This is a genomic window from Streptomyces sp. NPDC102451 (assembly GCF_044765485.1).
GTDB lineage: Bacteria > Actinomycetota > Actinomycetes > Streptomycetales > Streptomycetaceae > Streptomyces.
Window position 1 is genome coordinate 1 of the sequence record NZ_JBIWKD010000031.1, and the last position, 42,372, is coordinate 42,372.

The following is a 42,372-nucleotide window of genomic DNA, read 5'->3' on the forward strand; positions in this document are numbered from 1 at the left end:
AAAGCTCCTGGCGGACTGGTGATCTTGGTCGTGAACCCGTCTACCAGGAGCTTTCTTCATGCCCGCCGCCGGGGCTGCCGGCCCAACCACCCGTCGGGTTGGAAGAGGTTCAATGTCCCAAAGATCGTGCCTGCTACGCCCACCGAGCCAATCAGGGCCACAGTGATTTCCCCGTCCATGAGCGTGATCATCCCGCACGGGGCTCTGCTGCACACTGGATCTGCGGGAACTCGTCAGGGCATCTTCATGGGTGGGTCTGGGGCCTTCGGCCCGAGGTGGTCGATGATCCGGTCCGCCGCCGACTTGGACACCCCGAACAACGGAGCGAGCTGGCGCATGGTCAGGTTCGTGCGCCAGTACGTGGCCACCAGCAGGGCCCGGTCCTCCAACGGCAGGCCCCACGGCCGTCCCTTGCAGACCGCGTCTGCACCCTCGCGCCGCAGAAGTGTGACAGCTTTCCGAACTGCCGCGGGCTCAGCCCGGTGAACGGGGCCATCCAGGACGGCTCGGACGCCGTGATCACACCAGCCACAGCGAGATCGTCTCAAAGCTCGACGGCATGGCACCATGACCGGCATGTCAGGTCAGGTCTGGGTGTCACTCATATCGCTGGGCGGCGTTGTCCTCGGCGGCTCGTTGTCCTACCTCGTCCAGCACAGAACTCAACTCTCGGCGGAACGCGCTGAACAGCAACGGCAGCAGCTCGCCTTGTCGGAGTCCCGGCGCGGGGAACGGCTGGCGCTGTTGGAGCGGTTCGTCGAGGTGGGGGCCGAGGCCGAACGTTCCGCCTTCAGTCGGCCTTCCGAGTGGGAGGACACGGACGCCTGGTTCCTCACGACCCGGGACGTCATGAACAGGCTGTGGGTTGCGGAGCGGCTCATCCGCATCCAGTTCCCTCTGCCGGTGCACGACGCGGCCCGCGCGTACTTCCTCGACCTCAACCGGACGGTATGGGAAGGCTTGCCCGACGGTGAAAGCGTGCGCGACTACCTGGAGGACAACCGGCTGGCGTTTCTGGACGCGGCTCGCGCGGTCATGGGATAGCGCACCGCCGTCCCCCGGAGATCAGCTCATCGCCGTGGAGGCGCCGGAGCGGGTGCGGTCGCTGACCGCCATCGCCTCCTCGCCGCTCGGTGCCGGCGAGGGCCAGGTGCTCCTGCGGGCGCTGATGGGCCGGCCGCAGCCCGAGGGCAGCCTGCCGGAGCCGGAGTTCGTGGAATTCTTCCGCGCGCTGATGGCCGCCCCGCCCGCCCGGGACCGCCGCGCACTGATCGACAGCATGATCGCCGAGCAGCGCGTGCTGCACGGCACCGGGCTGCCTTTCGACGAAGACGCGGCGCGCCGACTGCAGGAACGCGTCCACGGCCGGGCCCGCGACCTGTCCGCGGCGGCCAACCACCGGCTGGCCGCGGGGGCCGGCCCCGACTTCGAGCCGGTGGACGCGCTGCACCGGGTGCAGGCTCCCACCCTGGTCATCGAGGGCAGCCACGAGCCGGTCAAACCGGGGCACGGCGCGATCATCGCCGAGCAGATCCCGGGGGCACGGCTGATGACCGTGGCGGGCATGGGGCACACGCTGCCGCCGGAGACCCACCAGGAGCTGGCCGACGCGATCCTCACGCACACGGCAGAGTGAGGAAGTCCGTTGCGGGGTGTCTGTGTTGCCGCCGTCGAAGTGGCCGACTCAGCGCTTCGGCGCCGTGCTCGGCGTCATGACGGACGGGCTGTCCTTGCCCGAACGGCCGACTGCCGGCGAGGTCCTGCGCTACGGCGCGGGGCTGCGCGGACTGGACGGCGGCTGGCGGGCGCGGGCGGCCACCCGCGGCACGCGTTCCTGCACGTGTCCGCCCCGGACGAGGAGCTCACCCGACCGGCCCTTGGATGCTCTCGCCCGCGGTGGTGCGCGGCGGGGCGGTGCTGACGCGCAGGGTGTGGCCCTGGCCGCGCTGCACGTACCCCGGCCGGGCGGGCGAGGCCCGCTCTGCGGGCACCAGTTCGGCGGCGCGGAGGCGGTCGGAGACCTTGCCGGGCCGGGCTCATCGGCAGGCAGCGCCTCGCTCGCGGCCGGCCGCGCAACGGCGGGCCCCGGTCCAGCGCAGGGCCCGCCGCGCGTACGAGAACCGGGTCAGCCCGCTCGCGACGACCAGACCATGATCGTTCTCGGCGATACCGGGCTCAGGCCCTCGTGCCGGCCGAGCCGTGCATCAGACCATGGCGAGCCGGTCCACCAGCAGTTCCACCCTTGGCTCGGCGTCTTCCGGTAGCAGCCGTCCTGCCCGGGTCAAGGTCGCCAGCCCGTGCAGGGCCGCCCAGAACACCTCGGTGAACAGCGCCGGGTGGACGCCGTCCCCGGCGACCTCGCCGAGGGTCTCCAGCAGTGCGGCGAAGGCGTCCTTCAGCGGCTCGGGGGTGTCCTCCTGCGCGTACGCCAGGCCGCCGTCGAGCTGGAACAGGGCGTCGTACACCGCCGGGTTGCGTACGGCGAAGTCGAGGTAGCCGCGAGCGAGGGCGGTGACCCGCGCACGAGGTCCCTCCGCGGCGGAGGTCGCGGCCCGCAGCGCGACGGCCAACTCGGCGGCGCCTTCGAGGGCGACGGCGCCGATGATCTCGCGCTTGCCGCGGAAGTGGCTGTAGAGGACGGGCTGGCTGTATTCGATGCGTTCGGCGAGCCGGCGGGTGGTGACCGCGTCCCAGCCGCTCTCCTCGGCGAGTTCGCGGGCTGTCGCCAAGATGAGGCGTTCGCGCTCCGCCCGTTCGCGCTGCTTGCGTTCCTGTACCGACATGATTCGATCCTAGCACCGCTAGACAATCGAGCGGCACCAGTACTAGCGTTGCCTCATCATCTAGCAACACTAGATTCGAGAGGGCCGGTCGTCATGTTCAACGCACTTGAGGTGTTCACCACTGTGGTCGTCGGCGTGATGGTGGGGGTCGAGTTCTCCGTCGCCTTCGTCATGAACCCGATCTTCAACGCACTCCCCGAGGACAGTGGCCAACTCGGCCGTGCACACGGGGGCCGGATGCTCGGCGCCGTGATGCCGGTCTGGTACATCGGCTCGCTCGTCCTCGTCGCGGTCTGGGCCATCGCCGGATGGCACCACCACGGCACCGGCCTCGTCGTCACCGCCGGCGCGCTGTTGATGCTCAGCGTGGTCATGTCGATCCTGCTGCTCGTCCCGATCAACAACCAGGGCAGGACGTGGACCCCTGACAACCGGCCGGCCGACTGGAAGCAGCAGATGAACCGCTGGGACCGCTATCACTACGTCCGCGTCGCCGTCATCATCGCCGCCTTCGCCCTGCTGGTCGTCGCCCTCACCTGATACCGGTGCCGCCCGACATGCGGCTCAGCAAGCTCCACCTGCGACTCAGCAAGCTGCACGAAGCCCACCGAGCCGACGAAGACCCGCAAGGAGAAGAACAATGTCGCTGAAGAAGCTCAACACCGTCATGGCCGCCGCCTTCATCCTCTTCATCCTCTGGTTCGGGACGGAGTTCATCCTGAGCCCGGAGACGACGGCGCCGGGCTTCGGCCTGCCGGGCCGGCCCTCCGGCGGCGGCGACGGCTTCCTGATCATCAAGGGAATCCGCGACGTCGTCCTGGCCCTGGTCCTGGGCATCCTGCTGGTGACCGGCCACCGCCGGGCGCTGGGCTGGGTGCTGCTGGTGGAGGCCCTCGCCGCGTACGGCGACATGACCACCGTGCTGGCCCACCACGGCTCCGTGGCCACCGCGCTCGGCGTCCACTGCCTGACCGCGACGCTGATGGTGGTCAATGGCCTGCTGCTCATGCGCGAGACCCGCGAGGCCGCGGCCGCTCCGGCAACGCCCGCCCCGCAGCCCGCCTGAGGTGCGCATCGGGTGGTGATCCGGACTTCGACCGCAGTTCAGCGCCGCCACTCATGGGCGCCCGGTGAAGACTCCAGCACTTCGCTCGGCCACTCCTGCAGCACCTGCCCGAGCAGCTTTCGCTGCTCATCGATCCAGCCCTCTTCAAGACTCATGGGAAGGAACACGGAGACGCATGAACTGCCCAGATCTTCCACACGGACAGCGGCAGTCTCATGCTCCTCGTCGTACGGCTGGATCTTGATCTCAGGGCTGTGGTCATCGTCCCTCCAGCAGATGTCCCGACCGGCAGCAAGCAGGTCCAGAGCACGGGACCACTCCTCCAGGCCGGAAGGGAACAGGGTCATGGCCAACCGGCCGCCGACGAAGCTGCTGCTCACCATGACCTCTGCGTCGAGCTGGTCGTGAAGATGCAGCACACCCGGCGACTTACGCCCCAGCACACGCACCCGGAAGCTGTTGTCGCCGTCCGAGAGGTTGATCAGTTCCACCCTGCACCCTCTGCCCTGTTCTCTCACATCTGTCAGAGCTCAGGGTCTCGGAACCGGATCAACGGGCACAAGCGGGTTGTCCCCGCCTCATCCGTCAGGACTTCTCAGGGCGGGCCGGGCGTCAGGCATCTCCTCCCCCTTCTCCCTCCTCGTCGAACCGGTCCAGCCGTGCCATCACGTCGTCGGCGAGACGGGTGAGGAGGCGGCCGAGGTCGTCGCGGTCCTGCTGCGGCCAGTCGGCGAGCGCCTTGGCGAACCAGCTCAGCAGGGAGGTCACGTAACGGTTGGCGGCCTCCGTACCCGCTTCGGTCGGTTCGATGAGGCTCGCGCGGCGGTCGTGGGGATCGGCGACGCGCCGTACGAGGCCTCGTTTCTCCAGGGCCTGAACCTGGCGGGTGACGTGCGGGCCCACGACCTGCATGCGGTCGGCGATTTCGCCGATCCGCAGGGGCTTGTCCGCAGTCCGGAGGGACACCAGCACGCCCACGGCAGGGCGGTCGAGGGCGAGGCCGGCCGCCTCGGTGGCATGCTCGATGAGCCGGCCCTTGGTGAGAGCGCTGCTGAGCTGGGTGATCCGGGGCAGCACGGCGAGCAGGTCGGTGGGTGGGGGCCCTGGTGTGGGAGGCCCTGTTGGCTCGGTCGTCATGACGTCTCCATTTGCATACCTAAGTTAGGTATCTATATAGTCGAGCGTGGTCGGCGTCGATGGCGGCGCCCTATGGCCCACATAAAGATACCTAAGGTACGCATCTTTGCTGTGCGTGCCATGCGTACCGCCTTCGTCGCCCCGGGGCCCGCCCCGGCAGAGAGGTGAGAAACCATGATCAAGAAGTCTCGTTCCGCCCGCCGCGTACTGATCTCAGGAGCCAGTATCGCGGGCCCCGCGCTCGCGTACTGGCTCGACCGGTACGGCTTCGAAGTGACCGTCGTCGAGAAGGCCGCCGCCGTGCGCGGGGGCGGCTACGCCATCGACATCCGCGGCACGGCCCGCGAGGTGGTCGACCGCATGGGCCTGCTGCCGCGCCTGACCGAGGCGCACGTCGACAGCCAGCGGATCACCTTCATCGACGCGGTGGGCGAAACGGTCGGCTCGGTGCGGCCCGAGCAGTTCACCGGCGGAGAGGCGGGCCTGGACCTCGAGGTCCGGCGCGGTGACCTGGCCGACGCGCTCCACACGCCGGTGCGGGAGCGGGTCGAGTTCCTCTTCAACGACTCGATCGCGACACTCGACGACGCCGGGGACGCCGTACACATCGTCTTCGACAGCGGGATACGCCGCACGTTCGACCTCGTGATCGGCGCGGACGGACTGCACTCGAACACGCGCCGGCTGGTCTTCGGTCCCGAGGAGCCCTTTCACCACTACCTCGGGCACGTGTTCGCCGGCTTCACACTGCCGAACGAGTTCGGGTTCGCGCACGAGGCCGTCATGTGGAACGAGCCGGGACGCGGCGCGGTTCTCTACGCCCACGAGCCGTCCGACCGTGTGCACGGCTTCCTCACCTTCGCCAGCGACATCCCGCCCTTCGACGCCTTCCGCGACCCGCGGGCCCAGCGCGACCTGGTCGCGGCGCACTTCCCCGAGCAGGCCTGGCACGTGCCGCGTCTGGTGGAGGGCATGCGGGAGGCCGACGACCTCTTCTGCGACATCGTGAGCCAGATTCACATGCCCAGGTGGTCCCATGGGCGCGTCGTACTGGCGGGGGACGCGGCGCACGCCACCTCGTTCCTCTCCGGTCAGGGCTCCAGCGTCTCGCTCGTAGGTGCGTACGTCCTGGCCGGCGAACTCGCCACACATGCGGACCACGCCGAGGCCTTCGCAGCCTACGAGCACCGGATCCGGCCCTTCGCGGAGCTCAACCAGGCGCTGGCCACCACCGGCGGCGCGGTGGTCACGCCCAGGACGCGCGAGGAGCTCGATGCCCGCAACGCCTTGGTGCGCGACCCGGAGGCGGCGGCGAAGGAGCTGGCAGCGGCGAGTGCGCACGAAGGACGCGCGGCGCACTCGGCGCTGACGCTGCCCGACTACCGCTGATCGCCGTTACCGGTCTCCTTCGCACACGGGCACACGGGCACACGGGCAGCGGCTTCCTCGGCCGGCTGCTGCCCGCACTCGCCCTGCTGACCGCCGGCAGCGCCTACCTGGGGTATCGCCGAGATACGGGTCAAAGGGGCAATGAGTTGATCTTGGAGCCCCGGTGACCCCTCAGCCCTCCTGTTCATCCTCGGCGAGGATGCGGTAGACGGTGGCGACCGAGGGCCGCTTGCCCTGGTTCTTGCCCGAGGTAATGACCAGCTTGCGGGCGATCTCGGGGACGGAAACCCCGTTGGCCCGCAGGGATCGGGCGTAGTCGGCCATGTCGTCGTCGACGACCTTGGGGCGTCCGCCGTGCCGGCCGCGCTCGCGGGCGGACGCCTGGCCTTCCAGGGACTTCTCCCGGATGTATTCGCGCTCGGACTCGGCCATGCCGGCGAAGAACGCGAAGAGGGCGGCACCGTGGCCGGAGGGGTCGTAGACCCCTTGGAGGGGGCCGGTGAGGAGTTCGAGCTGGATGTCGTGGTGGCGCAGGTCTTCGGCGATGGCCAGGAGTTCGGCGGCGCCGCGCCCCAGACGCTTCATCTCGTGCACGGTGAAGATCACCCGCTGGTGGGGGACGGCCTTCTTGATGGTGCGGGCGAAGTCCATCGCCTTGACGAACTGGGGCCGGACCTTGATGCGGGTGCTGATCTTCTCGGAGTACACGTCCCGGCTCATGCAGGAAACCTGCCGTGAGCTGGACATCCGCCAGTCGATGGGCCGGACCGGATCCTGCTACGACAACGCTGCCGCAGAGTCCTTCTTCGGTAGCCTCAAATCCGAGATAGGAAGGGAGACTTGGCCGACGAGGGCCGAGGCCAGGGCGGACACGTTCCAGTGGATCACGTACTACAACCACCGCCGTCTCCACTCAGCCATCGGCTACCAGACGCCGCACGAGGAACGGCAACGAAGAAGCCACCCCCTCACACTCGCGGCATAATCGGACGTGTCGGCCCCAAAGGGGTCAGGTCACATCGGTCTCACCTGGGACATGACGGGGTTTGTCGATGTCGATCTCGATCTGAAGGCGAACGCCGACTTCGGCTCCAGCGGTGACGAGCTCAAGGTGCGCTGCGACGACCTCGTTCCCGGGGGTAGTACACCGGGCTGCGTGCTGCCGTACTTCACCCCGGTCTACACCGCCGACACCAATCTCTACCCGGCAGCCGGTGCCTATTACTGGCTGATGCAGCACAGGATGACCGGCATCCCGGGCACAGGCGATGCACCCCTGCATTACCTTGGCCCGGACACCACGGTCAAGGCCGACGACGGCTCGACGTGGACAAGCGACGACAGTCGAAAGGTGGTGTGCCCGGACTCCTGGACACGGCATTCGATGGACACCGCATTGGGCTCGCCGACCTGTGACGAGTTTGCCATGGCCTCCACCCATGAGAGCGGCGGCTTCCCTGGCGGTGCCAACGAGGTAACGTCCGGCGACCAGTGCGCGCAGCTCTACGCAGCCCCATCCGGATCCACCTTCGGAATCTTCGCCGATACCCGGGAAGATAAGAACGGCCCTGCCAGTCAGGAAAAGTGCGGTAGGGCCACCATCCCCGGTGATCAGAACTCCGGGGTGTTCAGCAAATTCCCGGCTCCCTCGTGGCGGATGCTGGACAACGACGCGTTCTACCTCAGCAACCCCGGCTTCGAGCACTGTACTTCCACCACCACTTGTGCCTGGAAGCAGGTCAGCTAGCTCTATCTGATGTGTGGGGGCGGGCTCGACCTGCCGCCCCCACATGCCTCACTCAGTAATCGGCTCCCACAACGCACGTTCCGCAGCATTACGAGGCGGCCCCCATACCAGAACGCCGTTTACCAGACCAGGCTTGTCACCAGTTGCCAGGGACGGCACTTCAAGAACGTCGGCCATCTCCTCCAAGTAGGCGGTGAGCGACTCGAACCTAACAGTCCGCTCGGCGTACTCGCTCCAGTACCACAACCTCCCCGATTCGACGTCCAGGCAGAGACCAGAGAGGCAATCTACCCCGAAAGAGCAGAAGGGGATCCACGCTGCACGCCACATGGTGAATTCATTACCGCCTCCCCTCTGGCGGTTCAACTCATCCTCGCGTCGTTGCAGCAGCATCTTCTGCCGGTGAACGCTGAGAACCGCATCGAAGTCCATCAACGCACCCTGGCCCAGCATGAAGCTCGCCAGTGGATCGGGAAGAAATCCGGAGTGTTGACGCCATAGGGCTTTTAGCCCCTCAGGAAGTCGAACCCCCAGTGTCTGCTGCAAGGCCGCGACTTCCGCCTCGGATGCACCGGGCCGAAGCTTAGCCAATGTCGCCGGAGCGTGTTGATACAACCACGACTCGATCCGCTGCCAGGCGTCGACCACCTGCCGTTGTTCGATGACCTGCGCCCGCTGTATGTAGTCGTTCACAGCTGACACGGTACCGGTCAGGGCAGGCGCAGTCCGGCCCATAACCACAGTGGTACCAGGCGACGTTGGGGGTGCCGGGCCGCCCAGTTGAAGCTTTTCGTCGGGGGACAAAGCCCGGCAGGCCGGGCGTCCCGATCTGCCTGCCTTGGAAGACTAGGTCATCCGTCAGGTGCTCGGCCGTCTCCCGACATGTCCACTCCAATGAACCGGCTGTCGCGTACCACGCCTCCGCCTCCGAGGGAGCCGGCCGCACCGTGGCGAGTGCGAGTTGCACCGCGCCGGCCAGGGCGTCGGCTCAGGCGCCGTTCGTGCGGGGCCGAGTGATCATGATCTTCGAATGTCATCCGGGCACGGTAACGTGCACGCCCAATCGCCGCATTACGGTTTGGGTAACGTCCCTGACCGCCCCACTGCGGCGCCACGAACGGCTGTCCGAGCGCCTCGTGGCCGCCTGCGCGGTTACCCCGGCTGGTCGCTCGGTAGACGGGTTTCGCCCAGGTTCCCCAGCGCTACCGAGAGCTGATCCTCTACACCACGACAAGCGACATGGCCACGCATGGACCCCACGGAGAACCTCTGAACTTGAGGGTGCACACTGGTCAAGCAGTCCTGTCGACCCCTTCAGTTCCGCCGCAACAGCCCTTCGGTAATCATGAACTTGTGGCCTCCTCCTGGGCATGAGATCGAAGCCCAGCAGGTGCGCTAGCGCGAACACCGGCTGGGACTGGCCCTGGGTGTCCGCGTGCACGGTGGTCGGTTTCACCTCGGAGGAGTTCTTGAGTAGGCCCTCGATGATGTAGACGGCCTCCCACACCCCGCACGGGATGAAGTGCGTGAACAGTGCGACGTAGGTGTCGGAGATGTGGTGGTAGGCGATCCCGCCCGGCTTCCCGTACCGGACGGACGTCTCGGCGAGCAGATTATCGAGGTAGGTGTCCATGTGGGTGCCGTCGGCGGCCACCGTGGTGCCGTCGCCCCACGCCTGGGAGATGTCCAGACGGGCGTGCGCGTTGACCAGGTCGGCGATCGCCTCGTTCAGCAGCACGATGGAGAAGTGCCGGTTCGCCGTGTACGCCAGCTCGTGGCCGGAGACTCCGGGGATGTGCCGGGCGGCCTCGTACGGGCCCATGTTGGTGCCCTTGACGAAGGTCGTGATGACGTAGCGGCCGAAGGGATCGTCCAGCTTCGGCTCGTTGCCGGAGGCGGGGCCGAAGCGCTGCCACCAGTCCACCCAGTACGCGGTCCGGGCCACGATCCCCATGAGCGACCGCTCCGGCATCCGGGCCTTGATCTCCTGCTCCAGGCGCCTCGCCGAGGGCCGCTGTCCCTCCGAGCGGTGCGGCTTCAGTGACGGGATGCCGGTCTCGGGGTCGATGACCAGACCCTCGTTGTCCGGGTACCCGGCGTCCGCCGTCGCGGCGGCCGCGGTGAGCTTGTCCTCCAGCTGCCGGCGGAAGGAGACCGCGTCGAACGCGGCGGTCTCGCCCTCCTCGCACAGGCCGACCTCGACCAGGTAGGAGCCCTGCTTCTCCTTCACGACCTCCCAGTCCAGCAGCTGCTTGGACCAGTCCGCGTACTCCTCCGAGCCGACCACCGCGACATCACCGGTACGCAGTTCCTCGACGAGCGCGGTGAAGACCATCGCCTCGAAGTGCTTGCGCACGAACTGCCCCGTACGGGTCTTGTCGACCACGGCCTTACGCCAGTTCTGCGTGGCGAAGGAGATGTCCACCTCCTTGCCCTCCTCGTCGAAGGCGGTGATGTACTCGCCGCGGGCGCTCTGGTGCCGCTGGGCGTGCGCGAGCGCGTCCAGCACCCGCCGGTCCTCGGACGTCTCGGTGAACTCCAGCTTCTCGGCCAGGTCGAACATCACCGCGCGGTCCCGGCCGATCTGCCCGTACAGCAGCACCTCCCAGAAGTTGCCGTGATGGGCCGAGACCTTCTCGATCTGCTCGTACTGCCCCGCGAACCCGCCGAGTTCCTCCACCGCCCTGATGACGGCGCCGAGTCCGCCGGCCTGCACCACCAGGGCCTTGGCCATCGCCAGGATGGCCGGGGATACCTTGCCGTCCAGCCGCTGGCCGACCTCGTCCGCCGACGCCTCGTCGTCCAGGCCCTCCAGGGCGTGGCGGACCTCGGCGGTCATGGCCGCCGCCTTCTGAACGGCCTCCTGGGCAGGGCCATCGGCGTCGATGTTCTTGAGCATCGTGCGGTAGTTGCCGATCAATGCCTCAACGATCTCCCGTTCGGCGAGCCGGATCTTCTCCAGCTCGTCCTTGGCCTTCTTGATCTTCGTCGCGACGCGCTTGCAGAACATCGTCGCCAGGTCGTCGCGGACCCGCATCCTCGCTTTGTGCGTCAGACACGCGATCAGCGCGATCTGCTTGATGGGCGCGTAGTCCCGCAGCTCCGAGGCGTCCGCCGCGTCCGCCTCCCCGGCGAAGTCGGTGATCTTCCCCGTGGCGACCGACTTCATCCACACCGACGTGTCGCCGAGCTCGTCGACCCACTCCAGACGCTTGGCCAGGTTCTTGAAGTGCGACCAGGTCGGCCCTTTGGCGGGCTTTTTCAACCCGTTGAACAGCGTCGTGCCGTCGCTGTCACGCTCCTCCAGCAGTCGCAACAGCCCGGCCCGCTGAACAGGGCTCATGCGGTCGTGGATGCCCTCGCGGATCGAGGCGTTCACCTCGGTGCGGATCTTCGAGGCCATCTTGTCGAAGGTGGAGAACCCGGGCAGTTCCAGCCCGGCCTCCACGACCTTCTCCAACGCGATGTTGATCAGATCCGCGGGCCGGTTCTTCGCTTCGGCCTCCTTGCGGATCGACCGCTCGGCGATCCGCCGGGCCTCGCCCTGGTCGTACTTCACGCCGACCTTCTTTCGGACCAGGCCCCGGTGGTGCTTGGCGGTCCGCTCCGCCCGGTACAGCGGCAGCGTGCCCTCCGGCAGCTCCACCTGCCGCCGTACGAACTCCACCACCTGCTCCGGCACGTCCTCCAGCGAGGGGAAGCAGCCCATGCGCTGGTACGACTTCAGCACCAGCAGCAGGGCCAACAGATGCTCGTCACCATCCGTGGCATCGGCCGCCCACTGAAGCTCATCGCGAGTCGGCGAGAAGAACAGATGCAGCTCATGCGCGGTGATCAGCCGCTTGAACCGCGGGTACGCGGTCCGCTCGATCGAGGTCACAATCCCGCCCAGGCCCCAGACGACAACAACATCACGACCAACGACACTGAGCCGAACGAGTGACGGGCCGAGGTGCTCAAGGCTTCAAGATCAACTCATTGCCCCTTTGACCCGTATCTCGGCGATACCCCTACCTGCGGGCGGCCCCGTTCAGGAGGCGAGGTGGCAGGATGACGCGGTGTCCGACTCTCTGCGTGAACTGTGGCTGCGCGGCATCGCGTTCAATCGGGCGGCGCCCGCCGACGTATTGGTACGCCTGTTGGATCGAGCGACCGGTGAAGCCGGCCTGCTGATGTGCGAGGGTCGTGACCTGCCTGACGCCGTCATCGACGCTGCCCTGCGCCATCCCGACGAAGTCGTCCGCCGCACGCTCGCCCGCAACCGGTACGTCGACCCGGCGCGGCTCGCCCCCTTGGCAACGGACCCGTCGGGGATCGTCCGCGGGTGGCTCGCCGCGGGGCCCCGGCACTGTCTCCGATGGGTCCGGCCGCTGCCGGACGACATCCTCGTGACCCTCCTGACCGCCCAGGACGCGGGCGTGGACGGCAAGGTCACCGTGGACGAGATCATCGGGGGGCTCGACTCGTCCCGGCAGATCCCGCTGTCCTTCTTCCGCTCCATGGCCGGCAGCGAGGACCCCGAACTCCGGATACGGGCCACTTGGCGGTGGGAGTCGCTCACCCCGGCCCAGCGGGCGGGGCTGCTCGACGATCCGGACCCCGCGGTCCGTGAAGCGGCGCACGACAGGAACTGGCGGTTGGACCCGGAACGGGTGGAGGCCATGCTGCCGTCCTTCGGCTCGCGCAACCGATTCGTGTTCGACACGTGTGCTCTGTCCCCCGCGCTCGTCGAGCAGTGCTTCACGGACGGCACGGTGCTCCCCATGGCCCGGAACCCGAACACCCCCGCCTACGCCCTCACCCGTCTCGCCCGCCACCCTGACGCGGAGATCCGCGCGTCGGTCGCCGCCCGGCCCGACGTAGGAGCGGACCTGGTGGCGGAGTTGATGCAGGACCCGGACGAGTACGTGCGGATGTGCGCGCGCCTCCACCCCTTCCCCCGCACCTGGGCGGAGTACTGGGCGATCGATCAGGTCCTCGGGCACGGCCCTGACTGCACCTGCCCGATCGGCGAGCCGTTCATCAGGTCGCATATTGAGCCGGACGTCGGGCCGTCACCCGACTGGTTCGCCAGCTGCGCGGTGTCGGATGAACCGGTGCTCCGCCGGGTTGCGGCAAGTTGGCCGGGCCTGTCGGCGGAACTCGCCGAGACGCTCGCGCAGGACGACGACGAGGAGGTGAGGATCCGGCTGGCCTGCCACCACCCGCTGGCTCCGCCGCACCTCCTCCTGGACGTCTTCGTCACACGCCCTGCCCACCGTCCGCACCTGCTGGACCGGCCCGCGTTCCCCCGTACCGGCCGGGCCCACCTCATCGACCACCCGGATCCCGGGGTACGGGCCCTGGCCGCAGCCGATCCCGCCTTGCCCGACCCCCCGTTGGAGGACCCCGACGCGTCGGTGCGCCGGGCGGCGGTCACCAACCCGAGCCTGTCACCGGAAGCCCTGCAGTCCCTCCTCGCCGACCCCCGCACCGCCGAGGGCGCAGCGTCCAACCCGGCCCTCCCCATTACGCGCATGCACGCCCTCCTCGACCACTGCCTGAACGGCACCGCCACCCCGCCGGGGGCCGTCCAGCGCTGACGGACGGCGCTGGCGGACGGCGCTGACGGATGACGCTCACGTAGCGATCACAGGCAACGCCGGAGGCGCCGGGGTCGGTCAGATGGCGTCGGCGAGTTCGTTGAGGCGTCCGCCGTGGAGTCGCGCCCTATCCGTTGCGGCCACCCCGGGAGGTGAGCGCTTCGCCTGCGTGGATGATCGAGCCGAGCATGGTGTGGGCGGCTTGGAGCTGTTCGATGGAGCGGCTCAGGCGCTCGCGTTCATGCTTGAGGTCCTGGGCCATTTCCTCGCAGGTGGGGGCCAGGATGGCTCCCTCGTCGGCCATGCAGGGCAAGACCTCCCGGATCAAGTCGGTGTTCAGGCCGGCAGCGAGCAGGATCCGGATCCGGCGTACGGCGGCTACTTCGGATTCGTCGTACTCGCGGTAGCCGCTGGCTCGCCGCTGCGGTCGCAGTAGCCCCTGCTGCTCGTAGTACCGCAGGCTCCTCGTGCTGACCCCGGCCCGCTTCGACAGTTCGCCGATGAACATGTGACCTCGCCATAGACGTTGACTCTGACATTGACGTCAAGGTCTAACTTAGCCGCCATGACCACGAATCACAGCACCCAGCAGCCCCCGGCCACGGATCCGAAGGCCCTGGCAGGCAAGAAGGCTGTCGTCACCGGCGGCACCATCGGCATGGGCCGAGCCATCGTCCATGCCCTCACCGACCGCGGCGCCGAAGTGATCTACACCGGTCGCAGTGACCAGCGGCTCGCCGAGGCTCAGGCGGCACTCGACACCCCGTTGGCTCACCCGGTGCGCTCCGACGCCACTGACGCCGCTGCCATCGCCGCCCTCGGCGATCAGGTGGCCGACCGCCTCGGCGGCATCGACCACCTGTTCATCAACCAGGGCATCGCAGAGTTCCAGACGCTCGAAGATGTCACAGAGGAATCGTGGGACCGCATATTCGACGTGAACACCAAGGGTGCCTTCTTCACCGTCCAGCGGCTGGCGCCCTTGATGGCCGAAGGCGGCTCCATCGTGTTCACCACCGTCTCCAACGACCAGATCTTCCCCGGTCTCAGCGCCTACTCCGCGGCCAAGGAGGCCGTGGCCGCCTTCACCAAGGTCCTCGCCGCCGAACTGCTTCCCCGCAAGATCCGTGTCAACGCGATTGCCCCGGGCTTCATCCTCACCCCCACCATGGGCGTTGCCGAACTGACCGAGGAGCAGCGCGCCGAGTTCATCGAACAGGGCAACGCCTCCACGCCGATGGGCCGAGGAGGCACCGTGGAAGAGGTCGCCGCCGCGGCGTTGTACCTGGCCGTCGAGGCCACCTTCACCACCGGCCTGGAACTGCCCGTGGATGGCGGTTTCGGCCAGGGCCTCGGCGAATGACCGCCCCCACTCGGTAAGCGGCCCCCAACCGAATCCGCTGCGCCGGAGCAAACCTGTGCAGACCACAACCTGTCTCCCTGCGGCCCGCCCAGCCGGTCGCAGGGAGACAGGAAGGCCGTACGGCGACGGCGTCACCACCGCTCGCCGTCGGTAGGCAGGGCGGTCAGCTCGTTCGACCAGGCTGCGGCGCAGGTCGCCGCGCAGGGCATCCGGACGACCGCCGGTACCGTCGTCCAGCTCGCCCGCACAGCGGCCCCGTGCGGCGGTGCTGCTGTGGCTACGCCGCCTTCTGTGCGGCAACCTGCTGGGCGCGTTCTTCCAGCTCCTGGACTCCCGGGACGCGGCGGTAGGCGGGAAGCGCCTTGAGCATCGTCTTCAAGTGCTCGTCCCCGCGGGCGGACGAGACGGTCACGTGCTCGTCGAGGAACGTTCCCCAGGTCTGGCAGGCGGCTTCGATATGGCGCATCCGGAACTGTCGCTCGGCGATCACCCCGGTGCAGTGGAGGCGTCCTTGCTGCTCCAATGGGGAGCGAACAGCGTTCGAGCGGTGCAGCGACGCGATCGAGCCGTCCTGGTCGCCCAGGTGCCAGCGCACGTGCGCCTCGTGGAAGTAGTAGGCGGCCTGGTCGTATCCGCCGACTGCGTCGCGTCGGTCGTCGGCGCGTGACAGGGCGCTCTCGGCCTCTTTGAGCCAGCCCAGAGCGGTGTGGCGGGCATCGGTCATCGCCGCGGCGGCGGCCTGCTGGCCGCGCAGGAAGGCCACCAGGCGCGGGCCGGCGGAAGGGGCGGCCTCGGCGGCGGCCTCGGCGAGTTCCAGGCCCTTCTTGCCATGGCCAAGGTGCGTTGCCTGCAGGCTCATTCCGCGCAGGGTCCGGCAGTAGGTGAGGTGGTCCTCGGCGGCGCCGGCGAGGTCGAGGGCGCGGAGGTAGTACTTCTGGCCCAGGCCTTGCTGGTCCTCGTACATGGCCATCCAGCCCGTGAGGTACACGAAGTCCGCGACGGCGGCCCGCATGTCACGGGTGACCTTGTCCGTTCCGCCGGCCCGGAGGTAGGGCCCGGCTGTGTTGACGAGGAAGGCCGCCGCCATCGGGCGGGCGTGCCCGGCCCCGACCTGGTCCAGGATGTCGGCGACCTTGTCGGTCATGGTGCGGACGGTCTCCACGTCGGACTGGCCCACGTGCACCGTCCGCCCGGCCGATGCCGCCTCCAGACGCCCTGTCAGGTCCTCGTACCGCGGTACGGCCAGGACCGCGGCGTACATCCCGGTCTTCAGCACCCCCCGGCGTGTGGGGTCCATGTCTGCCCTGCTCAGGTCGATCACTCCCGCCACCATGTCGTGCTTCGCGACCGGCTTCCCCTCGCTCGGCCAGCCGATCTCCTCGCACGTTACGGGCCGTCCGAGCAGCCGCGAGAGCGCTTCGGTCAGGGCAGGGCGCGCTTCGGGCTTCGGCACGGATCCGGCGAGCCAGTGCGAGACGCTGGTCTTGTCGTAGTGCAGGCGGACGCCGAGTTCGCGGCCTGCGGCGTTCACCCGGCGTGCGAGCTGCGCATTTCCGATTCCCCCCGACTGCATCAGGGCCGCAAGAGCTGCATTCGGTGTTCGCGGGCGACGTGCCATCGATGACCCCCTGGTGCGTTCAACCAGTTCAACCGTGCCTCCACTCTGCTCCCTTACCCACTGACGCGTCGGGGAGTTGAGTGATTACAGGCCGTTCGTGAACAGCTCCCGGGCGGCCTTGACGGCCCGGTTCGTCCCGTCGACCCCGTACGGGACGAACCGGGTGACCGGACGACGAAGCGCCTGCGACGCCGCCCCACGACCTGCGGAAGGAATGGGTATGACCGCGACCGCGACCAGCAGTGCGGCCACAGCGCAGCAGGGCCTCAGCAGCGCGTCCTCTGCACGGCGGCCCGGAACCGCCGACCGGGGCCTGGAGTTCTCCATCCCCCGTTCCTCCCGGCCAGGCCTCGCCGGCGCCGACGAGATGTCCGAGGAGGACAGGCTCTGGCCGGGCCGCGTCCGCCGTATCGGCCGGGAACAGCTCTGCAGGTGGAGCCTGGACAGCCTCTGCGAGCCCGTCGAGCTGTGCCTGAGTGAACTGGTCACCAACGCGATGCGGTACGGCCAGGGGCCCGTCGTAGACGTACGGCTGTACCGGACCGCCTCGCACCTCTGCATCGAGGTGGCGGACGGCTCTCCCGACAGGCCCGTCCTCGGCGTGGCCGGCTCCGACGACGAGAGCGGCCGCGGCCTGGTCCTGGTCGACGCCGTCGCGGAATCGTGGGGCGTCACCGAGGACGGCACGTGCACCTGGTGCCGCTTGAGCGTGCTGGAGGAGCAGCCGTGATCGCACACGCTCACGCCGTCCCGCGCGACCCCATGGAGTTACGACGCGTCCTGCAGAAGATGCGCGCGTGGGAGCCGTTCGACGCGGACGCCCTGCTCGACGACGTCGGGGCGGCGCTCGACGACGTACCGGACATGCCGGGAGATCCACGCAGAGCCGTCGGTCACCTCCGCCGCATGGCCTGGACCGTGAACGAACTCCTCAAGCGGCTGCTGGTGACCGGGCAGCTCACGAACGTGGACGTGGCATGAGTACGCATCCCGAACGCCCCACCGATACGCAGAAGCAAAAGCAGCCGCAGACACAGACGCAGACGCAGACGCAGACGAGAGAGACGAACCGCCCTGTGCGCCCCACCATCAGCCCGGCCTTCGTCCCGTACATCACGCAGAGAGTGGGAGAAGAGGCAGCGCCGGACAACCTGGTCCTGGTGCCGTCGAGAGGCAGCCGCGGCCGCGTGGCCCACCGCCTCTTCTACGCCGACGAGGACACGCGCCTCGACCGCGACCTCCGGCAGGTCCTGTGGGCCCGGGTGTCGTTCACGCCGTACGACGAGCGCCGGCGCCCCACAGGCGAGCCCGAGTGGAAGCTCATGCACCCCTTCCGGCAGCGGGTCACGATGGAACGGATGCGCTGCCAGATCTGCGCCGACGCGGCGGTGACGCCCCTGGGGAGCATCTTCCTCGCCGGCCCCGCGGACTACGCGAGCCACGAGGCGCCGCTCCTCACCAACCAGCCTCCCGTGTGCGCACGGCATGTCACAACCGCCGCCGCCCTCTGCCCGCACCTCGGGAAGGATCCCGTCGTGTTCCTGGCCACGAGCGCGCCCGTGTACGGAGTCCTGGGCACGATGTACGGCCTGGTCGACGGCAGGGTCGAGATCGTGGCGCAGCCCAGGGAGCCCCTCCCCTACGGGCACCCGGACCTCCCTACGTTCCTCGCCTCGCAGCTCGTCCGCCGCATGGCCAGGTTCCGCGTCCTCACCGTGAGCGAGTTGCTGCGGGACCTGGCCGAGCTTCCCGGATAGGCCGCCGCCCGGCGCGGGGTAACCCCCTGACCTCGCTCCCCCATCCCCGTAAAGCGTCCTGGAGGGCGCCCATGTCCCGCCGCGTGTGCCAAGTGGCAGTCTTCCTGGCTGCCATCGTTCTCATCGTCGCCGCCGCAGGGTGGTGACGGACACGGCTCAACCGCACCTCCGAGGAGTACCCATGACTGTCCTGACGACCGATCACCCCGCCTGGATCGAGACCGGCTCCGGTCGCGCTCGCGCCGTACGCACGGCCACCGCCCTGTGGGTTCTCTCGTGGGATGGAGACGGTCTGCGGACGCGTTGCGTGGACGGCACCGAGGACGTGAAGCCGAGGTTCGTCACCACCAACCCGGATCGTCTGCCCCGCAGCGTCCCCGAGGGCCTCAGGGCGGGGCTCGACCGCATCGGCGCCTCTCAGCGCCTCGCCAACCCCTGGCTGTGGGACGCGATCACCACGGCGATCCTGCGCCAGGTCGTACGAGCCGGGCAGGCCCGCAAGCTCTACCGGGAATGGTGCAAGGCCTACGGGACCGGGATCAGCAGCCCGTACGGCGATCTCACCACCGCCCCCACGGCGCAGCAGGTCCTCGCCCTGGAGGACGGGCAGTTCGACGGGATCGGAGCGAAGTTCCACCGCAGCGCGCTGCAGGCGGCCGCCGAGCACTACGAGCGGCACGCCGACGACTGGGCCGGCATGAAAGCGCCCGAGCTCGCGGCCGCGCTCACCAGCATCCCCCGTATCGGCCCGTGGACCGCTGCTGCGGCCGCAACCGACTTCACCGGCGACTTCAGCATCTACCCCCACGACGACCTCGCCGTCCGCACCTGGGCCGCGCAGATCGCGCCCCACTACCCCTGGCCGGACAAGAAGGACAAGGCGTTCGGCCCCCTGTGGACCGGCTGGGCCGGTCCGGACCGTACCGCCCTGCACACCCTGACCCTGTCCACGCTCACCTGGGGCTCCCATGCCCGCTGACCTGGAGGACCGATGCCGCAGTTACCCCTTCTTTCGGGTGCCGACCCTGCGCGCTCCCTTGACGCGCTGTTCGTGAACGCGCCGCTGCGGGACTACAGCCGGCGCCCGCGGACCAACGACTACACCCTTCCCGTACTGGGCATGGCGTACATCGCCACGTACGCGCAGAAGGCCGGCTTCAACGTGGGGGTGCTCGACGCCGAGGCCCACGGGCTGGGGATCGTCGAGACCGCCGAACTCGTCAACGCGGCTCGGCCCCGGTGGGCAGCCATGAACCTCCTCGCGCCCACCTACGAGATGTCCGCACGCATCGCGGCCCGCCTCGCCCCCGACATCGCCCTGATGGTCGGGGGGCACCACGCCAAGGCGATGCCCGACCGCATCCTGGCCGACCCGCGCATGGCCAACCTGCGGGCCCTCGTCCTCGGTGAGGGAGAACTACGCGTGGCCGCGCTCCTGGAGGACGAGCAGCGACGCCGTGAACTGCCCGGGGTGCTCTGGCGCGACCGGCTGCTCGGCACCCGGGCCGCCGGTGTCCCCACGGGGAGGCCGGACCCCCGGATGCTCGGCCCGGACATCAACGCCCTGCCGTACGTGAACCGGGCCTTCCTCCCTCAGGACCCCTACCGGGCCGCGCCGACGGAGACGGACCGGCGTGTCGCGGTCAGCCGTGGCACCGACCTGCTGCGGACCGCCGCCCACAGCGGTCACGTGGAGGCGAACATCGTCGGCAGCCGCGGCTGCCCGTACAACTGCACCTTCTGCGGGGCGGCTGTCAGCGCGAACCCCGACCTCTCCATTCGCGTCCGCGCCCCGGAGAACATCATCGGCGAGCTGGACCAGCTGCACGACGAGCACGGGGTGACCGCCTTCCGGTTCGTCGACGACCTGTTCCTCGGCGTGAGCCGGGTCATCGAGGACCAGATGGACGCCTTCACCCGGCACCGGATCGGCGAACGCTACGTGTGGGACGCCACCGGCCGCATCAACGTCCTGAACCGGCTCGACGACCGCGAACTCGACCGTCTCGTGCAGAACGGGTTACGCGAGGTCGCGCTCGGCATCGAGTCCGGCAGTGACCGCATCCTCAAGGCCATGGACAAGCGGATCGACGCCGAGATGACCGAACGGGTCACCCGCCGCCTGGTCGAGCACGGCATCGGCGTGAAGGGGTACTTCATCCTCGGGTTCCCCGGGGAGTCCCACGACGACCTCGCGGCGACCGTCCGCCACATCCGTACCCTCTGGGCCATCGCCGACAGCAACCCGGGAGACGTACGCGCGAGCGTGTTCGAATTCCGGCCGTACCCCGGCACCCCCATCTGGACGACTCTCACCGACGCCGGCCACCACCCCGACGCCCTCCTCGCCTACGGGGACGTCGACCTCACCGGGGAGGGCGCCGACGAGTCCATGCGCCAGCGCGACGAGTTCAACTTCTCGGTCGGCATCCAGTTCGGCGACGTCCCCCTGCGCGAGGTCCGCTCGATCCTCGCCACGCTCACCCGCGAGCAGCATCAGCGCAACCAGAGCGCTCAGGGGGCTGCGGCATGACGGCGGGACGCGCTCAGGGGGTAGCGGCATGACGGCGGGACGCGGGCGGTTCATCACGCTCGACGGCCCCAGTGGCGTCGGAAAGTCCACCACCGTCCAGGCCCTCCACGACGAACTGACGGCTCGCGGCATCCCCGTACGCCGCACCGTGGAACCCACCACCAGCGAACTCGGCCGCTTCATCCGCGCCCACTTCAGCCACATCCGCGGGCACGCCCTGGCCTGCCTGGTCGCGGCCGACCGGTACGAACACGTCGAGCACGAGATCGAGCCCCGGCTGCGCGCCGGCGAAACCGTGGTGACCGACCGGTACCTCGCCTCGACGCTCGTCATGCAGCAGCTCGACGGTGTGCCACTCGCCTTCCTGCTGGCCCTTAACGCGCATGTCCTGATGCCGGACCTGGCCGTCATCCTGACCGCGGAACCCGGCCTCATCGCCGAACGAATCGCATCGCGCGGCCCCCACAACCGCTTCCACCGCGACCCGACCGCGCCCGGCCGCGAGGTCGTCCTCTACGAACAGACGGCCCGGACGCTGATGACGGCCGACGTGAAGGTGCTCGTCGTGGACACCGGTGAAGCCACCCCTACGGAGGTTGCTGCCACAATCGCCGACGCGATCCCCGATTCGTCGATAGCGTCGGCTGCCACACCGCAGTCGACACCATCCCAGGGACCATGACACCGGAACCACTGGCTGAACCCGTCATCGACACCCACGTCATCCTGCGCGAAGGCGACAAGCTGCTCTTCTCCCAGCGCGGCGGCCCCTACGGCTACGGCCGCTGGCACATGCCGTCCGGCAAGCTCGACCAGGGCGAGCCCCTGCGAGCCGGGGCGGCCCGTGAGCTGCTGGAGGAGACCGGCGTGACGGTCGACCCCGAGCACCTGCGGATGGTGCACGTCGTGCACCACAGGCAGAGCGGCGAGGTCGAGCGCATCGGCTTCTTCTTCGAGGCCACCCGGTGGAGCGGGGAGCCGGTCAACAGGGAGCCGGAGAAGTGCCTGGTCCTCGAGTGGTTCAGCGTGCACGAGCTGCCGGAGGACATCATCGAGTACCCGGAGGCGGGGCTGCTCGCGTACCTGGAAGGCGATGGGGCCTTGACCGAACACGGCTGGGAGTCGCCGACCCGACAAGGCTGAACCGACGGCTGCGCCTCGGCAGGATCGTGAGTTCCAGTGGTCGCTGCGACACCCCAGTTGAAGGGGTGCGTGCCGTGGACTTCGACGGCGAGTACGCCGCCATGGGGCCATCCCCGCGGGCGCGCGGGGAGCACGTCGTGTCCGCCGTCTCCTCGTTCTCCCCGGGGGGACCATCCCCGCAGGCGCGGGGAACACTCGGTCGGTCGGGCAGGCTCCGCCGTACCCGGGGGGCCATCCCCGCGTGTGCAGGGAGCACTGCAGTGCCTTCGCCGTGCCGCTGGGCGAAGCAGGGACATCCCCGCGTGTGCGGGGAGCACTCGTCCCGCTTCAGGGTGGCGGTGCAAAGCCGGGGACCATCCCCGCGGCGCGGGGAGCACATCACCTTACTCGCCCTGCTCTTCATCGCCCTGGGGCCATCCCCGCGGTTGCGGGGAACTCGATCCGCTCGCCCTTGTGTACACCACGCTCGGGTCCATCCCCGGGTCGCGGGGAGCGCTGGCACACACTACCGAGCGCGCCGCGGCGCGGGCAGCCGCTCTCGCCCATGGCCGTGCGGTTCATGCACAGCCGACGCGCCTGTCAGACGCCGGGGGGCTCGGTGTGCAGTGGGAGCAGGATGCGGAAGGTGGCCCCCTGGCCGGGGGCGGTGTGCACTTCTACGCGGCCGCCATGGACGGTGACCAGGGAGTGGACGATGGACAGGCCCAAGCCGGCGCCACCGGTCTGGGTCCGGCCGCGGGCCGTGTCGGCGCGATAGAAGCGGTCGAAGACGCGGGCAGCCTGCTCAGCGGTCATCCCCGGCCCCTGGTCGCACAGTTCGAGGACAGCTTGTCCTCCTTGTACCCCCACACCGATTCGTACCGGGCTGCCTGCCGGGGTGTGGGCGATGGCGTTGCCGACCAGGTTGGACATGACCTGGCGAAGCCTCGCCTCGTCCCCCAGGACGGGAGCGCCGCCCGGTGGACCGCCGTCCGGCCCGGTCAGGACGACGGACCGATCGGGATCGAGGGCCCTCAGGTCGCGCAGGGCGTCGGCAGCCAGTGTGCGCAGGTCCATGGGGGTGAGCTGGAGGGTTTGAACCGCTGCGGCACCGCGCTCGTCGAACCGGGCGAGGAGCAGCAGTTCTTCCACCAGGTCGACCAGCCTCCCGGCCTCGCGCTCCATGCGGCTCATCGCGCCGTCCACGTCGGTCCGCGCAGGCATACCGCCCATCCGGTACAGCTCGGTAAAGCCCTTGATACCCGCCAGTGGTGTACGCAGTTCATGGCTGACGTCAGCAATGAAGCGGCGCATGCTGCGCTCGGCATCAGCGCGTACGGCGTCACCGGCCTCGATACGGTCGAGCATGGTGTTGAGCGAGGCGGACAGACTGCCGAGCTCGGTGCCGGGAGCGGCCAGTTCCGGCACTCGGCTGGACAGGTCCCCCGCAGCGATCGCGGCCGCTGTCGTCTCGACCCGGCGGAGCGGTCTCAGCCCGGCCCGCACGGCGAACCAGCCGGCTACGCCCAGCAGCCCCATGACGGCCACGTCGATCAGCAGCACACGACCGCTGAGCCGGCGCATGGAGGCATCCACCTCGCTGAGCGATCCGGCCGCGACCACGCTGCCCGCAGGCTGGCCCGACCCGTTCGGGAGGGCAACGGCCCGCCACTCCTCATCGCCCGCGACGGAACCGACGGAGAAGGGCTCGCCGTCATGCTCGGCGACCGCCGCAGTATCGAGACGGGGCAGTGCGGGCGGTGCTCCCCCAGCAGGCCGGATCACACGCGCGACATGTCCGTCGGGGCCCAGGCGGGCCGCGTAGACGTCCCGGATTCCCTGCTGTTCCACGGTGTTACGTATCTGCTTCTCCCCGACCAGACCCTGGAGGTCGGGCAGGCGTTGGGCCACCACGGCGGCGCTGTGGATGCGCTCATCCAACTGCTGAACGAGCGTGCGCCGGAGCTGGTCGATGACCAGGCCCGTACTGCCGAGCAGCGCGGCGACCAACAGCGCCAGCGTGAGTGCCAGCAGCCTGGCGCGCAGGGAGAGCCGCCGGCTGCGGGGGACGTGTGGGGTCACTGCAGTGGCCTGCGCAGCATGTAGCCGGTGCCGCGCACCGTGTGGATCAGCTTGGGTTCCCTGGTGTCCATCTTGCGGCGCAGATAGCTGACGTAGGAGGCGACGATGCTGTCGTCCCCGCCGAAGTCGTACTGCCATACGAGGTCCAGGAGCTGTTCCTTGGACAGCACTTGCCCCGCGTGCTCCATCAGCACGCGCAGCAGACTGAACTCGGTGGGGGACAACGTGACCGTTTCCCCTGCACGGGTCACCTGGCGGCTCTCCGGGTCCAGCGTGAGGTCACCGACGACGAGTCGGCCGTCCGGCTGCTGGCCGCTGACGCGCCGCAGGATGGCGCGGATACGGAGGATGAGTTCTTCCAGGTTGAACGGCTTGGTGACGTAGTCGTCACCACCGACCGTCAGCCCGTTGATCCGGTCCTCGGCCGCATCGCGTGCGGTGAGGAACAGCACGGGTGGAGGACCGGTCGTCGGGGTCGGCAGATCCTGCCGTAGCCGCCGCGCGACTTCGAAGCCGTCGAAATCCGGCAGCATCACGTCGAGGATGATCAGGTCGGGTCGCACCTGCTGCACTGCGGCCAGTGCCTCGGTTCCGGTCGTGACCGGCGTGACTGCGAAGCCGACCAGGCGCAGGCTCGCGGAGAGCAGTTCGCGCAGCGTGGTGTCGTCCTCTACCACCAGGAGGTGTTCTGTCATGGCCGTTCCGTCCTGATCGTTTTGCTCATCCTGCTATGCGTCCCGCTTGCGGAACGTAAGAAACGCGGCCGTCAGCAGGAGCACGACGCATCCCGCCATCACCGCGAGACCGGGCCAGGGGTGAAGCAGCGCCGGGTCCTGGTGACCGGTCATGATCTGACCGCCGGCGGAGGGCGGCCAGTATTTCCCTGTCCACTCCGACAAGGGTCCGGGAAAGGCGGGACCGAACGCCGGAACGATCAGAAAGGCGGCGAACAAGGTCGTCACCGTGCCCGTAGTGGAACGGATCATCGTGCCCACGGCGAGTCCCAGGAGCGAGGCCAGCGCGAGGAAGAGGGCGCCACCGAGGATGGCACGCCACACTGAGGGGTCCGAAAGCACCAGGTGCGGCGCTCCCCCGCCCTTGAGTGCCGCCTGCCCGGCGAGAAACCCGACGAACGTGAACAGCAGTCCGGTCAGGAAGGCGACCACGGCGAGAACGGCGGCCTTGGCCGCAAGGACCCGGCCCCGGTGCGGGACCGCAGTCAGCGTGCTGACAACCGTCCGGCTGCCGTACTCAGCTGTGATGACCATGCCACCCAGGAGGGCGATGGCGACCTGGGCCATCATGTAACCCCTCAGGCTGAGGGCCAAGGGGTCGAAGGCGAGCTTGTCCGCGGTCGTCATGGCGGCGAATTCGTCCCCGGCGGAGGAGCCCACCAAGGTGGCGATGCCCGCTCCGATGACGAGGGTGCCGAGGACGACGTACAGCGTCGACCGCATCGTACGAATCTTGATCCACTCGGCCCGCAGGGAGTTCCTGAAGGTGGCCCGGCCCACGCGCTGACCTCGGTCCGGCTTGGACGGCCCGCTGGTCGCCCACGCCAGGGAGGTGCGCGGCGTACGGGTGCGCGTACTGCTCTCAGTGGTGGCCATCAGGCGGCTTCCTTGTCTGCCGAGTACTCGACGCTGTCTTGGGTGAGTGCCATGAAGGCGTCTTCGAGAGAGGTCTGCCTGTGGGCCAGCTCGTGCAGCTCCACGCCGCCGGCAGCCGCAAGGGCACCGATCCGGGAAGCGTCGAGTCCGGCCACGACCAGACGGTTCTCACCGACGGCCCGGACGGCCGCGCCCGCACCGGTCAGCCGCTGACCGAACGACTCGGCATGCGGGCTGCGAACGACGACCTCGCGCCCGGAGTGCTCGGTGATGAAATCGGCCATGCTGGTATCAGCGATCAGCCGCCCGCGGCCGATGACGACGAGATGGTCGGCGGTGAGTTCGATCTCGCTCATCAGATGGCTGGACATGAGCACGGCCCGTCCCTCGCCCGCCATACGCCGCATGAGCCCTCGTATCCAGACGATGCCTTCCGGGTCGAGCCCGTTGAGCGGTTCGTCCAGTACCAGCACCGGCGGGTCCCCCAGCAGGGCAGCAGCGATACCGAGCCGCTGCTTCATCCCCAAGGAATAGGTTCCGGCCGCTCTCCGGGCCACTCCGGCGAGCCCCACCTCTTCCAGAACGGCGTCGACGCGGCCGCGAGCAAGCCCATTGCTCGCCGCGAGCGCCAGGAGATGGTGGTAGGCACTGCGGCTGGGCAGCACCGCGCCGGCGTCGAGGAGAGCGCCGATGGCCTCCAGTGGCGCGGGCTGCGTGGCCATCGGGCGACCGTTGACCGTGGCAGAGCCGCAGGTGGGTGCGTCCAGGCCCAGAACCATGCGCATGGTGGTCGACTTCCCTGCCCCGTTCGGCCCCAGGAAGCCCGTGACTTCCCCGGAACGAACCGTGAAGCTCAGGTCGTCGACGGCCAGCACCTCACCGTAACGCTTGGTGAGCCCCTGCACTTCGATCATCGGTGCCTCCAGAGTCCTGCTCCACGGCACGCACCCCTGCGGTACGTCCGGGACCTAGCCTGGCGTCGGGATATGCACCCAGTTCCGTGATTCTGTACGCCTGATGTGAGGCGGAACATCGGAGCCTCCGCACATGGCCAGGTCAGAGTCGGTCGTCGGCTCGGGAGGGGGCATCCCTACGTCAGGACTCACACGAAGCTCACAGAAACGGCAGGGCCAAGGCCCCGCGGAAGGCCGAGCGGGTGGGACTGCACGAGTTCGCAGCGCACGTTGCCCCTCAACTGCACGTACACGCAGCGTTTTTGAAGATTCTCCGAATCGGTCGTTCCTGGGACTTCGGGCTGCTAGCGTCCTGTCTCGTTCGAGCAGGCAACCGTTATGAGCAAGGGGGAGACGAAGGAGCGTGGCTGGATCAAGTGCCTTGCGTGACGGGGACATAGGCCCCCGATGGGATCCCCGGGAATCCCCCTGTGTCCCGGTGCTGACCCTCGACGACCGGCTCGTCGATCTGAGCCTGGTGGAGCTGCTCCACGATGCCGATTCCGTGCGGAGCCTGGAAGGCGGCACGCCGGGAGAGAAGGTCGCGGTCATCGAGTTCCTGCTGGCCATCTGCTACGCCTCCGGCACGTATCCGAAGACGGCTGCGCAGTGGCCTGCCTGGGTGGATCAGAAGGACGCGCTCCGGCCCGCTGCCGAGTGGCTCGCCCAGCGCCCCGAGGACGAGGTCTGGGACCTCTTCCATCCCGCGGAGCCCCTCGGACAGAACGCCCTGCTCGCGCCGTTCCTCGACGAGCACGGGGCAGGGCCGGCGCAGCTGGTGATCGAGCGGGTCGGGGACTACAACCAGTTCTTCGACCACCACCACCTGGAGCATCCCGACCCGCTCCCCGCCGCCCAGGCGTTCCGGGCCATGCTCACCCAGCACGTGTACGGTCCGGCCGGACGCGCCAGGATCTCCGGCAAGGAGACACTCGGCGCCACCATCACCAACCTCGCCGCCACCCGCCTCGGCACCCGGATCCGGGTCATCGCGCTCGGGGACAGCCTCGGCGAGACGCTGCGCCTCAACCTGGCTCCGGTCTCCGGGCCTCCGGGAGAGCTGAACCGCACCTGGACCGTCGGCCAGGAACGTCGGGGGTTCAAGGCCAAACCGAGCGGCCGCCCGGTCACCGGCCCGGCCGACCTGCACAGCTGTCTCGGCCGGTCGATCCTGCTCCGTCCGACCCGTACAGGGGATCACGTGGACCGCGTGCTCCTCGGCGCGGGTGAGCTGCTCGCGCTGACGAATGAGCACCTGCAGGACGCCGTGTACGCCAAGAGGGCCGACGGGACCAGCAAGCCGCTGTGGGCTTCCGCGACCCGCGCCGTCTGGCGGCAGGCCCATGCCCTCTACGCGGCCGTCGCCGAGGCACGCTCCGAAGCCGGCGGCAACGACGGGGCCACCCTGTATCGGAGACTCGCCCTCTTCCCGCCCGAGAACGTCGCTCCTGAGCCCGGCCAGCAGCCCGCGCGACGCATCGACCTGTGGACGGTCGGGCTCGTGGCCAAACAGACCACGGCCATCGCCTGGGTCGACGGAACCTTCCCGTTCGCCCCCGGCCTGGAGGCCAGGTTGTACATGGCCTCCTCCCGCGGTTCGGACATCGCGGAGTTCGTGGCCTCCGCTCTGTCGAAGGCGGCGTACGCGGCCTGGGCCGTGGCGTACCCGAACCCCAAGCCGGCCGACAAGACGAGTCAGATCGCGCGCTTCGACGCCCGTGGCCAGCACTGGGCGGCAACGCGGGAGTCCTTCGACCTGCTGATGGAGGAGACCACGCTGGGAGAGGACGTCCAGGCCTCCCTCCACGAGTACGCGGCCACCGTCGCCACCACCGCCCGCAGGTTCCTCGCCGAATGCCTGGACCCGCTGCCGAGGAACTCGCAAGGGGCGAAGGCCCGGGCCGCCGCTCTGAGGCGGTTCGACGACGAGTTGGCCACGCCGAAGGCCCCGGCCGAACTCCGAGGAGAGACTTCATGACCACCACCACCGGCAAAGGCCCCGGTCCCAGTGAAAGCAGCGCCGCGCTCACGGCCTGGCTCGCCAGCCTCGTCCACAACCACGACAGTGCGAGCCTCGCCGAGCTCCGGCGTCCCCGCGTCCTTCGGGAGCCCCATTTCCGTGCCCTCTGGTACAGCCCCACCGAGGCCCAACGGGAGGTCTACGGCCAGGTCGCCTTCCTGTTCGCCGTCTACCACCAAGGACGGTCGAAGCCGGCCTTCGGATACGGCAGTCTCGGTGAGGCCGCCCGCCGCATCGGCAGTGAATCCCAACGCGGGCCGGCCAACCCGGGCGCAGCTCGTCTGGTCGACCGCATCGTGTCCAGCCGCCGCATCCCCTGGCGGCATCTGCAACACGCCGTCGCCCGCCTGCGGGCCTGCGACCAGCAGCCGCCGTCCTGGGCCCGGCTCGTCGACGACCTGAACCGGTGGCACGACCGCAGAGCCCGCGTTGCGTACGAGTGGGGTGAGGCCTTCCACATGCCTCCCGCCCGCACCACCGCTGAGCGACCCGCCTCCTCGACTGCCGCCGCCTCCCTCCAGAAGGAGACCACCACGTGACCAGCAACGCCGCGCCCAACGGCAGCCAGTTCCTCTCCCTGCACCTCCTGGAGACCCTGGTGGCCGTCCTCCCGGTGCGTGACGAGAACGGGTCGCCGAAGTCGATCGTCTACGGCGGCACCGAACGCCACATGATCACCAGTCAGGCTCGGCGCAGGGCCGAGCGCGTCCACACCCGGAACCGGGCCAATGCGGGCATCGGCGCCCTTGCCGGCCGCAGCACCGGTGTCCGGACCCGTGAATGGGCGCTGATCACCGCCCGTGCACTCACCTCCGAGCACGGCTGGGAGGCGGACGAAGCCGTCCGCACCGCACGCGCCGTCATCGAAGCCACCGGCCTGAAGTTCGGGGAGCCCAGCAAGAAGACCGTCGCCAACCTGACCAAGGTGCTGCTGTTCGCCCCCGCGGACGCGGGCAGCCGCATTGCCGCGCACATCGACGAGCAGGCCGAGACGGTCCGCACGTGGACCGAGGAGTACGTGGCAGCGCAGACGGCCGCGGCCGCGACCAAGGGGAAGAAGGGCGCCCGGAAGAACGGCGCGCAGGAAGAGCCGAACGCGGACGAGGCCACCGCGTCCGATGCCAAGCTGCCCGCGGTGCCGGGGGCGACCCGCGCAGCGGTCCTCACCGCGCTCGCCCCGCGCGACGCCATCGACATCGCCCTGTACGGACGCTTCCTCGCCGAGATCGCGGACTCCCCGAACGTCGACGGCGCCGTCCAGAGCAGCCATGCCTTCACCGTGCACGAGGCGGAGCAGGTCGACGACTTCTACGCGGCGGCCGACGACGCGAAGCTCGACCGCAAGAAGAACGCGCTGGATTTCCTCGACGCGGCGGACGACGCCGGTGCCGGCATGACCGGCTACCAGTCCCTGATCACCGGCACCTTCTACCGGCACGCGGTCCTCGACCGCCTGCAGCTGCGCAGGAACCTCCAGGCGGCCGGGATGACCGCTCAGGAAGCCGAGGAGGCGTCCGTCGCGGCCGAGGCGGAGTTCGTCACCGCCTTCGTCGACGCCTTCCCCGAAGCGAAGAAGAACTCGACGGCCTCCACCGGCTCGCTGCCCGCTCTGGTGCTCGCCTTCGAGGGCGAGCGCCCGTACAACTACGCGGCTGCCTTCCAGGCCCCCATCGACGAGAACCCTCTCGACAAGGACGGCGAGGGGCCCGCCGGTCCGGCCGCGGTCAGGCGGCTGCTGAAGCACCACGCGTTCGTCAGCCGGCGCCGGCCCGACATCCGGGCCGGGCGCGTCCTCACGTACGACCCGCAGATCGACGAACTCCTCGGCACCCTGGAGGACACCGGCGCCGTGACCGTGGCCTCCGCCGGGGAGCTGACGGCGTGACCACGCAGGTTCTGCTCGTGCGGCTCGCCGCCCCCTTGCAGTCCTGGGGAGTGGCGAGCCGGTTCGCCCACCGCGACACACACGTCCGCCCCACCAAGTCGGCGGTCATCGGCCTGTGTGCGGCGGCCCTCGGCCGGGACCGGACCGACCCCGTGGACGACCTCGCCGCGCTCGTCTTCGGTGTGCGCGCCGACCACCCGGGTACGCCGGTGCGCGACTACCACACGGTCGGCGCCGGCCGGTTCCCGTTGCGGCCGCGGGACGTCATCACCGACCACCGGCGTGCTGCGGCCGTCGCCGCGAGCATGGCAGCGGCTGACGGGCCGGGCTTCGGACACCACGAGCTGGCCGGCTGGTACGGGGCGCCGAAGAAGATCACGGCCGACCCGGTGTCCGGGGCTCTCGTCTCGGCCGAGCTGTCGCGCTCGGCGATGATCACGGAGCGCTGGTATCTGTCGGACGCGGCGTTCGTCGTCGGGCTCCAGCACGAGGACCGGGCTCTGCTGGAGGAAATCGCGTACGCCCTGGAGCACCCGAAGCGGCTGCTGTGGCTCGGCCGGAAGTCCTGCCCGCCCTCCGGGACCCTGGCCGCGGAGATCCTGCCCGGCACGATCGCCACCGCGTTCGCCGCCAAACTCCTGCTCCCCGGCCCGGACGGACCCGACACCTCGGGCCGGCGTCCCTGGGCCTGGGTCCAGGCGCCGTCGGGCACTCGCGGTGCGTTGCAGGTGAACGATCAGCCGGTCAGCTTCGATCCGGCCCGCCGGGCTCACGTGACGCGCTGGGAGACCCGTACGCGCATCACCATCGCACCGACCGCAACCGGATGGGACATCATCCCGTGAACAGCACACGGGCCTCGACGGCCCGCTTCGTCGCCACGCACTCCGTACTCTCGCTGAACGCCCGGCACCCTCTGGTCGCCAAGTCCCTGGTCGACGCCCAGGAGATGCACCGCACCGTCATGAGCGGCTTCCGGGGCTGGGTCGAGGACGGCGACCCCGAGGCGCGCGCCCAGATGGGTGTCCTGTCGACGTGGTCGGTGGACCTGAAGGCGGCGGCCCTCGTCCTGGTCGTGCAGTCCAGGATCCCGGGTGACTGGGCCCGTATACCGCGCGAGGCCTTCACCGCCGCCCCGCACCTCATCACCGTCGACCGCACCTTCAAAGCGGGCGAAGTCTTCGGCTTCCGCACGGTCGTCAACCCGACCCGCAGCAGGCCGTCGGGTAAACCCGCCTCGGAGAAGGCGCGTGGCGTACGGACCGCTCACACCACGCCGGAGCACGTGAAGGGGTGGTTCGCACGGCGTCTCCAGGCCGATGGGGACCCGGCGAACGCCGAGGACGGCGTCGCCCGCATCGGCGCCACCGCCGACCCCGACACCCTGGGGATCCGCATGCTGCCGACGGTCTCGAGCGCCCACCGCAGCAAGCCGGTCCGAATCGGCCGCGCCGAGATCCGCGGCTCCCTGACCGTCACCGACCCGGAAACCCTGGTGGGGGTCCTGTCGAACGGCCTCGGCCGTGCCCGCGCCTACAGCTGCGGACTGGTGCTGGCCCGCTGAGGGCAACATGCGTTGCCCTCAGCACGTGGAGCAGCCGCACATTCGGGTGGTCGTCACGCGGCACAAGACATCCCCGCACACGCGGGAGCCGAGAAGGATCTGCTCCTAACGGGGGCCATCCCCGCACAGGCGGGAAAACCCAACAGTGGCCGAGAGTAAGCCCTGCAGCCACGCCAGGACCAGGCCCACGGGCATCACCGCTTCCCACCACGGCGCATCAGGATCGTCAGCGTCGCCCGGGCGTCGCGCCGGCGCTGCGGGCTACGGAAGAGGACGGAGGAGGCCGCCACCGTGACGACGACCCCGGTGTAGGCGAGGCCGGTCGCGGCGGAGAGGGTGGCGGCTTCCTGGAGCGCGGACTCCAGAACGGTCAGCAGAACGGACACGCGGACTCCCCTTCGGGGTTGTCGCCCGGTGGTCTTCTCCGCCGGGCGCGGTCCCACAGGTATCCGGCTTCAGGGCTTCGTCCGGCGATGTCCGGAGGAGCGGATCAGCGGCATGTTCCCAGGTCAGAGGGAGAATGAAGATGTGTCCGGAGAAGTCTTCCGCAGACGGCGGACGGAGCGGTGCCGGACAGGTGCCGACGTTCACGGATGAGCTGAGGGCGTTGTACGAAGCCGCAGGCGGTCGTACAGGGTTGGGGTACGGACGCCTGATCCGGCTCGCCGAGCAGCACGGCCACAAGGTGGTGAAGCAGAATCTCAGCGACTGGTTCCTCAAGGCGCCCCCACAGGAACGGGGGCACGTCGAGTACACGCTGCGGGTGTTGATCCCGTTCCTGGAAGATCGTGCGGTGCTCCGTTCGCCCGGCCACGACCGGACGCCTGACGGTGCTTGGGGCCGTCGGCTGAAGGCTGCACAGTCCGTCAGGAACAGCGGCAAGGGTGGCCGTGGCTCCCGCGTTCACGCAGCCTCCCCGGGGCGGCTCCTGGGCGGGCTGTCCCAGCCCCTCCGGGATGTCCTTCCACGCGAGTTCGTGGGGCGGGAGGAGGAAGTGGCCGACATGGCGGAATTCGTCACCGGTCCCGACGACGCCCCCGCCTACCTGTGGTGGCAGGCAGGTCCTTGGGCGGGGAAGACCGCCCTGCTGTCCTGGTTCGCGGTCCGAGAGCTGCCCGCCGGGGTGGACGTCGCCCACTACGTCATCGCGGGGCGCCTGGGCACCGACCGCCGTGACGGTTTCGTACAGGCGATCGGGGAGCAACTCGCTGCTGCGGCGGGGAACAGGCGCTACTCCGCGCTGGACCAAAAGCAGCCAACCCTCGAACCGCTGTACGAAGCAGCGGCTCGTGAGTGCGCGGGGCGCGGTCGCCGCCTGGTGCTGATCGTCGACGGGCTCGACGAGGACGCGGACGCCGGCCTGGACGGTGCGGGCATCGCCGGGCTGCTGCCGAAGGTCCCCCCGTACGGCATGCGTGTCATCGTCACCGGGCGACCTCACCCGCGCGTCCCGGTGAAGCTGGCGCCGGACCACCCTCTGCGGGACCCCGCCGTCGTCAGGCGGCTGACCGAGTCCCCCGCGGCACGGGTCATCCGGGACACCGCCATGGCAGAGCTGCGCACCCTGCTCGACGACCGCGACATCGGGCGGCGCCTCCTGGGGCTGCTCGTCGCCGCACGAGGCGCGCTCACCGGCGCGGACCTGGGCGAGCTCCTCGACATCACGCCGTACGACGTGCAGGACAAACTCCGCACTGTGGTTGGCCGATCCATGGCGCCTACCCGCACCGACCTCCTTCCCCTGGACGTACGGGCAGAAGCCGAGGCCGAAGCCGGCCGGCAGACTTTCGTGCTGGCCCACGACACACTCCACGTAACTGCGTGCGAGGAGCTGGGGAGGCGTTTCCTCACCGAACGCACCCACGACCTGGACCGCTGGGCCCAGCTGTACCGGGACGAGGGCTGGCCCGAGGACACCCCGAACTATCTCCTCACTGGTTACACCCGGCTGCTGCACGAGAAGGAACGCACCGACGAGCTCACGGCCCTGGTCCTCGACCCTCAGCGCCAACTCCGCCTCGTGCAACGCTCCGGGCCCGATGTCGCCCTCGCCCAGCTCGATCTGATCGCGCCCTCCGGCAGGGACCACTCGCCGCCGCGGGACGGGGCCACTGCGGCAGCTGCTGCCGTTTCTCGGGAGATGCTCCTGGCTCGCATACGGCCGCTGCCGGGCCCCGTGGCGGGGACCATCGCCCGGCTCGGCGACGCGCAGCGTGCCCGCGCGCTTGCGGGCTCATCAGGGCACGCCGTCGACAAGGCTCTGAACCTGGCCGGTGTGGCCCGCGTACTGCAGGCCATGGGCGACCGGCAGGCCGCCGCCACTGCTCGCGAAGCAGAGGAGTGGGCCCGTGCGGCGCTGCGGGAGACGGACCGCCTCGGCCATGCCGCCGACGAGGCGGACGCCGCAGCAGCGCAAGCGGCCCTCGCCCTGCTGGAGACTGCCATGGCGCCGGGCAAGGACCGTGATCTCCGGGGACAGTACGCGGACGGCCTCGCCCTGCTCCGTTCCACACGCGGCACGAGTACGGCCCGCAACGAGGCCTGGGCGCTGGCTGCCGGCTTGCTGGAACCGGACCATCCAGGGCACGCGGCAGAGCTTTTGGACGAGCTGGAGGAGCAGGCTGAGACGCTCGCCGGCGAAGACCCGGCCGAAGGTCCCACCGCAGCCGCCGCCGTTCAGCTCTGGCAGACGGTGGCATCCGCGGCCCCGGACCGCACCGACCGCCTCCACGACCGCGTCGTGACGTACGCGACGGAGGTGTGGCGGGACGCGCCCACACTGGAGAATCTCTCCGTGGTCGCGACCGCCGCCTCGCTCGTGGCGCAATCCCGGCCGGCGCAGGCTGAGCAACTCGTGGCCGCGGCATGCCGGCACCTCGAGCACGTGCTGCACACGGATGCCGGGCGACTTCCCCCGGCGGATGCCTTCCATCTCGAATTCGGCTTCCGGCACACGCTTGCCGTCCTCTCCCAGGCCCTGGCTGATCTCGGGACATCGCCCGAGACAACCGCCCGCATGCTGGAGCTCGGCCAACGCCTCCTTCCACGGGAGCCGGCAGACCAGCCGGGACAGCTCGCCCCCGACGAGGACGAAGATCAAGCCTTCACCGAGGCCACCGGATTCGCCGACCAGGCCTTCCGCCTGGCCGGCCAGGGCGCCGTCAATGAGGCAGAACACCACCTGGAACAGGCACTGGCCCTCCTGCCTGCTGCCGGCTCCGGAACGGGCCGCGGTCCCGTATGGCTGCCGGACCTGGCGGGTGCTCTGATCCGTACCGGCGCGACCTCCAGTCTTGAGCCGCTGTTGGATCTGGTGCAGCACCCTGACGACCGGGTGCGCATGCACGCCGCCATGGCCCTGGCGTATACGGACTCTCCGGACTCTCTCCGGCCGACCGCAGCGCGCGACCATGCGCAGGAAGCAGCCCGTGCGGCTGCCTCCCCGGCCGCTTCCGACACGAGCTGGCCTTACGCCGCGCAGGCACTCGCGTGTGCGGGTGAGGTGGAGTCCTCCCTGGACCTCATCGTGCAGCACGAGCGGCCGGACGGTGCCGGCCGGCGGGCCGGTTGGCGAAAGGCCGACCAGGCGGCGCGCATCGCTGTCGCCACGGAACTTGCGACGCGTGCCCCTGAAGCGGCGGGCGAACTGATCCTTCCACTGCTGAAGCGCCTGGATGCCGCCCGGCATGCGATCCGAAGCCAAGGGCTGCTGCCCTCACTCGTGGAACTCCTCCCGGCCACCGCCCATCTGTCGCCTGAACAGCAGTCGATGTTCGACTCAGTGATGGAGACGGCGCGTGAGCAGGTGACGCGAAGCAGCCCGCAGTCCTGGCATCACGAAAGCGTCCTCGTGCTGGCCTTCTTGCGCCTCGGTGCCGGAGAAGAACCCGGCCGCCAGCTGGATTGGCTGGCAGGAGAGATGGCCAACCGCGGAACCGGACACTTCCCCACCGCCGCGCTGGCAGTACTTCACGCAGCCCTGTGCGACACCACCGCTGCCCAGCGGGTGGCCGCTCTGCCCGCCGCCCCACACCGCAGAGCGGCGGCACTGACCGCAGTGGCATCACACCTCGCCCGCGTCCCCTCCCGCCCCTGTCCCGTCCCCGACCCGATCGGCACGGACCGCTTCACCCACACCATCCAGCACCTGGCCCTGAAAGCGACCTCAACCGCACGTCCAGCCAACGAAGCGGCCGTCGAGCCTCTCCACCACGCCCTGACTACCACTGGCTGGTATCACGCGATTCCTGCTCTGAACCGGCTCGCCCCCGAAGCCATTGCGGGCGTCCGAGACATCGCCGTGGCCCACCTACGCCCGTCGCAAGGCCCTCGGGCCCGATGAACTGGCGCTGCCGTCATCGACCACCTTGGCAAGGGCAGCATGGGCTGGGGACGAGGACCAGCCCCGCGGACGCGGGGAGCACGCCTCGCGGGTCAGCGCCCAGGCGCCCCCGTGGGGACCATCCCCGCGACTGCGGGGCGCACCTCTGCGTCACCGCACCCTGGTACGGGATCAAGGGGCCATCCCCGCGGGGGGGGCGGGGAGTACATCCGCGCCACCGACGCGCTTGCCGCGTCGATGGGACCATCCCCGCAGGCGCGGGAGCACAGCGAGGAGACGCGCGCCTGCCTGGCAGGCCCGGGACCATCCCCGCGGGCGCAGGGAGCACGGTGTCGGCATGCACGGCGTGATCCCCGTGCTGGGATCATCCCCGCGGGCGCGGGGAGCACTCTTGCTGAACTGCGAGTTTGTCACTCGAGATGACCGCTCCGCATCACTTTCACCGACTCCGGCAAAGCGCACTTTTCTTTCACGTAGACCCAAAGGGTGACGACGTGCCGGTTGCCGCCGGCGAGCGGAGTCCCGTGGCGGTCGACGATCAAATCGCGCTCGGACCGGTGAGGGCACGGTCCACCTGTGAGGGGCCGACATGGTCCTCCCTTTGCGGGCTCTGGTGCGGGACGACCCCGGGTACGGGCGCTGGTGCTGCTCCGCGCAAGTTCGTGGAAGGGCGAGGTGGGATCGAGAGGCCGAGTTGGCCCGCCGGGTCACTGTTGCCTTGGTGCCGACGGCTGTCGGACGGCATTCCCGCGATCTCGGGCCTCTCGTTTGGATCATGCCGGGCTCGCGAGGCCTGGCACGCGCATCTGCGGCGTTGTCGTCAATCTTCCCCAAGGTCTCGGCTTCGCTCGACCAGGGGAGACCCCAATCGCTCCGCGTTGCCTCAATCCTCCGCCTTGCAGCTGCACGCACCAGACCCCGCTCCCTGATCCGGCCTGATCCAAACGAAAGACCCTAGTCCTGCTGGTTTGCGTACGCTTCGCGGATGGCGGCGGGTATGCGGCCGTTGTCATTGACGAGGTAGCCGTTGGCTCGGGCCCACGCCCGTACGGCGTCGCTTTCCGGGCTGCGATCGAACAGGAAGGTGTCGGCGGTTCCGTTGACGACGTAGGCGGGCATGGGCGTGACGTCGAGCCAGTCCTGAGGCAGTGAGAGCCCGAAGTGGGCTCCGATGACGGTCAGGCAGCGTCGTCGGTGATGTCGGATTCCTTCGCTCTCCTCCGCGTACTCTGTGCCGCCATGTCTGAGTAGGCCCTCACCAACAAGCGCGGGCAGCAGGATGTCGCGGTCCTCGCCGTGCCTGGTCCTCTCCTCGCCGATGCCGAAGGAGCAGAGAAGGTGCCCGTCGCGCGCGTACTCGAATTGGGCTGGCGGGTGATCAGGCCATGAGGAAAGCACGACGGCTTCGCTCCCGTCCTGCGAAAGTTCGCGCCACCGGTAGCCCCCCACGGGGGCCCCGTACTCCAGTGCAAAGGACCACCCGCCGCTCCGACCGACGCGTGCCACGCTGGCCGCGCCATAGTCCTCGCTCTGGCCGGACCAGGCCATCGTGCGCGCCTGTGCTTCCGTGAGCGGCCTTGCCACGGGGGAGGCTTCCCTCGCACTCAGGCGCTGAGCAAGCTCATCCGGGTCCATGTTGCGTGCGAAGACGACGGTGAAATCCCATTCCTTCAGCTCCGCCAGCCACGCGATGTCCTCTGTCATGACAACTCCCCAGCTCTTCCGACGACGGCTCGGGGACGGTACCCACTGGCACTGACATCGAGCTGGGGCAGGGGTCCGTAATGGTGGCGATCGTGGCCACGGCCACCAGAGCGAGACGGAACTGCTGGCCCTCCTGCGTGAACTCGACGACCCCGAGCGTCTGGAGTGGCCGCTGAACTACGACCGCGCCGCGGTCAGCCTCGCGTTCGCCGGGCTGGTGCGCCGGCTCGAGACGGACTTCGGGGCCGAGTGCGAGTTCGAGCAGGACACGCAGGACTCCAGTGAGTACGGGCGTGTCCGCGTGCCGGCCGAGGCGACGATCCGCGGGACGCGGATCGTGGTCTGCGTGAGCAAGTTCGGCTCCCTCGCTGAGGTCTGCGCCGACAACCCGGGGCCTACTTCGGCACGGACGACGCTCGAGAGGAAGGGGCACTGGACCTCGCCGACCTCGCCACCGTGGAGCGGGCGCTGACCGAACTCGGCTTCGTAAGCGTCCCCGAGGAACTGCTGGAAAGCGACTACGAGGGCCCCAGCGCGCTGGGGCCCTTCTCCGCACGGCCCACTTAGTGGACGCGGTTCTTCGGCTTTATGTGATCCGCCTGCCCGGCGGCCTCGCAGCAAGATCCGAAGGAGACGGCCTCGGCCTGAAGCCTCACAGAGCCAACGTGATCAGGACACAACACCACCGCACGGCCTCTGCGCAACCGAACCTCTCGGTGCGACAGAAGCTACTTACGCGTCGGAGTGCTCCGGCAGGGTGAGCCAGTCCGACCAGGAGATCTCTCGGCCGAGGAAGCGCGGCTGCTCGAACGGCCAGTCGGCGGCGATCCACTGCGGCACCAGCTCATCGAGGGCCTGCTCGACCTTGCTGCCCACCAGCTCGTCCACCACCCACCAGCAGATCTCGCCGTCCGCGCCGGCCCTCTCCGGTGGGTCGATGTAGACGCAGCCGAGCAGAGCTGTCTCCGCCGAGTCGAACAGCGCATAGTTGAAAGACTGGTGTGCGGCGATCTCCTTCTCGTGCCGCAACAGGTCGGCTTGGTCACCCTCGTAGGTCATGGTGGCCGCAGGCCAGCCCCAGGCCGGGCCGAAGATGGTCCACAGCCGCTCGCGCGAACCCATCACAGCCGGATAGTCGAGCGGGGTGTCCGCCTCCCGGATCGGCCGCAGGTGATGACCACTGCCCGGCAGAGGTACCAGGACGGGATGGACGAAGTTATCGGGGAGCCAGCTCATAGCGCCCGACCGTAGCAGCGCGCGGCCCTCCGTTCCTTTGGGTTTTGCCCGCATACCGCCAGGACCGGCTCTCATACCGGGCAGTGCCCGCGATCACCCGATCGAGACGCCCGTTCGATCGACAGACTCCATGATCGGTCTATGTGTCCGGGCCCCTCGCTCACGCCTTCAGAGCCTCATCGAAGCGGGCGTACGCCTCCTCGTCGAAGAGCACGAACCGGACCTCGGTGACCGGAGGGAGCGCCGCCTCGCGGACCGTACGTACGGCGATCCGGGCCCCGTCGTCGAGCGGCCAACCGTAGATGCCCGTCGAGATCGCCGGAAAGGCAACCGTCCGGGCTTCCAGCTCCGACGCCACCCGCAGAGACTCCCGATAGCAGGAGGCCAGCAACGCAGAACGGTCCTCAGTGCGCGACCACACGGGGCCCACAGTATGAACAACGTGCTGCGCATGCAGCCGGCCGGCCGTCGTTGCCACCGCCTGCCCGGTCGACAGCCCCTTGCCGTACTGGGAGGCCCGCAGGTCGCGGCAGGCGGCGAGGATGTCGGGCCCGCCACGCCTGTGGATCGCGCCGTCCACCCCGCCGCCGCCGAGGAGTGAGGAGTTGGCGGCGTTGACCAGGACGTCGCAGTGCTGCTCGGTGATGTCCCCGTGTACGAGGGTGATCGTCGGTCGTGTCGTCATGCGGCCATAGTGCCGCCCGTCAGTATGGGATGCGGCCCACGGCCGAAGGTGCACGCGATGAACGCCCGTGCGCGCCACCGCGGACGCCCCCAATGACCGCGGCGCCCGCCCAGCCCCGGCCCGCCGCCGCGTCTGGCGGGGCGGCCTCGGCCTCCCCGCACTCACCGAGCACGCCCAGGCCCTCGGCGGAACCCTCTCGGCGGGGCCGCACGGCGACGGCGGCTGGCAGCTCACCGCCGTCCTTCCTGCCACGCTCCCGAAGGAGTCTCCATGACGACGCCCCTCGGCCCGACCCGCATCCTGATCGCCGACGACCAGGCGGACGTACGCAGCGGCTTCCGCCTGATCCTTGGCTCGCAGCCCGACATGACCGTGGTCGGCGAGGCGGCGGACGGCCTCACCGCCGTCCAGCTCGCCCGCACCCTGAGCCCGGACCTGGTCCTCGCCGACATCCGCATGCCGGTCCTGAACGGCCTTGAACTCACCCGACGCCTCGCCGGCCCGGACGTACCCAACCCGATGCGGGTCCTCGTCGTCACCACCTTCGACCACGACGCCTACGTACGCACGGCACTGCACGACGGCGCCTGCGGGTTCCTGCTCAAGCGCTCGGGCCCCGGGCTGCTGATCGAGGGTGTCAGAGCGGCGATGGCCGGGGACATCCTCATCAGCCCTCAGATCACGGTCCGCCTGCTCCAGACCCTCGCCCCTGCCCCCGCCCCCGCAACGCCCACGGCTCTGTCGCCTCTCACCGCCCGGGAGCAGGAGATTGCCCGGCTGGTCGCCGAGGGCCTCACCAACGCCGAGATCGGCGAGAAACTCTTCATCTCAGCGGGCACGGCCAAGACCCACATCGCGAACATCCAGGCGAAGCTGAAGGCCCGCAACCGGGTGGGCATCGCCGCCTGGGCCTGGGAAACGGTCTGGCCGGCCCAGTCCCACACATTCCACCGGCATGCGGCGGACGGTAGCCACTCTCCGCCGGTGGTCGAGGATCCTGCGCAGAACCCCGGCACCAGGCCGATCACCTGCGCCGGACGACCAAGATCAACTCGCATCCGGTGCGGTTTTCTCGCATTGGATGCGAGCCATGGAGAGTGGTGGGCAGTGAGGTTCAAGGGACCGTCCCGGGGGCAGCGAGACTGCACCTTACAGACGGCATCGCACTGCTGCGGCCGGCGGAACAGGTCTTCTCCGCGATGCTGCGCGGATTCGCCGATCAGCAGCTCGCACGGAACCTGACCCGCGCGACTGTCGAAGGCCGGAGAACACGGTGAAGGCGTTCACCGCCTACGCGAAGAGGCACCTGGAGCTGATACACCGCCGGAGACCACTGACGGTCACCGCACGCACCCGGGGCTGCCGAAACCGCTCGCGGTTGGCAGCCACCGGCGCGATGCTGTCACGATGCCTGCAGAGACCGCTTACCACGACGAAGTCGGCGACTACTTCGCAAGGAACGCCGACACCAGCCCCTACAACGCACACACCGACCGGCCGGCGATGCTCGCGCTGGCGGGGGATGTTGCCGGGCTGAAGATTCTCGATGTCGGCTGCGGGGCCGGGCACTACGCGGCCGAACTCCTCGCGGGTGGTGCCGAGGTAGTCGGAATCGACGGCAGCGCAACTCTGCTGAGTCACGCGCGGGAGCGATTGGGTGACCGGGCCGAACTGCGGATGCACGACGCGGAGAAGCCGCTTGACTTCATCGACGACGCGTCGTTCGACGGAGTCGTATGCGCACTGATGCTCCACCACATCGCCGATCGGCCTCGTCTCCTCGGCGATCTACGACGCGTCCTGCGTCCCGGGGGATGGCTGCTGGTCTCGACGACCCACCCGACGGCTGACTGGCGGAAATTCGGTGGCTCGTACTACGCCGAGGACTGGGTTGACCTCCCACTCGCCGGGGGGCCGTTGGCAGTCCACTACCAGCGCATGCCGCTGGAAACGTTCCTGAACGAGCTGCTGGTCGCCGGATTCATGCTTGAAAAACTCATCGAGCCTCGCCCGACGCCGGGCCTGAGAGAACTCGACGAAACGGCCTACAACAAGCTCCACCAGGCTCCGTGCTTCCTTGCTGTCAGGCTTCTGCGACCCTGACAGGGCGTTAAGTCCGTTTCTGGTAGCGGCCGCGTCCGGGCTGTTCGAGGAGTCCCTGGCGGACGAGTCTTCCCAGGCGGGAACGGGTGAC

Annotated in this window: 41 protein-coding genes and 2 pseudogenes; 26 read left to right on the forward strand and 17 right to left on the reverse strand. The window is 69.2% G+C overall.

The annotated features are described in order from the left end of the window. Positions 1 to 242 precede the first annotated feature (242 nt). Positions 243 to 532, reverse strand: a pseudogene (locus ACIRD8_RS36435) (transposase family protein); the annotation flags it as partial. Between the two features lie 35 nt (positions 533 to 567). On the opposite strand from ACIRD8_RS36435, the gene ACIRD8_RS36440 reads away from it, so the two are divergent. Together ACIRD8_RS36440 and ACIRD8_RS36445 are read left to right on the forward strand one after the other, a co-directional pair. After that, entirely contained in the window at positions 568 to 1,044 is a 477-nt protein-coding gene (locus ACIRD8_RS36440) for a hypothetical protein (RefSeq protein WP_404001656.1), read from the forward strand. Positions 1,045 to 1,078: 34 nt separating this feature from the next. After that, the gene (locus ACIRD8_RS36445; RefSeq protein WP_404001659.1) at positions 1,079 to 1,636 is read left to right on the forward strand and encodes an alpha/beta hydrolase; all 558 of its coding nucleotides are present in this window, start codon (positions 1,079 to 1,081) and stop codon (positions 1,634 to 1,636) included. A 568-nt stretch (positions 1,637 to 2,204) separates the two neighbouring features. Here ACIRD8_RS36445 and ACIRD8_RS36450 read toward each other — a convergent pair. Next, the gene (locus ACIRD8_RS36450; protein WP_404001662.1) at positions 2,205 to 2,783 is read right to left on the reverse strand and encodes a TetR/AcrR family transcriptional regulator; all 579 of its coding nucleotides are present in this window, start codon (positions 2,781 to 2,783) and stop codon (positions 2,205 to 2,207) included. A 93-nt stretch (positions 2,784 to 2,876) separates the two neighbouring features. Here ACIRD8_RS36450 and ACIRD8_RS36455 point away from each other — a divergent pair, with 93 nt between their 5' ends. Continuing rightward, positions 2,877 to 3,323 (forward strand): anthrone oxygenase family protein, encoded by a 447-nt coding sequence (locus ACIRD8_RS36455; RefSeq protein WP_404001665.1) that lies wholly within the window; start codon positions 2,877 to 2,879, stop codon positions 3,321 to 3,323. 100 nt (positions 3,324 to 3,423) lie between these two features. Continuing rightward, the gene (locus ACIRD8_RS36460; protein ID WP_404001668.1) at positions 3,424 to 3,849 is read left to right on the forward strand and encodes a DUF4267 domain-containing protein; all 426 of its coding nucleotides are present in this window, start codon (positions 3,424 to 3,426) and stop codon (positions 3,847 to 3,849) included. 38 nt (positions 3,850 to 3,887) lie between these two features. Here the strand turns inward: ACIRD8_RS36460 and ACIRD8_RS36465 are convergent, their stop codons facing one another. Beyond that, positions 3,888 to 4,340, reverse strand: a complete 453-nt coding sequence (locus ACIRD8_RS36465) for a DUF5959 family protein (protein ID WP_404001671.1) — start codon at positions 4,338 to 4,340, stop codon at positions 3,888 to 3,890. A 121-nt stretch (positions 4,341 to 4,461) separates the two neighbouring features. Next, a complete protein-coding gene (locus ACIRD8_RS36470) occupies positions 4,462 to 4,986 on the reverse strand; it encodes a MarR family winged helix-turn-helix transcriptional regulator (protein WP_404001674.1) in 525 nt (174 codons plus the stop codon). Positions 4,987 to 5,160: 174 nt separating this feature from the next. On the opposite strand from ACIRD8_RS36470, the gene ACIRD8_RS36475 reads away from it, so the two are divergent. Further along, the gene (locus ACIRD8_RS36475; RefSeq protein ID WP_404001677.1) at positions 5,161 to 6,375 is read left to right on the forward strand and encodes an FAD-dependent monooxygenase; all 1,215 of its coding nucleotides are present in this window, start codon (positions 5,161 to 5,163) and stop codon (positions 6,373 to 6,375) included. A gap of 171 nt (positions 6,376 to 6,546) precedes the next feature. On the opposite strand, the gene ACIRD8_RS36480 is transcribed toward ACIRD8_RS36475, so the two are convergent. Then, on the reverse strand, positions 6,547 to 7,095 hold the full coding sequence (locus tag ACIRD8_RS36480) for a recombinase family protein (protein ID WP_404001680.1): 549 nt from the start codon (positions 7,093 to 7,095) through the stop codon (positions 6,547 to 6,549). Here ACIRD8_RS36480 and ACIRD8_RS36485 point away from each other — a divergent pair. Further along, on the forward strand, positions 7,094 to 7,360 hold the full coding sequence (locus ACIRD8_RS36485; protein WP_404001771.1) for an integrase core domain-containing protein: 267 nt from the start codon (positions 7,094 to 7,096) through the stop codon (positions 7,358 to 7,360). The two genes, ACIRD8_RS36480 and ACIRD8_RS36485, sit on opposite strands and share 2 nt — an antisense overlap. A 51-nt stretch (positions 7,361 to 7,411) precedes the next feature. Continuing rightward, positions 7,412 to 8,122, forward strand: coding sequence for a hypothetical protein (locus tag ACIRD8_RS36490; protein WP_404001683.1), 711 nt, complete (start codon positions 7,412 to 7,414; stop codon positions 8,120 to 8,122). 48 nt (positions 8,123 to 8,170) lie between these two features. On the opposite strand, the gene ACIRD8_RS36495 is transcribed toward ACIRD8_RS36490, so the two are convergent. Beyond that, positions 8,171 to 8,815, reverse strand: coding sequence for an SMI1/KNR4 family protein (locus ACIRD8_RS36495; protein ID WP_404001685.1), 645 nt, complete (start codon positions 8,813 to 8,815; stop codon positions 8,171 to 8,173). Between the two features lie 340 nt (positions 8,816 to 9,155). Next, positions 9,156 to 12,002: a Tn3 family transposase gene (locus ACIRD8_RS36500; protein WP_404001688.1), complete on the reverse strand. Its 2,847-nt coding sequence runs from the start codon at positions 12,000 to 12,002 to the stop codon at positions 9,156 to 9,158. Positions 12,003 to 12,180: 178 nt separating this feature from the next. Here ACIRD8_RS36500 and ACIRD8_RS36505 point away from each other — a divergent pair, with 178 nt between their 5' ends. After that, a complete protein-coding gene (locus tag ACIRD8_RS36505; RefSeq protein ID WP_404001691.1) occupies positions 12,181 to 13,704 on the forward strand; it encodes a hypothetical protein in 1,524 nt (507 codons plus the stop codon). A 127-nt stretch (positions 13,705 to 13,831) separates the two neighbouring features. Here ACIRD8_RS36505 and ACIRD8_RS36510 read toward each other — a convergent pair whose 3' ends face one another. Continuing rightward, positions 13,832 to 14,212, reverse strand: coding sequence for a MerR family transcriptional regulator (locus ACIRD8_RS36510; protein ID WP_404001694.1), 381 nt, complete (start codon positions 14,210 to 14,212; stop codon positions 13,832 to 13,834). 57 nt (positions 14,213 to 14,269) lie between these two features. On the opposite strand from ACIRD8_RS36510, the gene ACIRD8_RS36515 reads away from it, so the two are divergent. Further along, the gene (locus tag ACIRD8_RS36515; RefSeq protein WP_404001697.1) at positions 14,270 to 15,067 is read left to right on the forward strand and encodes an SDR family NAD(P)-dependent oxidoreductase; all 798 of its coding nucleotides are present in this window, start codon (positions 14,270 to 14,272) and stop codon (positions 15,065 to 15,067) included. Between the two features lie 277 nt (positions 15,068 to 15,344). On the opposite strand, the gene ACIRD8_RS36520 is transcribed toward ACIRD8_RS36515, so the two are convergent. After that, positions 15,345 to 16,685: a hypothetical protein gene (locus ACIRD8_RS36520; RefSeq protein ID WP_404001700.1), complete on the reverse strand. Its 1,341-nt coding sequence runs from the start codon at positions 16,683 to 16,685 to the stop codon at positions 15,345 to 15,347. A gap of 220 nt (positions 16,686 to 16,905) precedes the next feature. Here ACIRD8_RS36520 and ACIRD8_RS36525 point away from each other — a divergent pair, with 220 nt between their 5' ends. The 7 genes from ACIRD8_RS36525 (at position 16,906) to ACIRD8_RS36555 (ending at position 22,118) form a co-directional block, all read left to right on the forward strand. After that, positions 16,906 to 17,415, forward strand: coding sequence for an ATP-binding protein (locus tag ACIRD8_RS36525; RefSeq protein ID WP_404001703.1), 510 nt, complete (start codon positions 16,906 to 16,908; stop codon positions 17,413 to 17,415). Beyond that, the gene (locus ACIRD8_RS36530) at positions 17,412 to 17,666 is read left to right on the forward strand and encodes a DUF6415 family natural product biosynthesis protein (RefSeq protein ID WP_404001706.1); all 255 of its coding nucleotides are present in this window, start codon (positions 17,412 to 17,414) and stop codon (positions 17,664 to 17,666) included. Before ACIRD8_RS36525 ends, ACIRD8_RS36530 begins: the two co-directional genes overlap by 4 nt. A gap of 95 nt (positions 17,667 to 17,761) precedes the next feature. Beyond that, complete coding sequence (locus ACIRD8_RS36535; protein WP_404001709.1) at positions 17,762 to 18,442, forward strand: hypothetical protein; 681 nt, start codon at positions 17,762 to 17,764, stop codon at positions 18,440 to 18,442. A gap of 181 nt (positions 18,443 to 18,623) precedes the next feature. Continuing rightward, on the forward strand, positions 18,624 to 19,421 hold the full coding sequence (locus tag ACIRD8_RS36540) for a hypothetical protein (RefSeq protein ID WP_404001711.1): 798 nt from the start codon (positions 18,624 to 18,626) through the stop codon (positions 19,419 to 19,421). Positions 19,422 to 19,433: 12 nt separating this feature from the next. Continuing rightward, positions 19,434 to 20,975: a B12-binding domain-containing radical SAM protein gene (locus tag ACIRD8_RS36545; RefSeq protein WP_404001714.1), complete on the forward strand. Its 1,542-nt coding sequence runs from the start codon at positions 19,434 to 19,436 to the stop codon at positions 20,973 to 20,975. Positions 20,976 to 21,003: 28 nt separating this feature from the next. Further along, complete coding sequence (gene tmk / locus ACIRD8_RS36550; protein ID WP_404001717.1) at positions 21,004 to 21,657, forward strand: dTMP kinase; 654 nt, start codon at positions 21,004 to 21,006, stop codon at positions 21,655 to 21,657. Then, a complete protein-coding gene (locus tag ACIRD8_RS36555) occupies positions 21,654 to 22,118 on the forward strand; it encodes an NUDIX domain-containing protein (protein ID WP_404001719.1) in 465 nt (154 codons plus the stop codon). The genes tmk and ACIRD8_RS36555 overlap by 4 nt, the downstream gene beginning before the upstream one ends. Before the next feature lie 579 nt (positions 22,119 to 22,697). Here the strand turns inward: ACIRD8_RS36555 and ACIRD8_RS36560 are convergent. Genes ACIRD8_RS36560 through ACIRD8_RS36575 form a run of 4 tightly spaced genes read right to left on the reverse strand, consistent with a single transcriptional unit; the run spans position 22,698 to position 26,703 of the window. Then, a complete protein-coding gene (locus ACIRD8_RS36560) occupies positions 22,698 to 24,179 on the reverse strand; it encodes a sensor histidine kinase (RefSeq protein ID WP_404001722.1) in 1,482 nt (493 codons plus the stop codon). After that, positions 24,176 to 24,874 carry a response regulator transcription factor gene (locus ACIRD8_RS36565; RefSeq protein WP_404001725.1) on the reverse strand — a complete coding sequence of 233 codons (699 nt, stop codon included), beginning with the start codon at positions 24,872 to 24,874 and terminating at the stop codon, positions 24,176 to 24,178. Before ACIRD8_RS36565 ends, ACIRD8_RS36560 begins: the two co-directional genes overlap by 4 nt. 33 nt (positions 24,875 to 24,907) lie before the next feature. Beyond that, on the reverse strand, positions 24,908 to 25,789 hold the full coding sequence (locus ACIRD8_RS36570; RefSeq protein WP_404001728.1) for an ABC transporter permease: 882 nt from the start codon (positions 25,787 to 25,789) through the stop codon (positions 24,908 to 24,910). After that, positions 25,789 to 26,703 (reverse strand): ABC transporter ATP-binding protein, encoded by a 915-nt coding sequence (locus ACIRD8_RS36575; protein ID WP_404001731.1) that lies wholly within the window; start codon positions 26,701 to 26,703, stop codon positions 25,789 to 25,791. Before ACIRD8_RS36575 ends, ACIRD8_RS36570 begins: the two co-directional genes overlap by 1 nt. A gap of 478 nt (positions 26,704 to 27,181) precedes the next feature. Here ACIRD8_RS36575 and ACIRD8_RS36580 point away from each other — a divergent pair, with 478 nt between their 5' ends. From ACIRD8_RS36580 to ACIRD8_RS36600, 5 genes are read left to right on the forward strand one after another with little or no spacing between them, the layout of a single operon-like run. Beyond that, positions 27,182 to 28,720 carry a type I-E CRISPR-associated protein Cse1/CasA gene (locus tag ACIRD8_RS36580; protein WP_404001734.1) on the forward strand — a complete coding sequence of 513 codons (1,539 nt, stop codon included), beginning with the start codon at positions 27,182 to 27,184 and terminating at the stop codon, positions 28,718 to 28,720. Next, positions 28,717 to 29,301: a type I-E CRISPR-associated protein Cse2/CasB gene (gene casB / locus ACIRD8_RS36585; RefSeq protein ID WP_404001737.1), complete on the forward strand. Its 585-nt coding sequence runs from the start codon at positions 28,717 to 28,719 to the stop codon at positions 29,299 to 29,301. The genes ACIRD8_RS36580 and casB overlap by 4 nt, the downstream gene beginning before the upstream one ends. Further along, entirely contained in the window at positions 29,298 to 30,647 is a 1,350-nt protein-coding gene (locus ACIRD8_RS36590; protein WP_404001740.1) for a type I-E CRISPR-associated protein Cas7/Cse4/CasC, read from the forward strand. Before casB ends, ACIRD8_RS36590 begins: the two co-directional genes overlap by 4 nt. Further along, positions 30,644 to 31,492, forward strand: a complete 849-nt coding sequence (cas5e, locus tag ACIRD8_RS36595) for a type I-E CRISPR-associated protein Cas5/CasD (RefSeq protein WP_404001742.1) — start codon at positions 30,644 to 30,646, stop codon at positions 31,490 to 31,492. The genes ACIRD8_RS36590 and cas5e overlap by 4 nt, the downstream gene beginning before the upstream one ends. Beyond that, positions 31,489 to 32,211, forward strand: coding sequence for a type I-E CRISPR-associated protein Cas6/Cse3/CasE (locus tag ACIRD8_RS36600; protein ID WP_404001745.1), 723 nt, complete (start codon positions 31,489 to 31,491; stop codon positions 32,209 to 32,211). The genes cas5e and ACIRD8_RS36600 overlap by 4 nt, the downstream gene beginning before the upstream one ends. 194 nt (positions 32,212 to 32,405) lie before the next feature. On the opposite strand, the gene ACIRD8_RS36605 is transcribed toward ACIRD8_RS36600, so the two are convergent. Next, positions 32,406 to 32,597 (reverse strand): hypothetical protein, encoded by a 192-nt coding sequence (locus ACIRD8_RS36605; RefSeq protein WP_404001748.1) that lies wholly within the window; start codon positions 32,595 to 32,597, stop codon positions 32,406 to 32,408. Positions 32,598 to 33,214: 617 nt separating this feature from the next. On the opposite strand from ACIRD8_RS36605, the gene ACIRD8_RS36610 reads away from it, so the two are divergent. After that, complete coding sequence (locus ACIRD8_RS36610; protein WP_404001751.1) at positions 33,215 to 36,553, forward strand: hypothetical protein; 3,339 nt, start codon at positions 33,215 to 33,217, stop codon at positions 36,551 to 36,553. A 954-nt stretch (positions 36,554 to 37,507) separates the two neighbouring features. Here the strand turns inward: ACIRD8_RS36610 and ACIRD8_RS36615 are convergent. Beyond that, positions 37,508 to 38,257 (reverse strand): histone-like nucleoid-structuring protein Lsr2, encoded by a 750-nt coding sequence (locus tag ACIRD8_RS36615; protein WP_404001754.1) that lies wholly within the window; start codon positions 38,255 to 38,257, stop codon positions 37,508 to 37,510. Between the two features lie 217 nt (positions 38,258 to 38,474). On the opposite strand from ACIRD8_RS36615, the gene ACIRD8_RS36620 reads away from it, so the two are divergent. Next, positions 38,475 to 38,729 (forward strand): hypothetical protein, encoded by a 255-nt coding sequence (locus ACIRD8_RS36620; protein WP_404001757.1) that lies wholly within the window; start codon positions 38,475 to 38,477, stop codon positions 38,727 to 38,729. A 260-nt stretch (positions 38,730 to 38,989) separates the two neighbouring features. Here the strand turns inward: ACIRD8_RS36620 and ACIRD8_RS36625 are convergent, their stop codons facing one another. Both ACIRD8_RS36625 and ACIRD8_RS36630 read right to left on the reverse strand, forming a co-directional pair. Next, positions 38,990 to 39,493, reverse strand: coding sequence for an N-acetyltransferase (locus ACIRD8_RS36625; RefSeq protein WP_404001760.1), 504 nt, complete (start codon positions 39,491 to 39,493; stop codon positions 38,990 to 38,992). A gap of 160 nt (positions 39,494 to 39,653) precedes the next feature. Then, the gene (locus ACIRD8_RS36630) at positions 39,654 to 40,178 is read right to left on the reverse strand and encodes an O-acetyl-ADP-ribose deacetylase (RefSeq protein WP_404001763.1); all 525 of its coding nucleotides are present in this window, start codon (positions 40,176 to 40,178) and stop codon (positions 39,654 to 39,656) included. Between the two features lie 67 nt (positions 40,179 to 40,245). On the opposite strand from ACIRD8_RS36630, the gene ACIRD8_RS36635 reads away from it, so the two are divergent. The 3 genes and pseudogenes from ACIRD8_RS36635 (at position 40,246) to ACIRD8_RS36645 (ending at position 42,281) form a co-directional block, all read left to right on the forward strand. Beyond that, positions 40,246 to 40,452: a hypothetical protein gene (locus ACIRD8_RS36635; RefSeq protein WP_404001766.1), complete on the forward strand. Its 207-nt coding sequence runs from the start codon at positions 40,246 to 40,248 to the stop codon at positions 40,450 to 40,452. After that, positions 40,449 to 41,149, forward strand: a pseudogene (locus ACIRD8_RS36640) (response regulator). Before ACIRD8_RS36635 ends, ACIRD8_RS36640 begins: the two are co-directional and overlap by 4 nt. Positions 41,150 to 41,585: 436 nt before the next feature. After that, positions 41,586 to 42,281: a class I SAM-dependent methyltransferase gene (locus tag ACIRD8_RS36645; RefSeq protein WP_404001769.1), complete on the forward strand. Its 696-nt coding sequence runs from the start codon at positions 41,586 to 41,588 to the stop codon at positions 42,279 to 42,281. Positions 42,282 to 42,372: the final 91 nt, after the last annotated feature.

Coding starts and splice junctions, on each gene's coding strand:
- ACIRD8_RS36475 (WP_404001677.1), top strand. CDS start 5,161: ATGATCAAGAAGTCTCGTTCCGCCCGCCGCGTACTGATCTCAGGAGCC.
- ACIRD8_RS36450 (WP_404001662.1), bottom strand. CDS start 2,783: ATGTCGGTACAGGAACGCAAGCAGCGCGAACGGGCGGAGCGCGAACGC.
- ACIRD8_RS36460 (WP_404001668.1), top strand. CDS start 3,424: ATGTCGCTGAAGAAGCTCAACACCGTCATGGCCGCCGCCTTCATCCTC.
- ACIRD8_RS36510 (WP_404001694.1), bottom strand. CDS start 14,212: ATGTTCATCGGCGAACTGTCGAAGCGGGCCGGGGTCAGCACGAGGAGC.
- ACIRD8_RS36515 (WP_404001697.1), top strand. CDS start 14,270: ATGACCACGAATCACAGCACCCAGCAGCCCCCGGCCACGGATCCGAAG.
- casB (WP_404001737.1), top strand. CDS start 28,717: ATGACCACCACCACCGGCAAAGGCCCCGGTCCCAGTGAAAGCAGCGCC.
- ACIRD8_RS36545 (WP_404001714.1), top strand. CDS start 19,434: ATGCCGCAGTTACCCCTTCTTTCGGGTGCCGACCCTGCGCGCTCCCTT.
- ACIRD8_RS36565 (WP_404001725.1), bottom strand. CDS start 24,874: ATGACAGAACACCTCCTGGTGGTAGAGGACGACACCACGCTGCGCGAA.
- ACIRD8_RS36575 (WP_404001731.1), bottom strand. CDS start 26,703: ATGATCGAAGTGCAGGGGCTCACCAAGCGTTACGGTGAGGTGCTGGCC.
- tmk (WP_404001717.1), top strand. CDS start 21,004: ATGACGGCGGGACGCGGGCGGTTCATCACGCTCGACGGCCCCAGTGGC.
- ACIRD8_RS36570 (WP_404001728.1), bottom strand. CDS start 25,789: ATGGCCACCACTGAGAGCAGTACGCGCACCCGTACGCCGCGCACCTCC.
- ACIRD8_RS36480 (WP_404001680.1), bottom strand. CDS start 7,095: ATGAGCCGGGACGTGTACTCCGAGAAGATCAGCACCCGCATCAAGGTC.
- ACIRD8_RS36485 (WP_404001771.1), top strand. CDS start 7,094: ATGCAGGAAACCTGCCGTGAGCTGGACATCCGCCAGTCGATGGGCCGG.
- ACIRD8_RS36540 (WP_404001711.1), top strand. CDS start 18,624: ATGACTGTCCTGACGACCGATCACCCCGCCTGGATCGAGACCGGCTCC.
- ACIRD8_RS36470 (WP_404001674.1), bottom strand. CDS start 4,986: ATGACGACCGAGCCAACAGGGCCTCCCACACCAGGGCCCCCACCCACC.
- ACIRD8_RS36645 (WP_404001769.1), top strand. CDS start 41,586: ATGCCTGCAGAGACCGCTTACCACGACGAAGTCGGCGACTACTTCGCA.
- ACIRD8_RS36615 (WP_404001754.1), bottom strand. CDS start 38,257: ATGACAGAGGACATCGCGTGGCTGGCGGAGCTGAAGGAATGGGATTTC.
- ACIRD8_RS36610 (WP_404001751.1), top strand. CDS start 33,215: ATGGCGGAATTCGTCACCGGTCCCGACGACGCCCCCGCCTACCTGTGG.
- ACIRD8_RS36555 (WP_404001719.1), top strand. CDS start 21,654: ATGACACCGGAACCACTGGCTGAACCCGTCATCGACACCCACGTCATC.
- ACIRD8_RS36490 (WP_404001683.1), top strand. CDS start 7,412: ATGACGGGGTTTGTCGATGTCGATCTCGATCTGAAGGCGAACGCCGAC.
- ACIRD8_RS36525 (WP_404001703.1), top strand. CDS start 16,906: ATGACCGCGACCGCGACCAGCAGTGCGGCCACAGCGCAGCAGGGCCTC.
- ACIRD8_RS36440 (WP_404001656.1), top strand. CDS start 568: ATGACCGGCATGTCAGGTCAGGTCTGGGTGTCACTCATATCGCTGGGC.
- ACIRD8_RS36455 (WP_404001665.1), top strand. CDS start 2,877: ATGTTCAACGCACTTGAGGTGTTCACCACTGTGGTCGTCGGCGTGATG.
- ACIRD8_RS36625 (WP_404001760.1), bottom strand. CDS start 39,493: ATGAGCTGGCTCCCCGATAACTTCGTCCATCCCGTCCTGGTACCTCTG.
- ACIRD8_RS36520 (WP_404001700.1), bottom strand. CDS start 16,685: ATGGCACGTCGCCCGCGAACACCGAATGCAGCTCTTGCGGCCCTGATG.
- ACIRD8_RS36630 (WP_404001763.1), bottom strand. CDS start 40,178: ATGACGACACGACCGACGATCACCCTCGTACACGGGGACATCACCGAG.